The sequence below is a fragment of the Motilimonas thetidivivens genome (assembly GCF_046452435.1).
Taxonomy (GTDB): Bacteria; Pseudomonadota; Gammaproteobacteria; order Enterobacterales; family CBDFNC01; genus Motilimonas.
Map to the genome: position 1 here is coordinate 1 of NZ_JBKFDK010000016.1, position 57,671 is coordinate 57,671.

Consider the following 57,671-nt stretch of genomic DNA (forward strand, 5'->3'; position numbering starts at 1 on the left):
CGACGCTCGTTATGGCTTAGATAGCGACCAAGATGGTTTACCTGATAATTGGGAAGAGCAATACGGTTTAGATAAATACCGTAACGATGCATTTGAAAATATAGATAGGGATTACCTAACCAACTTAGAAGAATTTAAGCTAGGTACTAATCCGACCAATCCTGACACCGATGGCGATGGTATACCCGATGGTGACGACTTTGACTCCTTAAACGCAAAATACAGTCGTGATGACGATAGAGATGGCATCCCCTATGAGTGGGAAAGATTGTTTCACTTTATGCAAGACTCTAATCCCAATGATGCAAATTTTGACTACGACAATGATGGTTTAACTGAATTGCAAGAGTTTCTAGCTGGCTCAAATCCCCAAATTCCAGATTCCGATAACGATGGTGAACTAGATGGAGCTGATATAGCCCCTACTAATGCACAGTATCGTTTTGATCAAGATAAAGACGGACTACCGGATGGATGGGAAATTGAACATAGTATGCAAATTAATGACCCACTAGATGCTAACCTAGATCTGGACAATGATGGTTTAAGCAATTTGAAAGAGTATCAATTGGAAACCCATCCTCAGCAACAGGATTCTGACTTCGATGGAGTGTTCGACAGTCAAGATATCGCGCCAACAAACCCGCGCTTTTCCCATGATCAAGACTTTGATGGTATCCCTGATCAATGGGAGGTGCAGTATGGCTATAGCAATATCAACTCGGCTGATGCATCTATGGATGACGACAACGATGGTTTAACTAACATTGCCGAATTTAATGCAGGAACCGCTCCTAGGCTTGCAGATTCAGATAATGATGGTATTCCTGATGGTTACGATCCTTTCCCGTGTAACTTTAGATATCAGGTAGATAATGACAGGGATGGTCTGCCTGCTGCTTGGGAAATGCAATATGGGCTGTCCGATGATATGCCAGAAGATGCCAAACAAGATATGGATTGGGATAACTACGATAATTTGACCGAATTTGCCGCGCAAACGGATCCAAAGGTGCGTAACGATTTTATTCCGACATCAGCTCCATTTACTCCATGCTTTTAACCAATCAGCATAATGTTAGGTAATAAGTACAACGCTTATAAATAAACATTGAGAAAGCGAACTATTCTTCCTAGTTCGCTTTCCTTATTCCAAATTCTCTATCAGCTTATAACCTAAGCTAAAACTAAGGCTTGAAAGTCCAAATTGTAGCAAGGAGATCTTAACTACTCGATTTGCCTGATGAAATGAAATTGCTATGCTATAGCCAACCTCGGCTGAGTTGAACAAATAACCAAAGGCCTGTGCAGACAGATGAAAGAAATCTGGAAAACCTTGTTCATCCTTCCTCTCATCACCTTAATCGGGTGCAACCAAGCCGAGCAGCAAGCCCTGCAACAATATGGGGAATTTTTAGCGGATGCCTTTGAGGTAGCGCCGTTGTCGTTAACGCCGCAACCGTTTCCAACTAAACGTAGCCTTACCTTAGCTAATTTAGATCGCCAGCTGACATTACTAGAAAGCCTCACCCTAGAACAGTGTGATCTTTTGTACTTAGCCAGTGACAAAAATCAAATACTCAACAAACATCAAAGTGCTGCGTCCAATTACGTTTTTCAGCTTAGCTTGTTGAATAATCTAACGCACTGCCTCAACACTGCAGACTCATTAAGCCTCAGTGATCGCGCGTTTCTGACTGAATTAACAAATGAAAAACAGCAAAAGTTACCTCTGTATTTTTGGCAAATGCTGTTTGCTGATAACACTGGCTATGACTTTTTCTTTGGCCACAGCCAGCTTTTTCCCTTACAAGGTCATCAATTTAGCCAAGCCAGTTTAGCGAGCCTGAGATCCTTAAATCAACTTAACCCAAGTCACTCAACGTCCCTTCAACAGCAGCTAGCGCTCACGAATGGGCTAAATCAGCACTTGGCCCTGATGAGCAAAAGTCGTTATCTGCCTAGCTTAATCATGACCACAGAGCACGCCATTAGCCAGCTCGACTTTGCCAGCGAATTATTGGCGAGCAATCAAGCAAGCATCAGCTGCCAAGGCAGACGACATCCCTTATCGTTTGATAAATTAAAAGCCATTTTTAGCCACCGATATGTCGCCTTAATGCAGCCCTACATTGCTATCCTTAATCGCGAACTGCATCAAGTAATGCCATTATTAAACGCATTAATTGAGCCTATGCCGCCATCTATCGATCAGCACACGCGTCAATCATTAACGCAAATACTCAGCGTGCAAACGCGCCTGACCTTAAGTAGTCAGCGCCACCAGCAACAATGGCAGCAACTATTTACAAGATGCCAGCAAAGCGTCACCACCACAGCGCGATAATTTCGACTCACCAACAATCGCCTTATTTTATCTAAGGATAAAAAAATATCAGCGCCACCGCTGCGATTACTTGGTAGCATTCCATCAGATATCGCTAACTTAAGTCATGGATGATGAAACTATCCCACTATCGCTTTACCCCCATCAGCATTTTGCTATTGCTTTGGCTCAGTGTTATTGGCGCCTGTCAGGCCGAAATAGCAACAGAGCAAGCCGTTAAACAGCAGTATGTTGTTGATGCCCAGCGCATCAAAAACACCTACGAAGCCGCTTTGTTTACTTTACAACCCTATACCTTTGCCCACTATGGCGTGCGAATGCATAGACAGACCAACGATGACAAATACCTGTTGCCCTTGTGGGTGGATGTGGCTCGCGTCGCTAACCGGCTAAACCGCTTTGCTGATGAGGTACATACGCCGAAACAAATCCAAGCTTATTCATTATCGCGCCTGCAAAACTTAAAGGGCAAAACGACAGAGCGTGAAAAACGCCGCTATCAAGCTACCCTGAATCACCCTGAATACATGTACTTAGGATTAGATTTACTCAGTGCGATGGCAAGAGCTGATGAGTTTGGCCTTAAACATCAAGAGGATGCAAAGCTACGTGAGATATTACGCCGTTATGATTTTGCTAAGTATGCGACCGATCCGGATATGATCCGCGCTTGGGCTGCGCAAATGGCTAATCACGTTTATTGGCTGCGCCAGCTGGGCGAGCAAGATTTAACCCAAGCTTTTATCCAAGCTTTTCGCCTTGCCTACCCAGATGATCAAGATCACTTGCTTAGTAAGCAGCAGTTTAATAATAAAATTTACGGTATGAGCCACATCATTTTTGCCGACTCACAATACTACCTGAAGCCCGTTTCCGAGGCTCAGCATCAATGGATTTTCGACTATTATCGTAACAACATAGAGACGATTTTAGCGCGCTGTAAAGAAGATGTGATTGCCGAAGTCGGTCTGAACTTCTTGTTAGCTCAATTAGATCACGATCCGGTTGTCAAGAAAGCGCAGCAGGCCATTAGTAAGGCTATCCATCCGCAACACAATATGATCCCATCGGTTACGGGGGATATTAACTTAGAGCGCGGTGAACATAGAAATGTACTGGCCATTATGCTACTCGATTGGCGAGGCTTAGCCGCCACCAATCCTAATCAAGCTAGCCCAATCATGGTGGTTAGCCCACCCTATGGCCTAACTGCCAAATAACCCCATGAAAGCATCTATCCAAGTGGCATGATAACCACTTGGATAATGATCAAATAGCCTTATTTTTTAACGCCCAAAGGTGTAATAGCTCTAAAGCGATAGTCGCGCCCGCTAAAGCGGTGACGTCACTATTATCATAAGCTGGCGCTACTTCTACCACGTCCATACCAACCAAGGGCAAGCCTTGTAAACCGCGGAGGATTTTAAGGATCTTGTCTGTGGTTAAGCCACCACACACAGGCGTACCTGTGCCTGGCGCAAAGGCTGGATCTAAACAGTCAATATCAAAGGTCAGGTAAACTGGTAAATCGCCTACCGTTGCCTTTATCTGCTGCACTATCTCATCCACGCTCATGTCATTGGCTTGCATCGCATTGATGACGTTAAAGCCATGATCTTTTTCAGTATAGTCGGTACGTATGCCCACCTGCACCGAATGGTGTTTATCAATCAAGCCTTCATTCGGAGCATGATAAAACATGGTGCCATGATCATATTGGCTGCCATTGCTGTAGGTATCCGTATGGGCATCAAAATGGATCAGCGCCATCTTGCCGTATTTTTTCGCATGAGCACGAAGTAGCGGCAAGGTCACAAAGTGATCGCCACCTAAACCCAATAGCGCCTTACCACTACTCAAGATTTGCGAAGCGGCTAACTCTAAGCGCTGGCAAAAATCGGCGCTATCACCACAGCTAAACACCAAGTCACCGGCATCCACCAGCTTGAGGTGATCAAACAAACGAAAATGCCAAGGAAAACGGCGATCTTCCCAAGCCAAATTAACCGAGGCGCGGCGCATCGCATCCGGCCCCATTCGCGCACCTGAGCGCCCCGATGTTGCCATATCAAATGGCAGGCCTAGTACCACCACATCCGCATCTGTGTATAAGGGATTTTGCACCAAGGGTTGACGTAAAAATGTCATCGCATTGGAGTAAAGCGAATTATCTATTTGTGAAAACACATCGTTCATGGCCATCGAGCCTTTCATTTATTAACTTACCTTGAAATAAACGGACAACAGCAAAGCGCCCATTTGCTGGACGTTTGCTCCGAATTTATCCCGCGATTGGGTTACTTTTATACATCTTCCAAGTAGGTATAACCTTTTAAACCTAAGTCTAGCTCTTGGTAAATTTGTTGCTGCTCGGCTTCAAGGATTTTCGCGGCGATAAGCTCACGATATGAAGCCCTGAATTCTTGCGCATCAAGGTGCACGTATTGCAGCATATCTTCTACCGTGTCCCCTTCATCAATAGCCGTGACCTGAGCTTGGCCTTGTTCATCCATCATCACCACAGCGCTGTGGGTATCACCAAATAAATTATGCATATCGCCTAAGATTTCTTGGTACGCCCCAACCAGGAAAAAGCCCATCAGGTATTCTTCTTCGCTATTCCAAGGTGGCACTGGCAACGTAGTTTCAATACCTTGGCCGTCCACGTATTGATCAACCGTGCCGTCCGAATCACAGGTAATATCAAGCAGTACCGCGCGGCTCGTCGGGACTTTATCTAGCCCAGTTAGAGGTAATACAGGGAAAACTTGCTCTATGCCCCAAGCATCAGGCAATGACTGAAACAAAGAAAAGTTCACAAAAAACTTATCGGCTAATTTTTCCGTCAGTTCATCCATGATCGGGCGATGGAAGCGGTTTTTACCGTCCAGTAACTGATTCAATTCATAACACAAACGTAGGTTCAACTGCTCAGCCCATGCGCGCTGAGTCAAATTCAATAATCCCATGGCAAATTGGCTATGCACTTCGGCCAAGTCACTTTGACAGTCATGATAAATTTCAATAAGCGCACGATCATCATTGCGGCCACTTAACTGTAACCAAGAGCGCCACATGTTTTGTAGCAATAACGGCTGCTCGGCATCGGGGGCCGTTAGGGTTTCTGGTGTATAACTTTCAGCACCAATCACATTTGAAATCAGCACCGCATGATGCGCGGTTAACGCTCGGCCTGATTCTGAAATAATCATCGGCATAGGCTGGTTATACAGCTTACAAATATCGCCAATACAATAAACGATATTGTTGGCGTACTCGGCCAAGCTATAGTTCATTGAGTTAGACGATTGACTGCGGGTGCCGTCATAATCCACCGCTAAACCGCCGCCAACATCCATACATAGCAAGTTAGCGCCCAGCTCACGCAGTTCACAATAAAAACGCGCGGCTTCACTGACGCCGGTGCGCACATCACGAATGTTGGCCATTTGCGAGCCAAGATGAAAGTGCACTAACTGCAACGCATCGACTTGATTGTTTTTCTTTAGTACATCAAGTACCTGCAACACTTGCGAAGCCGATAAACCAAATTTGGATTTTTCACCGCCACTGGCTTGCCATTTACCTTTACCTTGTGAAGCTAGGCGCACTCGCAGACCCAAACGAGGTGCAACGTTGAGCTTTTTCGCTTCACTTAACACCATGGCCAGCTCAGACATTTTTTCTAAAACGATATGAACCTTATGACCCAGCTTTTCTCCTATCAGAGCGAGGCGAATATATTCACTGTCTTTGTAACCATTACAAACAATCACCGAGCTGACTTTTTGCGCCAAAGCTAACACCGCAAGTAATTCCGCCTTACTGCCCGCTTCAAGGCCAAGTTGCTTCACTTCTTTGTCTTTTTGGCTGGCCAGCAGTTGGTCAACCACTTCCTTTTGCTGGTTAACCTTGATCGGATAAACCAGCAAATATTTCTCGTCGTAATGGTAATCGGCAATGGCTTGGTTAAAGGCGGCACATAAACTGTGTACACGCTGATGTAATATTTGCGGAAAACGCACTAAAACCGGCAAGCTTAAGCCTTTAGCTTGCACCTGCGCGCTGATTTCACTTAAGGCAATGGTGTGCTCTGGTTGGTCGGCCTTTGGCGCCACAACGACTTTGCCTTCGTCATTAATAGCATAGAAACCTTGGCTCCAGTGACGCACGTTATAGCTCGCACGTACACTTTCTAGATCTGTTGCTTGTGTCATGGGGTAAATCCAAAATATTGTTCAAAAAATGTTGCTCTCTCGCAACTCAGTGGCCGTACCTTTGAGCCTGTGCTTATCGCTTTAGCCCCGCAACAGTCCGGTTGCGCGAATAGAAAAACATTTGTTGGTTGCAGTCCAACAAAAAAAATTAACGGTAAAGAAAAAATAAACTGCAATAAACTTAACCTATTAAAAATTAACAGGTTAAGCTTAGCAGATAGCACGAAATTAGAATTACAAATGCGAAATTAGCTGTTCACTGACAAAATCAGCGATGCTCGGCTGAGCTGCAGCCTTGGGGTGCAAGCCATCGGGCATCATCAACTCTGGCTGCAAAATGACGGGTTCGAGGAAAAAGGGCAACAGGGGCACACCTTGCTCTTTACTCACTTGTGTGAACACCTGAGCAAAAGCCTGACTGTAACGTTTGCCATAATTTGGCGGTGCTTGCACTTGCATGATCATGGCTTGACCCTTTGCTTGTTTCACCAAAGTGATCATCTGGGTAAGGTTGTTACGTATGATGTTGGGTGCAAAACCGCGCAAGCCATCATTCGCGCCTAAGGTAATGAATACGTACTCGGGTTGATGCAAACGTAATAATTCGGGTAGCCTGGCTAGACCATTGCCCGTGGTATCACCAGAAATACTGGCATTAATCACTTGATATGGCTTGCCTTGTTTGGCTAAGCGTTCGGGTAATAACGCAGGCCAACTTTGCTCTGCCGACATTTGATAGCCTGCGCTTAAGCTATCGCCAACAATCAATAAGGTTTGACTGTGCACTAAGCTACTCATTAGGCTTAATCCAGTAACTAGAAGAAATAAAAAAGGTTTATACATGTCTGATCCCATTATTAAAGCTGAACATGTGGTTAAGCAAGTTAACACAAGCACGGATAGCTTGACCATACTGCAAGATGTTTCACTGCAAGTTCAAGCAGGTGAGAGCCTTGCCTTAGTCGGCCCATCAGGAGCGGGCAAGTCAACGTTAATGACACTATTGGCAGGCTTAGATGTGGCCAGTGCAGGGGAAATCTATCTACTGGGCAAGGCCTTGTCGCAACTCGATGAAGAAGCAAGAGCAGCCCTGCGCTGCGAACATATCAGTTTTGTTTTTCAAAGCTTTTTGCTGATCCCCACACTCACCGCATTAGAAAACGTGATGTTGCCGTTTTTAATCAAGGGCGAGGCACAAGATGAAGCTTTAGCCACTCAACTATTACAACAAGTTGGCCTTGCAGAGCGCGCCGATCACCTGCCCTCGCAACTTTCCGGCGGTGAGCAACAGCGTGTCGCTTTAGCTCGCGCTTTTATTAGCCAACCTAAGATTTTGTTTGCCGATGAGCCAACGGGCAATTTAGATCAACAAACCGCGGGTCGTATTGTTGAGCTGTTATTTCAACTCAATAGAGAGCACGGCACCACCTTAGTCTTGGTCACCCATGATCCCGCACTAGCTGAGCGCTGTGATAGAACCTTACATATTAACTCGGGTAAGGTGGCCCAATGAAAAGGGATTTGTTAATCAAATGGCGCTGGCGTGAATGTTGGCAAGGCCAGCTTTGGCCGATTACCTTAGCCTTAACCCTGATTGTGGCCTGTGTATTCGCCTTGGCCGCTTTAGTGACACGAGTCGATAAGGTTATGGTAGATCAAGGACGCTCAGCCCTTGGCGGTGATTTGGTGTTGGTATCCAACCAACAAGCCATCCCAACTGAGCTGTTGCAGCAAGCCAGTCAATTAGGGCTTACATACAGCCTGCAGACACGCATTCGCACCATGGCGTTTAGTGATAATGCCATGCAGCTGGTCAGCGTCAAAGCCATGCAAAGCGATTTTCCGTTAAGGGGTGAGCTGCAATTAGATCCTAATCCTGTCCATCATCACTCAGATAGCCAAACGTCTGCATTTTATAACCACGTCGAGCCAAATCAGCTTTGGCTAGCCGAGCGTTTATTCAACTTATTAGACGTTAAGGTGGGCGATACGGTGGCCATTGGCGATGCCGAGTTAACCGTATCGGGTTTAATAGCTCAAGATCCAGAGCTGTCATTTAATCCCTTTAATCAAATGCCTACCGTGATCATCCACTTGAATGACTTGGCCAAAACGGGGGCATCTTTAGAAGGAGCCAGATTAAGCTATCGCGCCTATTTTAAAGGTAAAGACAGCGCCTTAAAGCAGTTACAGAAAATGCCACTGACCCCAAGTCAACGCTGGCTCAGCGAACAAAGTCAGGGACGCACGGCGGAGTTTCTCAATAAAGCGCAGCAATATTTATCCCTTACTTTACTGCTGGTGTTGTTAATGGCCAGTGCCACCTTAGTGCTTACCAGCCAGCATTACAGTAATAGTCAGCGAGATACCGTGGCCATGCTGAAAAGTTTGGGCGCCAGTCGCAGCTGGCTAAAACGTTGGTTAGCCGGTCAACTGTTGATGCTGTTTGGTCTGGCTAGTAGTTTAGGGCTGGTTGCAGGGATCGCGTTAGAGCAACTGCTGCGTTTACCCCTCGTGGATTTACTACCCGACCCTTTGCCTAGCATAGGCTTTGCCCCTTGGCTTATCAGCATAGGCGTAGCCCTGTTAGTTGGCCTACCGAGTATGGGCATCAGTTTACTGCGTTTATTGGATACGCCCGCAACGGCGATCATTCAAACTGAGTCAAACCAAGCTAAATCCATTTGGCCATTTGCCCTGCTGCTGTTGCCTCTACTGAGCTTATTATTTTGGTTTGGTAGCAATACCTTAATGTGGCTCACCTTGATTGGGCTAGTGCTGTTACTGTTAGTCCTAGGTGGTATAGGTCTAATGGTGACTAAACTGCTGCAAAAAAAGCAGTGGGGACCCGCCATGACGCTTGCATTAAGTCGGCTCAATCGCAGTAAAGCGGCCAGTATCGCTCAGTTAGGCGCCCTGACTTGCTCGCTGATGTTACTGAGTGTGATTTGGCTATTACGCAGTGATTTACTTGATAACTGGCAGCAAACCTTACCTCCTGATGCCGCCAATGTGTTTGCCATTAATATCGCGCCCGAGCAAGTTGAGCCCTACATAGCCCAGCTTGAGCAATGGCAATTACCCCATTCTCTGGCTTATCCGGTGATCCGAGGTCGCCTGATCCAGCGCAACGATGAGGTATTACAATCTTCACAAGCGGAGCAAGATGAAGAGCAGCAAAAAGAAAAAGATCCCGCTTTGCGCCGTGAGTTAAACTTTACTTGGCTGGATGAGCTACCCAGTCACAATGACGTCGTCGCGGGTGAGTGGACCCGCCAAAGCGGTGTTTCGGTGGAACGCGACATTGCGCAAAGATTATCCATTGAGCTAGGCGACACCTTACACTTTACTGTCAATAGCCAAACCTTTAGCGCCAAGGTAAACAGTATCCGCGCCGTTGAATGGCGCAATATGAAACCCAATTTTTATTTCATCTTTAGCCCCGATGTATTAACCAACCTGCCCGCGACTTGGCTGGTGAGTTATCGCGTTGAGCAAGGGCAATCGGATTTATTAAATCAATTAGCAAGAGATTATCCAACGGTGAGCCTGTTAGATCTGCGCACCATGGCCAATCAAATTCAATCCTTACTCAGCCAAGTAGCGTGGTCTTTAACTGTGCTGGCCAGTTTAGCCGTGATCAGTGGCTTACTTTTGGTATTAACCTTGCTGCGTTTAAGCGTGTCGCAGCGCCAACGCGAAATTAAACTTTATCGCACCCTCGGCGCTAGCAAAAAGCGTATCAGTGCCACATTATGGGCAGAATACGGCATCATGGCCGGGATTGCGGGTATGTGCGCGGCAATGGGTGCACAGGCGGTGATTGCAAGCATGGTGAAGTGGGGTTTTGAAATGCCACCCCAAATGCACTGGTGGCTGTTTGCCGCTCTGCCTTTGATCGCAGTTGGGCTTATCTACTTGATAACGCAAAGTATGTTTAAACAATTACTCGCGCCATTAAGGGCTTAATACCTAGGGCCTGTTGAACTTTCGTGCTGGTTTTTGCAGCGATTTGTTGGGTATTTATACAAAACGATCGTTGTGGCCAGCGCCTTTGTGGCATAGTGAACTACGCGAAAAGGCGCAAACGCAGTAGAAATGACCAACAAACGCTGTCCTACGGATTCGGCTAAAAGCGTTTTGCCCGTCGTTGAGCAGTATTTACTTAGAATGCTAAGCTACACACTGCTCGCCTTGCTCAAAACGCTTTTAGACAGGGTGTCCCCTCTCGAACAAAAATCAACCACCAAAGATCAACAGGCCCTAGCAGGTAAGCTCACGCCAGCTTACCTACCCTCTTTATCAAGCGGTCAGTTTAATCATCGACGTTGAATGAAATATAAGTTTAATCGCGATTATATGTCGCGGTAATGGTTGCTGTAGCCAAACTGTTAACATGGATTTGATAACCCACTGAAGCGGGATTAATGTCTGCTCCAAAGGGGAGTTTATCGACCTTCATGGCGTGAATAGAGAATTGATAACGATGCATGCCGTCTGTCGTTGGCGGACAGGGGCCACCGTAGCCTTGAGCATTAAAATCGGTGTTAGATTGAATCACCCCTTGCGGCATTAGCTTGCTTCCCTCGCTGCCAGCCCCTTGTGGCAACTCTGTCACATTGGCCGGTATATTAAACGCAACCCAATGCCAAAAGCCGCTAATAGTTGGGGCATCGGGATCGTACACCGTCACGACAAAACTCTTCGTTCCCTCAGGGACATCACTCCATTTTAAATGTGGAGAAATATTCTTGCCACCGCAGCCCCATTGATCAAATACATGTTTAATATCCATTAGGCCGCCTTCAACTAGGTCATCACTGGCCAATTCTAAGGCGTTTGCAGATCCCATCATGCTCCCTAGAGCTAATACTAACGCTATCTTTTTCATCTGTTTTTCCTTGTTGTTTAAAACAAATACAGATTAAAAAAATACTTCAACCTAGGTTGCCGTCAACTGGCCAACTTTTATTGTTAAATGGTCATTCGACGCTGACTGGCGGTGTTAAGAGGCCAAGTTATCACCTTAGATCACCGTCTTTTGCAATTGCGAAGGCAACATACCAAATCGCGTTTTAAATTGGGCACTAAAGCTTGATACCGACTGATAACCGCAGCGCTCGCTGACATCACTGATTGGACGGCGCTCTAGGCCACTTTGTAACAAATACAGGCCATGACCCAGCCGGGTATCCGTTAATACTTGCCTAAAACCAACACCTTCTTCGCGCAATCTCCGTCGAAGAGTCGTTTCGCTAACGTGTAAGCGTTCAGACATGATTTCTAATGACCAATGATTAGCAGGATCAAGGGAGATCAACTGGCTCACTTTGTCTCGCCATTTAGCTTGAGGCTGCACAAACAAGCACCCACCTTGCCCACTGAGTAACAATGCTAAGATCACCTCATTGTATCTATGCATTAACAAGGCATGATCTATGCCTGAATGTAAGGCATCTAGTAAATGCAGCAAACTCGACAATAAATCAGCCGAGACTTTAAATGGTTTGAAATAGTGCTTGCTTGCCAACACCTGCTCGACTAATTGGCCATGCGCAGCTTGCACGCCTTGCAATTGCTCAGGACTAAACTGCAAAACCAAGGCATAAAACGCTCCGTTTTCGGGAGTATTGGCAATACTAAAATCAGCATGGGCGGGAAAAGCCATGGCTTGCTTACTATTTAACAGTAACTCTTGTGTTTGGGTAACCACACGTTTATAGCCCTGCACGATAATGACTAAAAAGCTCTGCGCAGCTTGCAGATCCCGTAGCTGCTGGGTGCTATCACAACGAACATAACCTATGCCAGGGAAAGGACGGTTGGGTTGTAGCTGCTTAACCCAATCGGTTAACTGTAACCATTTTATCATCTCGCTCATTTACTCTTTCCCTAGCGCTCGATTAATCAATCCGTTTACCTAGTCTCTTGGCAACTGCGGTTGGCGATGAGCCAAAACTCAACACCGTCCATATTTTGCTCAAAATGTGCTAAGATTGCATTTTAAAGCGACTTTTTAGCGTAAGATGCCAATTTTAACCGGCAAAAATAGACGTTATCACTAGAGCATAGGATTGTGTTTGTTCACCGAAAATCAAACTCAGTCTGATTGACCGCGAAGTAGCCAAGTTTGGCTTACTTTATTTTATCCACTTTAGCTGAGCCTAGCTCACTTTGATTCAGCTAACTTATTGAGTAATTATGCACATTTCAACAAAGATAAATAAACCTGTTTTCATTTCATCCTTAGTCATCGCCTCTTTCATTGCCTTGTTTGCGGCCCTGCAACCCGATTTTAGTACGCAAATATTTAACCAAGTTCAATCTTGGCTCGTCAGCCAAGTGGGCTGGTTATATATCCTTAGTGTTGCCATTTTTCTGATATTTATTGTCTGCATTATGGTCAGCCGATTAGGGGATATTAAGCTGGGGCCTGATCATAGTGAGCCAGATTATTCCAATATCTCCTGGTTCTCCATGCTGTTTTCTGCCGGTATGGGTATCGGTTTGATGTTTTTTGGTGTGGCTGAGCCTGTCATGCATTACCTTAGCCCGCCAGTGGGCGATCCTGCGACCGTTGCCGCAGCAAAAGATGCAATGCGTATTACTTTTTTCCACTGGGGCTTGCATGCTTGGGGCATCTATGCCGTGGTTGCTCTTGCCTTGGCCTATTTTTCTTATCGTCACAAATTACCATTATTACCTCGCTCAGCCTTATATCCCATCATAGGTGAGCGGATCCATGGCCCCATAGGTCATGCTACCGATACGTTTGCCGTCGTCGGCACCTTATTTGGGGTAGCCACGTCACTTGGCTTTGGTGTACAACAATTAAATGCTGGCTTATCGCATTTATTCGCAATCGAACAAACGGTGCTGGTTCAACTTGCTCTTATTTTGGTCATCACCATTTTAGCTACCATTTCGGTGATTTTAGGCCTAGACGGCGGCATTAAGCGGCTTTCCAATTTAAATATGTTTTTGGCGTTAGCACTGCTATTGGGCATGTTATTGTTAGGCCCAACCGCTCAGCTGTTTCAATCTTTTGTGCAAAATACCGGCACTTATATGAGTGAGTTGGTTAATAGCACCTTTAACATGTATGCCTATGACCATAAAGAAGATTGGTTGGGCGGCTGGACCATGCTTTATTGGGGTTGGTGGATTTCTTGGTCTCCTTTTGTGGGTACCTTCATTGCCCGAGTTTCTCGTGGTCGCACCATACGTGAATTTATTGTCGGCGTGCTGTTTATTCCATCTGGCTTTACCTTTTTATGGATGACGGTATTTGGTAACAGTGCGATTGGGTTGATTTCATCTGACACCGCCCACACCTTGGCTCAAGCGGTTGATGATAATGTCGCTATTGCGATTTTTGTGTTCTTTGAACAATTTCCTTTGTCATCCTTACTATCCTTGATTGCCGTTTTATTGGTAACCACTTTCTTTATTACCTCAGCCGATTCGGGGGCCCTTGTGATTGACACCCTCACGGCGGGTGGTGAGCAAGATACCCCAGTTTGGCAACGCATTTTTTGGACCGCGATGATCGGCCTGATCGCCTCAGCTTTACTCTATGCTGGCGGTTTACAAGCGCTGCAAACTCTGACCATTGCCAGCGCCTTTCCATTTATGTTTGTGATGTTATTGTTCTGCTATGGTCTATTCAAAGCGCTACGCCACGATTTAATGCTGCAAAACAGTGTGCAAAACCACAATACCTCGGTGCAATTCGCGCAAAGTCAGGTGCCATGGCAAGAGCGCCTTCGTACCTTGCTGGTTCATCCAAGATTAAAACAAGCGGAAAGCTTCCTTGATAGCACCGCACGTCCAGCGTTAACTGAGCTATGTGAGCATTTTCAAAGCACAGGTATTAACGCCAAATTAATTGATGATGATGAAAAAGTTCGCTTAACCATCTACAAAGAAGAAGCCGAAAACTTCTCTTATGGCATACGACTGCGCCATTTTGCGGTGCCAGCCTATGCCGATGAGCAACATGATGATTATTACCGCGCAGAAGTGTTTTTATTGCAGGGTGGTCAACAATACGATGTGTTTGGGTATACCCAAGAGCAAATCATCGCCGATGCCATTACTCAATACGAAAGGCATTTGCATTTCTTATATTTAGCCAGCTCAGAAATTTTAGAAGAAGATGCAGCGGAGAATCTTCCGCAAAAAGGCTAATTTCATTTATATTTATACAGAGTCTAAGCAATATACTTTAGGTATGTGCTTAGACTCTTTCGAGCTCTAAAATAGTAACCAATTTAATTACAAACAACCCAATCACCCCAAGCATTTGTATTGATATTTTTTTAACTGTCAACCTAACAATTTAGGCTGAGAAATTTGCACATTGATACAAAGCTAGATACCCTGTGGTTACCTTTATCTCCTTTGCTCAAATCAAATACTTCTGTGCTACCAAATCACAATAAATCATGTGTCCGGTATAATTAGGTATAATCGAGTTTATATGACCCCTTTAATATCCATTGTAATTCCCGCCAAAAATGAACAGGGTAATATCGGTAGGTTAATTACTGAAATCAGTGAAGCCCTATCGCCGTTGAGCAAAATGCCTTTTGAGGTTGTGCTAGTTAATGATGGTAGTACGGATGACACTTGCCAAGAAGCGCAAACGGCGGCGGCCAAGCTCAGCTGCCCCCTACAAGTCATCACCCATGCGCAAAGCTGTGGTCAAAGTACCGCCATCCACACAGGTGTCACTTACGCTAAAGGAAAATGGATTGTCACCTCAGATGCCGATGGACAAAATGATCCGAATGATATTCCAGCATTAGTCGCATTAGCCGAAAAAGTGAACCAGACGCACTTTTGTATTGCGGGGCATAGAAACAAACGCTTGGATACTCCTTGGGTGCGTTTTCAATCTAAGGTCGCCAACAAGGTTCGCCAATTCTTTCTAAATGATGGCGTTCCTGATTCGGGTTGTGGCTTAAAGGTTTTTCCTAAACACACTTTTCTTGCATTACCTTATTTTGATCATATGCATCGCTTTTTACCTGCCCTCATTAAACGTATAGGCGGTGAAATTGTGGTTTGCCCAGTAAACCACAGAGACAGAGAAAATGGTCAATCTAATTACAATGCTTGGAATCGCGCTTGGGTAGGCATTATCGACATGATAGGTGTGATGTGGCTACGCCAGCGAACTAAGCTCCCTCAGGTGATTGATTCAGAGTAATTTACAATGAAGTGGCTAAAAACAGTGCTGATTGTGAGCTTGTTGATCGCAATTGCGGCTAGTTTAGATTCTCCCATTATGAATCACATCACCGACTCACCTTGGTTAGTTAATTACTTGGCAGAGCAAGGCGCAACAGGTCATATTAGCTTAATAGCGATAGGCACAGTGTTTATCTTTATTGGCGGGCCCAGACAAGCAATCTCTCTGCTGTTCGGTTTTATATATGGCTTATTACCCGGCATCATGCTCGCTATCAGCGTTTGTTTAGTGGCAGCCGCCGCCAACTATTTCTGCGCATCGATAATGCTCAAAGGCCTACTTGCGAGACGATTCCCGCAACGAATGACAAAGTTTAAACGCTTTGCCAAACGCAAACCCTTTATGAAAATACTCATGCTGAGGCTCTTACCGGTTGGCAGCAACTTGGTCACCAACTTTTTTTCAGGCAGTGTTGGCGTCCCCTTTCTCTCATTTCTTGCCGCGAGCGCAATCGGGTACCTGCCGCAAACGATTATCTTTGCTTTAGTCGGTGGCGGTATTAATGAGGACAGCCCAATGATGATTTATCTTAGCGTGATATTAGGGCTGATCAGTCTTGCCTTAACTTCGGCGATTTATCGAGACCATACCAAGGCCAAAATGGAACAATTGAAATTGGAATCTTCAACATGATCAACAAGCCGCTGTTTCAAGATCAATATAAAGCAAACCTTGCTTTCATTCTGTTTGTTGCCTTCGCTATCATTTTTATGGGCATAGGTTTACGTGACCCTTGGCCCGCCGATGAACCACGCTTTGTTGAAGCAGCTAAAGAAATGGTCGATTCTGGCCGCTGGTTTTTCCCACTGAGAGGCGGTGAGCTCTACCCAGATAAACCACCTATCTTTATGTGGTCAATCGCCGTCCTGTATAAGCTAACGGGCAATATTTCCAATACTTTTATGATCCCAAACGCCATTGCGGGTCTTATCGTCATATTATGTGTGTTTGATCTAGGAGCCAAACTTTGGAATGTTAGGGTAGCGTGCAACGCTAGCATACTATTGATGATAGCTCCGCAATTGATTATCCAAGCCAAAGCGGCGCAAATAGATGCCATGGTGGCGGCTTGGATAACCCTCTCCATGTATGGCTTACTTCGTCACTTTTTTATTAAACCCAATATGAAGTGGTATCTTTTTAGCTGGGTTTGTATGGCGCTGGGTATTTTAACCAAAGGGGTTGGCTTTTTGCCTATCCTGTTATTTATCCCCTTGCTTTATCTTCATTTTGTGAAAAAACATAGCTTTGCGGCCCCGATAAATCGCAAGTTATTTTTTGGCCCATTGCTAATGTTAGGGACTCTATTAGTCTGGCTGGCACCCGTTTTATATTTTGCCGCGACCAAAGATAATCCTGACTTCACGGCTTATCGTGATAATATTTTGTTAAAGCAAACCGCCACTCGTTACGCTAAATCTCTTGGCCATAATGAGCCTTGGTACTATTTTGTGGTCAGTGTGATCCCGGTGCTGTGGTTCCCGCTTTATTTGTTTTTATTTAATAAAAAGAGCTGGGCTGAAATAAAAGCAAGTCCTATCATACAGTGCTTGTTAATTTGGGTTGTCTGCGTGGTGATCTTTTTTAGTATTAGCCCAGGTAAGCGTGGGGTCTACGTGTTACCGGCCATGCCCATGTTAGCACTGGCTATCGGTGCCATTGTCACTCAGACTCAAGTCCCGCAGTGGATAAACCGAGCCATCACCGGCCTTGCAATTATCTTTGCTAGCATTTTTAGTGTCGCTACCGTATTGAGCTTGATCCACTCACCGCTACTCACCAAACATTTAGGCGATGATACGTCTTTATATTCACTGCTATTTGGCTTAGCGGCACTGGCTTGGATAGCCGTGCTTTGGCGCTTTAAGCTAAAGTTAACCCTTCCTAGCTTTGGTATAAGCTTAGGCATTTGCTGGTTACTTTATAGTTCAATAGGCTATATTTTGTTGAATCCGCAGCGAACGCCCGCAAAAGAAATTATGGCGAATGTGAAACAGACGATAGGGCCTGATGGCGAGCTAGGTTTAGTGCGCTTTAAAGAGCAGTTCTTACTCTTTTCCCCTATCCCTATGACGCATTTCAGTTATTTAGCCAGTCCACAGGAGCAATACCGCAATGCTTGGCTATGGATGAAAGAGCAAGATAATCGCTATATCCTGGCCAAAAGAGCAAATGGCGCAACCTGTTTTGACCTCAGCGAAGGCACCTTAGTTGGCGTAGCACACCGCCGCGAGTGGTATTTGTTTGATAAAAGTGCAATGCACCCTGAATGCGACGAACCAGAGAGCATTAAGCGCTATTACACACCACAAACTAAACTGTACGATAACCTGTGATCAGAAACCCACGCTAACTTACTGCAGTCAGGTTAGCGTGGGCAAGACTGGAAGAGTTTATAAGCAGATTTTCACGTCTTGATAGCAATGCTCGGCTTTGATTGGTTCACCTAACATTTCATCGTAGGGCATTTCAAGTTTAAGCGTAGCTTGCTCAAAGCCAAGCTTTTTCATGCCCAGCTTGGCGTTAGCCAAACTATTAAAATGAATGATCTCACCTTTATTGTTCGTGATCGGCTCGGGATGATGATGGACGATAACTTCTGGGCGATAATAAGCTGAGTCGGCATAAGCCATCAAAATACAGGTTGGCTCTCCGCCATGAGCTATCCATTGTTTAACTTGCTTTTGCTGCATAAATCCTCCTCGGGTTTAATTAAGCTTAGCAGTTAGCAGCGCTTCAAAACTTAAATCAATCTGAACTGTTTATCAGGCCGATGTAATTTTTGTGCTGCTTTTGTATAACATACCTTTGCTATTACGCGATCCTCTCTTAACTCGATCAAATTTGTTCGAGGCCGCCACATCAACAACTTGTATTGCCTAACTTGTTTATAGTAACGTCAATACTTTATCAGGCCTAAACGATCCGCTCATGCTCGCTCAAGTTGTTACAATTCTATTTCCTATCTTTGCTCTGGTCGCTGTCGGTTTTGTCGTGAATAAAACCTTAAAGCTTGATTTTTCAGATTTAAATACCCTCAACATGGCGGTATTTGTACCGGCGCTGATTTTTTTGCGTTAAGTCAAGCCCCCTTGGGCAAAGAGCAAGGCCCGCTGTTATTGGCAGCAATATTGGCCTTATTTATCCCTATCTTGCTAGTTGCTTTGCTCAGTGCTAAATCACTTAAGTTTCGCACTTGGGCACCAGCGATGGCCTTTCGTAACAGCGGTAATTTAGCCATTCCTTTATTTGGCTACGCTTTTGGCGCTAATGCTAGCGAGGCCGCTATTTTACTTTTTGTTGTGTCTACCTGCGTTCACGTGCTGTTTGGCGGCCTAGTGTTAAACCCTCACCGCGGGCTGAGCAGTGTTATCGGTTTATGTAAGATGCCTTTATTTATTGCCGCTGTCGTGGCGATGACAGTCAATTTAGCTAGCTTGCCTATTTATCCACCTATACTCCAAGCAACAGAATCACTGGGCCAAGCCGCCATTCCGATAATGTTACTTTCCTTGGGCAGTCAAATGACTAAGCTAAAACTTCAAGGCTTGACCATAGGTCTGCAAAGTATCGGCTTAAGTCTTATCTCTGGTGCACTGGCCTACCTAATTATCGTGCAACTTATCCCCTTACCCTTGTTACAACAGCAAATGATGGTGCTATTTTGTATGCTGCCCCCTGCTGTAATGAATTATTTGTATGCGGTGCAATTTGATACCGAGCCAGATAAGGTCGCGGCCATGGTGTTATTTGGTAATGCCGCCGCGATTATTACCTTACCGCTACTATTAAGTTACGCATTTTCATTAACTTAAACATTTATTGTAGCGATAAAAACAGCTTAACTTTTCACTTCAATAGCGCTATCAAATAATTGAAAAACAGCCTAATATCCGCAGTAAATGGCTCCTAGGCGCAAATAGCCAAGATTAATTCAGGTCTAGGCTACCTATCGGTTTAGCCAGTCCAATTTGAAGGGCATAAAAATGGTTTATCTGTTGTTAGTGGTGGGATTAGGGTTACTGATTTACGGCGCAGACTGTTTAGTCAAAGGCGCAGCAAGATTAGCCTTAAGTGTCGGAATTCCCAGCTTAGTAGTTGGCCTAACCGTGGTGGCATTTGGTACCAGTGCTCCTGAGCTCGCGGTGAGTATCGGCGCCGCATTTTCCGGTGAAACCGAAATGGCGATTGCCAATGTCGTCGGCAGTAATGTATTTAATGTGCTATTTATTCTTGGTCTCGCGGCCATGCTCAGCCCACTGATCATCTCTAAACAGTTAATCAAACAAGATGTGCCTATCATGATCGCCATAACAGCCTTAGCCTATTGGCTGGTGAGTGATGGCTTACTCAGCCGTCTTGACGCCAGTATTCTGGTCGTCCTTTTAGTCAGCTACACCGTCTTTTTATTTGTTCAAGGCAAGAAAAACCCCGATCCAGAATCAGAAAATGAAGAAGAATCAGCCCCTTGGTGGCAAAACATACTATGGCTGCTTCTTGGCGTTGCTTTACTCGTTGTTGGCGCGAATATGCTGGTGAGTAGTGCGGTGGCCATCGCCAAAGCATTTGGGGTGAGTGAAGCGGTGATCGGCTTGACCATTATCGCCATTGGAACCTCGCTACCTGAAGTTGTAACCTCGATTGTGGCTACCGTCAAAGGGCAAAGAGATATCGCGGTGGGCAACGTCATTGGTAGCAATGTGTTTAACTTATTAGCCGTACTGGGCGTTGCAGGAGTGATTGCACCAGAAGGACTGGCCGCCAACACGCAATTAGTGAGTTTAGATATACCAATTATGTTAGGCGTCGCCCTACTTTGTGCACCACTGTTTTTTACCGGAGCCAGCTTAAGCCGCGCAGAAGGCGCCACTTTCTTTATGCTCTATTTGCTTTATACCAGCTATCTGCTTGGCGTAGCATTAAACTTAAGCTACACCAACACGTTAGGAAGCGTCACCTTATATGTGGTCCTACCTATTACTTTAAGCTTGGTGAGCTATTCACTGTTTCGCGATATCCGCCAGCGAGCCTAGGCCAGAGATAGTTAACCTCAATTCTGGTTGATGGGTCCAACCAATGAATATCGTATGAATAAGTAGCAAAACTTCGTTTTCAGGGATGAAAACGCAGAGCTTATAGGGACATATCCACCGCGTTTTTGCGGATTATTCATACGATATAGCTTATCCAAAGCTCAGATTAGTTAGATTATTGATTTCGGTAGCCGCGTTTTTTAGCGCGGCGTTTTCTTGCTCCTCGGCTATTCTTTTTATCGACCGGTGCAGATTTAGTTAGATCAGGCTCAAATCCGAGTAACCATTGCGGCGCGAGTCTTTGATCGATAAGGGCTTCAATTTCTTCTAACCGCCACTCTTCCTCACTGGCTAATAAGGTAATGGCTTGACCAGCTTTGCCAGCACGCCCCGTGCGCCCGACACGATGCACATAATCCTGCGCCACAAAAGGTAGCTCCATATTCAGTACGCAAGCCAGATCGGCGATATCCAGCCCCCTTGCGGCCACATCCGTTGCCACTAGCACAGTTAATTCGCCTTGCTGATAGCGAGCAAGGACTTGCTCACGTTGTGCTTGAGATAAATCGGCATGAAACGCATGAGCAGCAAGGCCCTGCTGACAAAAATACTGGGCTAACTCATCGGCGGCAACCTTAGTACGGCTAAATACCAAACAGGCCTGCCCTTTTTGCTGCTTTAAAATACTCACGGCGGCGTCACGTTTACGCTCGGCATCAATGGCATAAACCCGTTGCTCGAGCGGCGCAGCCACACTATTTAAGCTATCCACCGCAATTCGTTTGGGTTGGTTCAACAAGCGCTTAGTGAGGTTAAAAATCTTGTCATCAAAGGTTGCCGAGAACAGCAAGGTTTGGCGCTGCTTGGGCAAACGTTGCAAGATGGCATTAATCTCATCGGCAAAGCCCATGTCTAACATCCGGTCGGCTTCATCAAACACTAAGTATTTCAGGGTTTGTAGACTTACATTGCCTTGGCGTAAATGATCCAACAAGCGCCCGGGCGTGGCGATCACCACATCCACCCCTTGCTTAAACTTTTTAGTTTGGGCCGCCACACTCACGCCGCCATAAGCAAGCGCCGCTTGTAACTGAGTATGCTTAGCATATTGGCTAAAGCTGGCGGCCACTTGGGTGGCTAACTCACGTGTTGGAACCAGCACTAAAGCTTGGATGCCGGCTTGGTTATCAGCATCTTGGATTGTGAGTAATTGCTGCAATAAAGGTAAAAGAAACGCAGCGGTTTTACCTGTGCCCGTTTGCGCCCCCGCCATCACATCATGACCAGCTAAAATAAGTGGGATCGCCTGCTGCTGGACCGCGGTAGGCTGCTCATAGCCTAACTCTTGCAATGCGCTCAGTAATTGAGGATGGGAAATAATAGCAGAAAACGACATCACAAGGCCTCTGTCAGTCCAGTAAACAAAAGAGGCTTAGTGTAACAAACTAGATTGCCCATCGCCCAGCAGTTGAGCATGGGGAAAATAATCATCCCTAGGGTCTGTTGATCTTTGGTGGTTGATTTTTGTTCGAGATAAAAGCGTTTTGAGCAAGGCGAGCAGTGTGTAGCTTAGCATTCTAAGTAAATACTGCTCAACGACGGGCAAAACGCTTTTAGCCGAATCCGTAGGACAGCGTTTGTTGGTCATTTCTACTGCGTTAGCGCCTTTTCGCGTAGTTCACTATGCCACAAAGGTGCTGGCCACAACGAACGTTTTGTATAAATACCCAACAAATCGCTGCAAAAACCAGCTCAAAAGATCAACAGACCCTAAATTATTGCTCATCTATCAGCATGCTTTTTATCTTGCTGGCTTTTTCAAAATGGTCGAGCCGATGAGTTTGGATCCACCAAGTCGCGACCGCCATCAGCGTTTCAGGGTCGCTATTTTTATTCGCGAAAAAAGCATAAAAAGAAAGACCTACTTGTTCGCCTTTCTTAGCTATTTTCTCATCGCAAACTCGTATCATCTTCTTGGTTATGTCATGTCCCAGCATAAAAGTCCTTTATTTTCAGAATAATAAAAAAGTGTCTGCAGTTAAGCAGAAAACCTAAACCAACGTCAAATTCGTTAAAAATGTTAATTGCGCACTTTGGGTCAGTTTGTTGGCGATGCCATGGCTAAGCTAAAACAAAGCAAAATCAAACAACAGGAGTACTGACATGCCTAGAATCAATGGATTAGATACATTAAGAGGGCTTTTTCTGGTGCTGATGATGATCAATCATCTGGTGTGGAATAGCGGTGGCCAAACTGTGCTGCAACTTTTCACCCTGCAACCATTAGGTCAAGTGGGGGCAGCCGAAGGCTTTGTCTTTATCTCCGGATTGCTAGCGGGCATGATTTACAGCAGCCCGAAATATAGCCAATCGCAATTAACCCGTAAGGCCCTAGGCCGCGCTTTCAGTATTTATAGCTACCATCTCATCTGCTTAATTTTAGTCTTATTAGTGGCTTGGATCAGCATTAATATTGAGCCGACGATGCGTGATTTCTATTTGTTCATCATGCCCAATTTTATCAATGCGCCCGAGCATGCGGCTTGGCTGTCAGCCTTACTCCTAAACCGACCCGCGTATTTTGATATCTTGCCCATGTACACCCTATTTATGCTGCTGTTACCTCTGATGCTATTGCTACTGCGTAAAGGATTTTCGCCTTTGTTACTTGGCCTTAGCTTAGCCCTGTGGTTTGCCAGTGGCTGGATTAATCAAACCAGCTTGGCCCCTCTGTTTAGCGCTATTTCACCGGATTTAGCTATTCGCGTAGGCTATTTTGATCCCTGGGCTTGGCAGCTGATTTTTGTTATTGGCGTCTGTATTGGTTTTTATCAACGCCAAGGCACAATTAATTGGTATCGTTACCCTAGCCTAGTTTGGTTGGCGCTAGTTCTTTGTAGCGGAATGTTCTTTGTCCACCAAGGTGCATTGCTGGATTTTGGGATTCATCAAGGCGTTCTGTACGCTTTGGCCGATAAACCTGAGTTAGGTTGGTTAAGGCTGCTCAACTTACTGCTACTGGCTTACTTATTTGGATATCTCATCAAACGTTGGCCAAATGCGATGAATCTCGGTTGGTTAAGCTTGCTTGGCCGCCATTCCCTGCAAGTATTTGCTTGGCATACCGTGGTTATCTTTATTGCTGCGCCGGTGCTATTTCGCATCAATCAAACCGACTACTATTCCTTGGCTATCTTACTGACCACCAGCAGCCTTTTTATTCCTGCGCTGTTACATCAACGCAAACAGCAAGCTCAGCACCAGATTATCAATCGCCCCATTAGCGCTTAAACCTAAATTCAACCCCACACAACCACGATGCGGCGAATGGCTTGTCGCATCCCTAACAAAGGAAATACGATGAAAACAAAACTACTACTTATTGCCAGTGCCGCTATGCTACTCGCCGCTTGCGAGCAAGCCCCAACCACACAAACGGCGAGCTCGGGTGAAAGCTCGGGTGAAAGCTCGGGTGAAAGCCCAGCAGACACATCTGTACATAGCTTAACCATCCAGCTCAGTAATATTTCCAAACCACAGGGCAATGTGAAGCTGTATGTGTATCGCAGCAGCGATAACCTACTTAGCGATAAAGCCTCTTTTTTGCAGCAAACCTATAGCCTAGAGCAAGCCAAGCAGCCCATCGTTTTATCTGATGTGCCAAGCGGTGACTACGCCATTTTTGTGTTGCAGGATTTAGACGACAACAACCAACTGGCCATGGATCGCCAAGGAGTCCCCCAAGAGCCTTATGGCTACTCGAACAACCCAGTATTAATGGGGCCTCCCAGTATGGAGCAGGTGAAATTTAGCCTAAACCAAGACACCACTACCAACATCCGCATGAACTAGCCATTCACACCAAGGGTAAGCCTGCGATAGGCAGTGCAGGCTCCCTTCATTTATGAGGAAATCATAATGATAGAATCACTCATCACCGAGTTTAAAAAGATCTGTCTAGGGGTATTAGGGTTTATCCTTGGCTGTAGCGCATTTGGACTTGTGCTGTATTTTTTGATTTTTCTGGTGAACAACAAGTTTTAACCTAAGCCTTGCCAGTCAAACCATATCACCTTAGGCTGAACAAACTTAACTTCAGAAATTAAAGGAACTCTATATGGGATTATTTGATGCGATTTTGGGCAATGCGTCCGAGGTGAATTTAGCCGAATTAAGCCAAGAATTAGCGCCCATCATGGCGGATAATGAACAACTCGCATTGGCCTACAAGTTAATTCGCGACATGTTCGTCTTTACTAATAAACGCATGATCTTAATTGATAAGCAAGGGATCACAGGAAGCAAGGTTGAATACCATTCGATCCCTTACAAATCCATTACCCATTTTTGCGTAGAATCCGCCGGTACTTTTGATATGGATTCAGAGCTAAAAATTTGGATTTCGGGCTCATCTTCACCCATAGTCAAAGAATTGAAAAAAGGCACAGATGTGGTTGGCATTCAAAAAACCATCGCAAATTTTATGTTTCAATAAGGCTAGCTAGCATCACAATTTAACGGCCTTAGGCTTGTCTGCGCATGGTAATTTGACAATAATTTTACACCTTATTTATTGTTTGATTTTCGCTATGAGCCAAGCCAGTAATAATGTTTTTGAAGATGCGGTAATTGCCGCAGAGCGTCAAGTGATGAACAGCGAGCGCGGTTATAAGCTGCGCTTATTTGCCTTTGCCATGTTTGGGTATTTGGTGATCTTTTCCGCTCTGGCACTATTTTTAGGCATTATCGGCGGCTTAATTGGGCTTGCCTTGTTTAGCACCGGCGTATTCATTCTGCTGCTAAAAACTAAAGTCATTTTCGCTGCCATTCCTGCCGCTTGGATTTTGGGCAAATCCCTCTGGATCAAATTTGATGCGCCTAAGGGTTATGAGCTTACGCGTAAGCAGTGTCCCGTTTTCTTTGACCAATTAAATCAATTACGTAAACAACTGAAAACCCCAAAAATCCACCAAGTGATCGTTGAAAAAAGGCACAATGCCGCCATCTTGCAAACCCCACTCTTAGGCATCTTTGGTTGGCAAAAAAACACCCTATTTATCGGTCTCGAATTATTAATGGTGATGACGCCCGCACAGGCTAAGGCCGTGCTGGCCCATGAACTAGGTCACTTATCGGGGAAACACAGCCAATTCGCTGGTTGGATCTATCGGGTGCGTGCCAGTTGGCTGAAAATAATGCATGCCTTTGAATACCAAGATTCATGGGGCGCAAAAATGATGGCGAGCTTCTTTAATTGGTATGCGCCGCGTTTTCACGCTTATTCATTTGTGTTAGCACGCACCAACGAGTATGAAGCCGACCGCATTGCTGCCAAATTAACCTCAAGACAAGATATGGCCGATGCCTTGATCACAAGCCATGTGATTGCCGATTACCTTGAATCACACTATTGGGATGCGTTTTTTAACCAAGCCGACAGCCAGCCCGAGCCCAAACACATGCCATGGCGTGGTTTTGCCGATTTTCTGACTGACAATGAACAAGCCAAAGCCGATCTCAGAGCGGAATTAGTAACAGCCCTTGAAGTGAAAACCGACTATGCCGATAGCCACCCTTCACTAACCGATCGCATTAAGGCGCTAGATGTTGAGCCAAAGCTTCCAGAGCCCGCTAAGCAGTATGCTGCGCAGGTTTGGCTAGGCAGTTTTTTTGATACGCTCGTTAATGACTTTGATCATGCTTGGTATCAAGCCATGAGACAACGTTGGCATCACCGCTTTGAATATATCAAAGAGCAAAAAGCTAAACTAAGCCAGTTGCTCAAAATAGAACCCACAGATCTTGATGATGAACAGTTGTGGCAAAAGGCCTGCTTACTTGAAGAAATCCACAGTCTAAAACATGCGGCCAAGAGCTATTTTATTTATTATCAACGCCAACCGAACCAAGCCAAGGCAGCTTATGCCTTAGCCCGAGTATGCTACCAGCAACAAAAAGATAAAATTATCGACCTGCTAACCAAATCGGCAAAAGATCCCGACTTTGCGCTGGCGTCATGTGAAATGGCATGGCATTACCTAAACAAGCAAGGTAAAGCAACAGAAGCGCAGGCTTGGCATCAGCGTTATTGCTATGAATACCAACAGCTTGAACAGCGTTGGCAAGCAATAAATTACCTCAACTATGATGACGCCCTACAGCCCCCATCGGAGCAAGATGAGCAAGCCGTTTATCTAGTCAAGCGCTTACGCCAACATCGCTTAGTTAAACATGCTTTTGTTGCCGAAAAAGTCGTGCCTGACGCACAGAATAAGGCACCATTTATCGTGACGGTCGAGCTCAAAGGTTGGTTTGGCGATGAAACCAAAGCGCGCAAACTGGAAGAGTGGCTTAATCAACAAATAGACAGAACGGTTTATGTGTTTGTCCGCTCTGGCGAAGAAGAATTAATGGCCAATGAAGTGTTAAAACACGGCGTGCGTATCAAGTAAAGTAGCAAAGCATTGGTTTATAGCTGATTTTCAACGTAGTTTAACAACCGTGAATCACTATGTCTCAAATCAGCGTCGCGCCTAACGACCTGCGGCCAAGGCCTACAAATTCTCGCTGAACAAGCATCTTGAAGTAACTTGGGTATATATGCCTAGCTTGCGACACTGACCTTAGTTAAGTCGGCTTGCATAACTTGTTTGCCACTGCGATGTTTCACGGGTATCCGCCAATTGCAGCTATAAGCGCCATCTGGCGTGCGCTTGATATCCGTTAGCCACTCTAAGCCTTGTACTCGATAATAAGGCGAATCCCATAAGTAGTAGTGATAGACATACTTCATCGCTTCACCAATTTCGGCTAAGCTGCCCTCTAATTTACAGTTAAGGTATTTGGCTTCGGTTAGCGGTAATGAGTCACGACTTATTTCCCCCTTAGCAAGCGCCGTTGACGTTGCAATCGGGGTCGCCATGGCACCGTGAAACTCGTGTTCAATATTGAATCGCTTGGCTTGAAGAGCGCCAATAATCAAGGCGTTGCTTGGCTCTCCCTGTTTATGCTCAATTAACTGCGGGAATTGCGCTAGAAAAAAAGCCAAACGATGTGACAGCTGATGACAACTTAAGGGGGCTTTACTGTGTTCAAGGGCCATATTTGATGGCGTAAACGTCACTAATTCTTGGCTCACCTTGAGCGCCTTGGGCGGCGTTGTTTGCGTCTTATCGGCTGATAACGGTAAATAACATTTCACCCCGCCTTGCTCAGTACCCTGCCATAAAACGGGATAATCAACTAGCGCAAGTTGCTGCTCTGGTAAGTAGTGATCGTAGGCATAACGCAAAAAAGAGGCCACCCAGTCATGGCTGGGAAGTTCGAAACAGTAATAAGACTTAGGTGCTAAGTTAAAATAAATCAGCTCACTGCCTTCGGGTAACTTTGGTCGCTCTGCACCAATTGCAGCAGCGCTCATCATCAAAAACTCACCCGTTTCATAACTACAATGGTTCGAAAATTCAACACTAAAACAGCTATCATGCATCAGCTGTAAGTCAGGGAGATCTCGCATCATGCTTTGAGTAAACTGTTGCCAGTGCTCATGTAAGGCTTGATTAAACTCGGCTTCGCCATGCCTGATGGTGACATAGGACTTGGGCAATGCCACTAATTGCATCTCATCGAGCTTTACTAACTTGGGTTTAAACCCTTTGAGCTGCTGATAACATTCTAGATAAGCGCGTGTAAGTGGCTGAAACTTAATGTTATCCGCCCAGCTTAGCTGGCCCTTAAGGTTTTTGGGGGAGATTTTAAAATGGCGCTTAAACGCGCGAGCAAAGGCTTCTTGAGATTCAAATCCATAATCGAGGGCAACATCTAATATGCGGTAATTATCTTTGGCAAGAGCTTGCGCCGCTAAACTCAGGCGACGGCCGGTACTATATTGGCCGATAGAATGGCCTGTAACTTCCTTAAACTCACGCTGAAGGTGCCATTTACTTACCCCCAACCATTCAGATAAGTGGCTAACGCTTAACACATTAGGTAAGTTGGCTTCGATATAATCCGTTAACTGTAATACCCGAGATATATGATCCATAACGACTGACTTTCCTGTCACCTACAACTTGCTACCTTACTTAGCCTACAATAAAGCCAAGCCATTAGGCCAGCATAAAGGCATAAAAAAGCCGCAATCTGGGTTGCGGCTTGATCATTAAACTCAGTCGGCTTGATTACAGCTGAATACAGTCAAACTCAACTTCAGTTGCAACGTCAGCGTCATAGTCAACGCCTTCGATACCAAAACCAAATAGTTTCATAAACTCATCTTTGTAAACTTGGTAATCGGTCACTTCAAATAAGTTTTCAGTCGTCACTTGTGGCCATAGTGCTTTACAGGCATCTTGTACGCTGTCGCGCAGCTCCCAATCATCTAGGCGTAAACGCTTAGCTTCGTCGGTTTCAGGCGCTGTGCCGTCTTCTTTGTATAAACGCGCTTCAAATAAGCGTTGGATTTGCTCCATACAACCTTCATGAATGCCTTGCTCTCGCATGATCTTAAAGGCCATAGCAAGATAAAGAGGCATTACAGGAATCGCCGCACTGGCTTGTGTCACCACACTTTTGAGCACGGTAACGTAAGCCGCACCATCAACCGCCGCTAGCTTTTTATTTAGCTCTGCCGCTGCGCGATCTAAGTCTTCTTTTGCTTTACCTAACGCGCCATGCCAGTAGATAGGCCAAGTAATTTCTGTGCCGATGTAAGAGTAAGCCACGGTTTGAGCGCCTTTCGCTAACACACCCGCTTCGGCAAGTGCTTCAATCCATAGCTCCCAATCTTGACCGCCCATTACAGTCACCGTGTTCGCCACTTCTTCTTCAGTGGCAGGCTCAACACTGGCTTCAATAATGGTGTCTTTGTTGGTATCGATAGCCGTTGAAGTATAGGTTTCGCCGATAGGCTTTAAGCTAGAGCGAACCACTTCACCGGTATCCGGCATTTTACGAACAGGAGACGCCAGTGAGTAAACAACAAGATCAATTTCACCCAAATCTTGTTTGATCAGCTCAATCACTTTGGCTTTGGCTTCGTGAGAAAACGCATCGCCATTGATGGTCTTAGCATAAAGGCCTTCCGCCTTAGCATATTTGTCAAACGCGGCTGAGTTATACCAACCCGCAGAGCCAGGTTTTTTCTCTGTACCCGGCTTTTCAAAACAAACACCTAAGGTTGCTGCGCCGCTACCAAATGCCGCTGAGATACGCGAAGATAAACCATAACCGGCAGAACAGCCCAATACGAGTACACGTTTAGGACCATTCTTAATTGAGCCTCTCGATTTAGTGTATGCAATTTGCTGTGCAACATTGGCATCACAGCCAACGGGATGGGTAGTCGTACAAATAAATCCACGAATTTTTGGTTTAATAATCATGCTTTGACTCTGTCTTAGACTCTGTATGAGGGTTAAAATTTTGGCCTAAAGATACCCTATTTCCGCCTTAGACGAAAATTTAGTTTTTTTATCTGTGCCGAATAACAACTTTTTCTCAATCAAAATACCACCCCATCCGGCTAACTTTGCACAGCTAAGATATCATCGTCATGAAAACGGTAACGCGACTGCTGTGAAATAATCCCGTAAACCGACAAATCAACCTGATCCATTTGCTCTGGCTGCAAATATTTTTTGGCATAGTCTAAATACACGCCAGAGCGTAAAAACAGTGCAAATAAGTCGCCATCTAAATGTTGCTCTTTTACCATAAAGCTCATGATCTTAATGGCTTCACTTAAGGTTTTTGCTTCCTTATAAGGTCGATCTGATGCGGTAAGCGCTTCAAATACGTCGGCAATCATCATCATTCTTGCGGTTAAGGGTAACGTGCCAGCGGCCACTTTTTTTGGATAGCCCTGACCGTCCATGCGTTCATGATGGCTGGCGGCAATGATAGGTACTTTTTTTAAGTCTTTAGGAAATGGTAACTTAGATAACATGGCATCGGTATAGATTATATGCGAGTTGATAATATAGCGGTCCTCTGCAGTTAGCGTGCCTCGTTCAATGGATAAATTATGCAACTCACCTCGGTTATACTTGTGGTTTGGCACCGCCATATTAAATCCCCATGGATTTCCCGGTTTTGCTAAGTCACTGCCATCATGCGCAATTAAATGCTCCGCCTTATCCGCAAGTAAGCTTTCAGTCACAGGTAAAGTTGGCGCTGTTTGATCCATTCTAGCCAGTTCATCCCGAGATAAACCAATCCGATCATTTAGGGTTCGTTGCCACGTACGCTTAGCTATTTGCTGTAACCGAGCAATATCCTCAGCCAACATGCTCTCACCGCCAATATTGGCCTTGGCAACAAAGTCAAATTCGCTATCAAGTTGTTGTAACAAGTTATCTCGTTGTTGCCGTAATACGTTTTCATTTTGGCCCTGCGCCAGTCCCTGCCAATAGTCGCGTTGAGCGCTCATTTTTAGCAACTCAAAACGCATTCTGATTTCATGAACTCGGTTATATATGGTCTCAAGCTTAGTGGCTTTATCAACCACAAATTCCGGCGTAGTGATTTTGCCACAGTCATGCAGCCAAGCGGCAATATGCAGCTCCTGCCACTGCTCACGGGATAAAGTAAAGTCAGCATAACAACCTTCTCGTTCATAACAAGCCGCCTTAGCCAACAGCTTGGTAATTTCCGGTACCCTAGAACAATGGCCGCCGGTATAAGGTGATTTGCTATCGATGGCGCTGGCGATCAACTCGATAAAGCCTTCCAGTAATTGCTGTTGTTCGTTGAGTAATAACTGACCTTCAATGGCTAGCCCGCAATAATCGCCTAAGGCTTGGATAAAACTCGGTTCATGGTAATTCTCGTCGATAGCCGGCTCTAGCATGGCCAATATACCGAGAGGTTCGTTGTGCTGGCTTGTTAGCTTTATCCATGTAACCCTGAGCTGCTCACATGCCATTTCGTGGCACAGTAAGTCTTCTAATTTAAGGGGGTTTTGGCTCTTACTGTAATTCGCGACTTTTACTTTCTCTGACTCACTCAATAAGCCAGATTCTTGTAACAAACGATCGGCTTGCTGCTGGCAGGCGCTCACTATGAGTTGTGCCTGTTCATACTGACAATCAAGCAACGAAGCCTGCCCATATTGATATGACTCACTGGCCTTATCATAAAGATATACCACTCCCCCACGGGTTTTAGTCATCAGTGCGCTTTGTTGCAACATACTTTTCAATAACTCAGGTAAAGACTGATGAGCCGATAAGGTTTTAGAAAGATGTTGAAAGTTCGCTATCGTTTGCTGCATGGATGACGCGACATTGGCTAATTCAGCCACCTCGCGGATCACCGAACCTGACTTTATCGGCTGAGAAAAATCAAAATTCTTGATGTTTTTTAATTGCAGCGTGAGATCCTTGATGGGTTTAGCCACCAACCTTGAAAACAACCAAGCGATAGGCAAGGTAATGGATATAATGATGAGCGCAATATAGAGTGAGGTATTGCGAATATGTTGGGCATTTTTTAATAAGGCCTTAGTCGGCGTAATCATTAACAGGTAATAATCGCCCTGATGAGAAAAGCGCAATTTAGATAACTCACCTAACCAATGATCTTGGGCGTATTCAAAGTCAATTTTCTGTGGCTTGATCTCATAGTTTGCCACCACGTAATCCAAAACTGGTTGACCCAATTCCCCTACCGGCATTAATTTGGAGCCTTGTTTAGAAAACAATTTATTAGCGTCTTGATAGGCAATAACTTGGCCTTTAGCATCTAAGATCAAGGCTTGTGAAGCATCTGGTAAATCTTGGTTGGTTAGCGTCGACGAGAGTGACGCTAAGGTAAAATCAACCGCCACGACAGCCTGCTTTTGTTCAGTCGGCACAGCGAGAGTAATGCCGGGTAATTGCGAGCTACGAAAAATGTAAGGTTGGGTTACGATTAATTTATTGTCAGCCATGGCCTGTTGATACCAAGCGCGCAGCCTGGGATCATAATCAAAGCCCAGATTATCATTACCGTAAATGAACTCGCCTGAATCATCATAGTATTGATGCCAAACTTGTAGCTTTGCTTGGTTTGCTGTTGTGCCATGCTCTATTGTTGTCAGTAGCATCTTGGCTGACTGTGCACTTTCGGGTAACCCTTCAAGCTGATCTGGATGCAGTTTACTTAAAAAGTAAAAATCACCATTTTGATATCCCGCATACACAGCATTCATATCAGGGTTAACTTGCAGGATCTGCCAAAGCTGAGCAAAAGTCTTATGACGTGCTTCGATGTCACGGCCTTGACCCAGGTTGCCTTTCGCCAGTAGGGTGAGGGTCGTTTCCAGTGCGTAATAGTTTTTATCTACACTGGTTTCAATTTCTTTATCGATACGCTCAAACAATTGCTCGGAGGCGTCCAGCATCAATTTATTTATTTGCATATCGCTATAACTTACTAACGATAAACCACAAGTTAGGATCAGCACGATAAATAAACTGCTGATATGCAGATGCAATTCGAACCCTTTGCGGTTGCGTTCCATGATTTTTCCTTGATTAATTTACGCCCTATTAATGATAGTAAAGCAATTAAATATCGTTATTGAAAAATCTGGAAGATAATGAAAATCGTGCCAAACACGAAGCAAAAAATGAGGCCAAAAAAAGGGAAGCCTAAGCTCCCCAAAATCGTTCTATCTGCTGAAATAATCCTTTATTTCAGCAATGATTCCATTTCTTCACTGTCAATATGGCGTACATCTTTACCTTTAACAAAGTAGATGATGTATTCACAGATATTCTTACAGCGATCACCAACGCGCTCCATAGCACGAGCAGCCCAAAGCACTTTCAGTACGTGAGGGATTGAGCGTGGATCTTCCATCATAAAGGTCATCAGCTCGCGTACTACACTTTCGTATTCACGGTTAACCTTAACGTCCGATGCGTGGATCTTCACCGCCGCTTCCACGTCCATACGAGCAAATGCGTCTAACGACTCATGTAGCATTTTCACTACATTTCGACCCATGTGCTCAACACTCACCAATGGCGGCTGGGTTTTATTGGCATTATCGATCACCATGTGAGCAACTTGTTTCGCTTCGTCCCCAATGCGTTCGAGATCGGCGATGGTTTTGATGATTGCAATCACCAGACGTAAGTCACTCGCGGCAGGCTGGCGTTTCGCGATGATGCGCGTACATTCTTCATCAATCGAAACTTCAAGCGAGTTAACCTTGCGATCACGCTCAACAACACGTTTAGCCACTTCATTGTCTTGGTCATGAACAGCATCAATCGCATCATTCATTTGCTGCTCAACTAGGCCGCCCATCACCAACACTTGGTTACGCACATTTTCTAGCTCAGCATTAAACTGGCCCGAAATATGTTTATTTAGATTCATGTTTTCCATTTATATCTCCTTCGGGCCTAGCCGTAACGTCCGGTAATATAGTCTTCGGTTTTCTTCAAACTTGGGGTCGTAAATAGCGTATTCGTATCCGCATATTCAATCAGCTCGCCCATGTACATAAATGCCGTTTGATCTGATACCCGAGCCGCTTGTTGCATGTTATGGGTAACGATAACCACGGTATACTTACTTTTTAGTTCGTTAATCAACTCTTCGATAGTCAAAGTTGAAATCGGATCTAGCGCCGAAGTAGGTTCATCAAGTAATAATACTTCAGGTTCAATGGCAATTGCGCGAGCAATAACCAAACGCTGCTGCTGACCACCCGACAAACCGAACGCGTTATCATGCAAGCGATCTTTTACTTCATCCCAAAGCGCAGCGCCACGTAATGAGCGCTCAACAGCGTCATCCAGTGAACGGCGATCTTTGATGCCCTGTAGGCGAAGTCCATACACCACATTTTCGTAAATCGATTTAGGAAAAGGGTTAGGACGTTGGAATACCATACCGACGCGGCGGCGCAGCGCAGCCACATCCACATTACGGTCGTAAATATTGGTGCCGTGTAGATCGATACTGCCTTCAATGCGACAAATATCAACAAGATCATTCATTCGGTTAATACAGCGTAACAGGGTTGATTTACCACAACCCGATGGCCCGATAAAAGCCGTTACCTGCCCTTTCGGGATCTTCATGTTGACATCAAACAAAGCTTGTTTGCTGCCGTAATATAAATTCAGATCTTTTATTTCTAACGCAGTTTGCGCTTCGGTTAAGTTATTCAGATCCAATGCTGGGGCATTTGCTGTTTCTGCTGATACTGAAATCATCTGTGTTACCTTATCTATGTTCTGTATGACCTGGATTATTGATCCAAGGCTCTGAATTTTTCACGTAAACGGTTACGGATAGCGATGGCAGACATATTCAGACCAACAATGACAGTAACCAATAAAAATGCCGTGGCATAAACCAGAGGACGAGCCGCCTCAACATTTGGACTTTGGAAACCAACATCGTAAATATGGAAACCTAAGTGCATAAACTTACGCTCTAAATGGAAATACGGAAAGTTACCATCTAATGGTAAAGTGGGTGCCATTTTCACCACACCAACTAGCATCAATGGCGCAACCTCACCAGCAGCACGCGCCACCGCCAAAATTAATCCCGTCATAATAGCGGGACTCGCCATCGGCACAATAATGCGCCATAGGGTTTCCGCTTTCGTTGCCCCCAATGCTAATGAGCCTTGGCGAACCGATGAAGGAATACGCGATAAGCCTTCCTCGGTCGATACGATCACCACAGGCAAGGTTAAGATTGCCAAGGTAAGCGCTGACCAAATCACACCTGGCGAGCCAAAGGTAGGTGATGGCAAAGCTTCAGGGTAAAAGATTTGGTCTAAGCTGCCACCGACCATGTATACGAAAAAGCCTAAGCCAAATACCCCGTAAACAATAGATGGAACGCCCGCTAAGTTAATAACCGCGATACGGATCATCTTAGTAATAGGCCCTTTCTTGGCGTATTCGTGCAAGTAAATCGCGGCAACCACACCTAATGGGGTCACAATCACCGCCATCAGCATCACCATAAACACGGTACCAAAGATCGCAGGGAATACCCCCCCTTCGGTGTTAGCTTCACGTGGATCTGAGCTAACAAACTTATACATTTGATGCACCCAGCGGCCAAACTTAGCGAAGAAGCCCATGTCATTAGGAAAATGTACATCCAATACTTTTTGCATTGGCAAGGTTACTTCACGGCCATCCATGTCTTTGACTATCACCGCATCGCGTGATGCTTGGTTGCGATAATCGAATAGCTCTTTTTCTAACTCTAAATACTGCTCATGGTAGGCCTGGCGCTGTGCTTCAAAATCGGCTTTAGCGGCGTCATCTAGCTCACCATTAAGCTCAGATTTACGCTCTTTGAGGCGCAAGCGCTCTAACTCATAGTTAATTTTACCTATTGGGCCATGTTGCAAATCACTTGCTTTGTCATTTAAGTCAATTGCACGCTCCATGCGCTGAAATAGCTCGCTACGCATATCTTGTGCATTAACTGCTTGGCCATTTTCAACCAAGCCAATGACATAACCATAAAAGTTACCATTGGTTGAACGCTCAAAGACGGCAATGTCAGATGGCGTTGTTTGGTTTTGAATTTGGGTTTCCATTATCCAACGAAAATCCAAATCTACGTATTCACGGTTACCGGTTTTAAGCAAATAACGGGTGATTACATCGCTGTGATCTTCAGGCAATTTTACCCCTGAAGATAAAATCCGCTCGGCACTGACTTTTTCACTGTCATATAACTCACCAATAACCGTATGACGATGACCATTAAGCTCTTCTAATTCGAACTCATAGACAGCGCTAGGCCAGAAAAAACTCAATCCGCGCCAAGCAATTAATACACACAAACCCACTACAGCCACTAAGCTAATAGAGACGGCACCGCCGGTCATCCAGATCCATGGCGCGCCCGATTTAAACCAATTTCTCATCTTAATCTCTCAGTTACAGGCTAGAGTACTTTTCACGCAAACGCTGACGAACAAATTCCGCCAAGGTGTTGAAGAAAAAAGTAAATACAAACAATACGAAAGCAGCTAAAAACAGAACCCGATAGTGCGAACTGCCCACCTCTGACTCTGGCATTTCTACTGCGATATTCGCTGCTAAGGTACGCATACCTTGGAACACACTCCAATCAATTAATGGCGTGTTACCGGTTGCCATCAATACAATCATGGTTTCACCTACGGCGCGGCCAAGGCCCATCATCACTGCCGAGAAAATCCCTGGGCTAGCCGTTAAAATAACCACACGAACTAAGGTTTGCCAGTTGGTCGCACCTAGAGCTAATGAACCATTGGTAAGGTGTTTTGGCACGCTAAATACCGCATCTTCAGCGATGGAGTAAATCGTTGGGATAACCGCAAAGCCCATGGCAATGCCCACTACCAAGGAGTTACGTTGGTCAAAACTAACCCCTAATTCATTGGTCAAGAATTTACGGGCATCCCCATCAAATAACCAATATTCAACGGGGGAGCTCAGCTCAAATGCAAGGTAACCTATCAGAATCACTACTGGGATAAGAATAAGCGAGTGTGCGCCTTCTGGTGTTGCCTGCTTAATTGATTTAGGTAGGTTATGCCAAATAAACGCTGCAAGTAACACGCCTATCGGCAGACCAAGAATGAGCATGACGATGCCAGGCAGGTTTTCCTCTACAATCGGTGCTAGCCATAAGCCAGCCAAAAAGCCAAGGATTACGGTCGGCAGTGCTTCCATGATCTCAACCGTGGGCTTGACTACCGAGCGCACCGGCGCTGACATAAAGTAGGCAGTATAAATAGCACCCGCGATGGCAATAGGCACGGCAAACAACATGGCGTAAAACGCGGCTTTAATGGTACCGAAAGAAATCGGTACTAAGCTCAACTTAGGCTCAAATTCATCACTGGCGGACGTTGATTGCCAAACATAATCAGGCTCAGGGTAACCTTCGTACCACACCTCTTGCCATAAAGCCGATCAAGTCACCTCAGGGTGTTCATTCTCTAAATCATATAGCGAAAGCTTGCCTTGCTCTTCCACCAAAATGGCATTAGCGCGCGGTGAGATAGCCACCGCGTTCAAAGGCGCATCGGATAGCTTTTCAGACAATAAGCGGGTATTACCTGTGGTATGGAAAATACCTAAATAACCTTCTTTGTCTAAGGTTAAAAAGCCCTTACGGTAAAATTCTGGGGCGATATCAACAATGCTACTTTGAGCCTGAAAATCACGAATTTGAGTTAAACGACGCTGACCATCTTTAGCCACTTCAAACCACTGTGAAACCGCCCCGTTGTCATTACCCACAATCAAAGAGCTAGCACCGGTGAGCAAGCGCACTTTAGTCACATTAGCACCAGGTGCATTAATATCTAATACAGTAGTTAAAGACACATCCTCAACATCCGAAATATCGTAAATGGCAAGTCGGTTGCCACTGCGCAGATAAAGGTTGCGCATGTTAGGAAGTAATAGGATTTGATCGACTTTCGCAGGTGCATCAGGTAGCTCGGTACTGACTTGAGTCCATGTGACCTCTTCTGTCATCATGTTCTCTTCAGCCGTTAATGCCATAAAGACTGTGCGGCCATCCGCCATCACTGCGGCAATCCCTGCTTGCTCTTCAGCCATCTCAAACGCGAGGTTTTTAATCGCCCCCGCTGATTGGTCAATCTGTAAATGCTCCTCACCCAAAGGGTAAAGCACTCTAGGCTCAATTAAACGCTGATCATTAGGATATGACACCATGAAATCAGGCTGTACAATTTGAATCGAGCCATCATCAAAGCCATAAACCATCATGCCTTTAGATGGGATAGTTTGACTAAATGCCGTGACCTTGCCAGCTAGCTTCTCAGTTAAAATAACCTCACCAGCCGTTTCACCACTGATAGAGATAAATTCAATTAATCCTGTATCAGTTAACCGATAGGCAATTTCATTCTGCTCTTCCATCCCCAGCGCCAACGTTTTGCCGTGGTCGGCATCGGCTTTGGCTAAGTCTAAACTGGCTTGTTTTTCGATATGTGCACTTTCAAATATTGGCTGCACAACATAAAGAAGGTAAACGAAAATAAGCAAAAGTGCGGTAAGTACCATGATAGCACCAGTGGTTACACTGTACTTCGCTAATTTATCTTTTACCAACCGCTTGCGACTCCCAGCAAGCGACAGGGAAAAATCCTCTGCCATTGGTATCCTCTGAATGGTTTCTTAAATTGCGCACAGTATATTTATTATTGATGACACTTTTGTTACACGCGTTCGAATACTACTAAAGAAAAAAACCAAAGCGAAAAAACATCAACTAAAAAACAGAGAAAGAGAATTTAAGACAGAAACAACATATCACTGACAGATTGAAATTATTAAAGATAAATGGTTTATTGAGGCCTTAAAGGGCAGTCAAAATAAAATGAATTTAGATTAAACTTTTATGACAAAGTTCATCAAACTGTCATAATTACTTAATAGGCTATACAAACGCAGCAGTTGTCACAAAAAATTCATCCGATTTTCTAGTTTTGTGCTAGAAGCGTCAGTAAAAAAGTACAAGGGTTTGCGTACAATAGCCCGCTCAATATCAAAATCGGGTGGTTTTAAGTGCTCACTAGTGCAGGTGAACACATTGTATTTATCTAATCTAAAATCAAATACTGCACGTCTATTGGTTAGTTTTCAGGGGGTCACAAGTGAGTTTGGATAAGCTGTTTGTTGAAAAGGAATTAAGTTGGCTATCGTTCAACGAACGAGTATTGCAAGAAGCCATGGATAAAAGTGTTCCTATTGTTGAACGGGTTCGCTTTCTGGGTATCTTCTCCAATAACCTAGATGAGTTTTTCAAGGTTCGTGTTGCTGATGTGAAGCGTCGTATCATCATCAACGAAGCACAAGGCGGCGACGACACAGCTAAACACCTATTGATTAAGATCCAAAATAAAGTACTTAAACTACAACAAGATTTTGATAACACCTACAAAGAAATTATTTTGGCCTTGGCCAGACACAACATTTTCTTGGTCAACGAGAACCAACTCTCAGAAAACCACCAAGCTTGGCTAAGAAGTTACTTCAAAAACAAACTGCTAAGACACCTTGCACCGATAGAGCTCACTAAAAACATAGACTTGGTTAAGTTTTTAAAGGATGAATACACCTATCTTGCTATTGAGATCCGCAAGGGGGATAAAACCACTTACTCCTTGGTTGAGGTTCCAACTAATGATTTACCGCGCTTTGTGCAACTGCCAAGTGAGCAAACCAAGCGTAAGAAATCACTGATTTTATTAGATAATATTATACGCTTTTGTATCGATGACCTCTTCCGTGGTTTTTACGAATTTGACAGCCTCAATGCTTATTCGATTAAGATGACGCGCGACGCCGAATACAATATGCAAAACGTCGCCGAGCACGGCCTACTTGAGCAAATGTCTGAAGGCTTAAAACAACGCCTTACTAACGAACCACTGCGCTTCGTTTACGACCGAGAAATGCCGCTGCATATGGTGGATTTCATCAAGGATAAATTACATATTTCATCCTACGACAGTATTATTCCTGGTGGCCGTTATCATAATTTTAAAGACTTTATTGGCTTTCCAAATGTTGGCCGAGCTTACTTAGAAAACCCTAAGTTGCCCGCCCTGTCCTGCAATCAATTTGAAAAGTTTAATACCGTTTTTGAAGCGATCAGTGAACGCGACATTTTACTCTACTACCCTTATCACAAGTTCCGCTATGTCACTGAATTACTGCGCCAAGCGGCATTTGATCCTAAGGTGAGTACCATCAAGATCAACCTGTATCGGGTCGCTAACAAATCTCGCATTGTTAGCTCCTTAATTGATGCGGTTAACAATGGTAAAAAGGTGACAGTTGTCATTGAACTGCAAGCTCGATTTGATGAAGCAGCCAATATCAAGTGGTCAAAACGCCTTACTCAAGCTGGTGTTAAAGTCGTATTTGGTTTACCTACCCTTAAAATTCACTCTAAGCTATGTTTGATTACACGTCGCGAAGGCGATGAATGGGTTAAATATGCTCACCTAGGCACGGGGAACTTTAACGAAAAAACCGCGCAGATTTATACCGATTTTGCACTGCTCACCAAAAACCCAGAATTAACTCAAGAAGTTGATTCGGTATTTGATTTTATCGAGCACCCGTATCGTCGACCCAAACTAAATCACCTACTGGTTTCTCCTATCAATGCAAGACGCTCTATCTACCGCATGATAGATGCTGAAATTGCCAATGCAAAACAGGGTAAAAAAGCAGCGATTACCGTTAAGGTGAATAACTTAGTAGATAAAGGCATCGTCAACAGGCTTTATGCCGCCAGCTCGGCTGGGGTTAAAATCCGCATGATCATTCGCGGCATGTGCGCCTTGGTACCAGGCATTGAAGGCGTCAGTGACAACATCGAAATCATCAGTATTGTTGATCGCTTTTTGGAGCATCCACGCACGTTTATATTCCACAACAATGGTGATGAGAAATTTTATATTTCGTCTGCCGATTGGATGACCCGAAATATAGATAACCGTATCGAAGTTGGCTGCCCTATTTATCACCCTGAGCTGCAAGCCATGATCAAGTATTTGCTTGAAATACAATTCAACGATACGACTAAGGCAAGGGTGATAGACAAAGAGCAGAAAAATGAATATGTGCAGCGAGGCAATCGCCGTAAGATCCGCTCGCAAGTGAGCTGTTATGAATACCTTAAAAAGCGCGAGCAACAATTACAAATTAAGCATCAGCAAGCGCTAGAACAAGCAGCAGAGCAAGCAAAAGCCGAGCAAAATGATCTAGCTACGCCAGCAGAGCCGATGACCGACATCGCCACAGCGACAAAGCCAGCCGACTTAGAAAAGGTATAATTGCTAAAGGCCACAGCTAAATCTGTGGCCTATTCTCTCTACCAGCCCTTTAGGAACTGATCCTTTAGATTGATACAACCCATCTAGCCAATTATTTAAGCAATCAATACCTTACTAACGACTTAAGTTACTAACTATTTAACTCTAGTGCTCATTATTTTTTTATGGCCATCGTCATTTTACTGTCATACCAAAGACTTAGAGTAAAAATAAAAAATGAGCACAAACATGGACGTCACACACAGCTATCTTGAGATAGCAAACATCATTAAGCAAAACAAGATCAATATTCTGTTGCAGCCTATTGTCGATACGGCCAATGGCCCCGCATTAGGTTATGAAGCCTTAAGTCGAGGTCCATCTAGCTCTCGTTTACATGCACCATTGCACCTCTTTGAAGCCGCAGAGCAAGCAGGATTATTGCCTGATTTAGAGCTGACCTGTATCGAAGCCGCACTCGCAAAATTCAGTCAATTAGACTTAAAGTGCTACCTGTTCATTAACTTAAGTGCCAAAGCCATTAATCAAATTGCAATCAAGGCTATTCTTGCGCTACTCAATCACTACCAAGTCGCCCCGCAACAGTTGGTACTGGAATTAACCGAACAGTATCAAATTGAAGATCCCATCAGCATGCAAGCTAAGGTTAAACAAATCAAGCAAAGCGGCATCGCGATAGCGATTGATGATCTTGGCGCAGGCTATTCGGGATTAAGAACTTGGTCGGAATTACAACCTGACTTTATTAAGGTTGACCGCTACTTTGCTAGCGGATTAGATAAAGATCCGATCAAACGCCAGTTTCTGCGCTCAATCTGCCAATTGGCTTATCAAGTTAACTGCAAAATGATTGTTGAGGGCATTGAGCGAGTACAGGAGCTTAAAGTCACCCAAAGTATGGGCATTCAATATTGTCAGGGCTACTTATTTTCTCCCCCGCAAGATGTACCTGTTTCATCAAGACGCTGGTCACATCTGCTGTTAAATAAAAATCAGGACACAAACGCTTTTACTCAACATATCGGCAGCTTATTGCTTCCTTGTATCCCTATTGCCCCGAATACCAAAGCCAACGAAGTCATGGAGCGTTTTTTAGCTGAGCCTGAGCTTAGCTGTTTACCCGTGGTTGAGCAACAAAGACCCCTTGGCTTGATCAAGCGACAAGATCTGTTGAATTTATTTTCTAGTCGTTATGGTCGTGAGCTATATGGCCGCAAACCGATCAATGAGTTAATGCATACTCAGCCTCTCATCGTCGAATCAAGCCTAGATTTAACGCAGGTGAGTACCCAGCTAACCGAAAATGATGCTCTAGAATTAGAGCTAAACTTTATTATCAGCCGCAATGGTATTTATGAAGGCATAGGTGCCATTCGTGACTTAATGCGTGAGTTAACCCAATATCAGCTAAAACTGGCTCGCCATGCCAATCCACTCACTTTGTTACCCGGTAATGTGCCAATTAACCAAACTTTGCAACAGTATTTACGCCAAGGCGGAGGATTTAAAGTCGCCTATTTTGATCTTAACCACTTTAAACCTTTCAATGATTGCTATGGCTACAGCAAAGGGGATGAGGCAATTTCCTTACTGGCTGACATCCTCAAGCAACAATTACATAAAGATCAAAACTTCCTCGGTCATGTTGGGGGTGATGATTTTATTGCACTGCTTAGAGAGGCTAACTGGCAAGCCAGCTGTGAGAGAGTCATTGCTGAATTTGATCAAAAAATCACGCAACTATATAAACCCAAACACCTACTACAACAAGGCATCAGTGGCCTAGATCGCGAAGGCCAAACCCGCTTTTTTCCTATCATGGGGCTCGCGGTTGGCGTGGTCTCAATTCCCGAAAATTATACCGGCTCCTCGGAGTACATCACAGAGCTGGCTTCGCAAGCTAAAAAGCAGGCAAAGCAAAGTCAACATAGCCAGCTTTACATCTTATCGGAGCACATACTGCAAGCAAGGCTACCCGAAGCAACCAAGCTATTAGCCTAGAAAACCTAAGCTAATAGCCATGTTGCAGGGATATGGCTGTTGTCACCAAAAGCCACGGCCGACAAAAGTTAGAGAGCAGGAAAACTGTAACTGGCTTGTATGCCTAGCGGGAAACCTAAACCCCAATAGATAAGTAAGAACGTGGTCCAAATCAGCAGTAAAGCGATGGAATAAGGCAGCATCATAGCCATTAATGTGCCAAGACCGGTATTCTTAACATAACGCTGACAATAGACAACAACCAGAGGAAAGTACGGCATTAATGGGGTAATAATGTTCGAGCTCGAATCACCTACCCGATAAGCCGCTTGAGTTAAGTCCGGAGACAAACCCAGTTGCATCAACATAGGCACCATAATGGGGCCAATCAACGCCCATTTTGCCGATGAAGAGCCAACAAACAGGTTAACCGCCGCCGTTAAAAAGACCATCGCGACTATGGTTACCCCCGAGGGTAATGCCAATGATTTAAGTGCATCCGCTCCTTTTAGCGCCAGCAGCGCACCAATATTAGAGTCGGCAAAGGCTTTAATGAACAAGGCACAGAAAAACGCCATTACAATATAATAAGCCATCGAGCCCATTGACTTGCTCATCGCCGCTATTACATCTTTTGAGCTTTTAAAGGTGCCCACTCGCACACCATAGACAATGCCAGGGATCACAAACAGCAAGAAAATCAGCGGCACAATAGAGCGCATCAAGGGCGCACTAAACACGGCTAACTCACCGGTTGGCGCTCGCATCGGGCTGTCCGCTGGGACACTTGCATAAACTAAAACAGCAACACCAAGTAACATCACCCCAGTGGCTAACCAAAAAGCACCGCGCTCTTTACTGGTGATATCTTCAAAGGTTGGGATATCAGCCGGATCACCATCAACTTTGGTGTCACGCAATCTTGGTTCAATAATACGGTCGGTAATGTACCAACCAACCGACATAATCAACAGGCTTGAAGCCGAAGCAAAAAACCAGTTATTAAGCGGATTAATTTGAATGTCAGGTGCCACAATTTGCGCAGCACTTTGGGTAAAGCTTTGCAGTAATGGGTCGATAGCGGAAGGGATAAAGTTCGCACAAAAACCGCCACTCACACCAGCAAAAGCCGCTGCAATACCCGCCAGAGGATGACGTCCAGCCGCATGAAATATCACCCCTGCCAGTGGAATCACTAACACATAACCGGCATCGGTTGCGGTATGACTAATGATCCCAACCATAATAATGGAGGGTGTCAGCAGTTTTTCAGGTGTCACCTTAAGCAACAACTTTAAACCTGAATTAATAAAGCCCGAATGCTCGGCAACCCCAACACCTAGCATGGCCACTAGTACCACCCCAAGAGGCGCAAAGCTGGTAAACGTGGTCACCATGTTTGCCAAAAAGTCTGCGACCCTTTCACCGGTTAATAGGTTAGTCACATAGATGGCTTCATTGGTGCGAGGATCTAATTCAGTAAAAGTAAAGCTAGAAAGCAGCCAAGATAAAAGCGCTACAATCGATAAAGCGATTAAAAAAAGTACCGCTGGATCGGGTAATCTATTACCGATCCGCTCAATACTATCTAAAGCCTTTAGTAACCTTTTGTTTTTTCGGTTAGAAGGCGCTGGTTCTGTTGCATCTGTTGTCATTGCCATAGGTATAAACCACTATATTGTATTTATATTATTTGTAAAACTCGATTTTAACACTGCAAAAATAGCAAAAAACAGAATATTCAACAAACCTTTATCTAATTTCATAACTGTTTTAGATCAATTAAGCTGTTAATTGTCTGCAAATCACTGCAAAATGCGCCCGTTTACGAAAACACAGGTTATGCAGTGAAATATTTCTGTCACATTTTTCTGCTGTAATCCGCGTGTCAAAAAACTGAAACATCACCTAAGGTGTTAGCTTTCACTTGGCAATAGAGTCATTGAGATACTCTTATAGGTACCCGATGAATCGCTAAGTGATGGTTAAAAGCTTAAGTAGCGCCTAAACAGGAATTGGGGTGCAACCTGAGGTTAAACCTAAGGTAAAACCATACTCAAACCTAACGCAGTGGCATTAAACAAAAGCTCTGCGCTAGTGATAGGAAGCGAAAAATGAAAATGAATCAGGGTAAGCAAGTCATACAAAATACCTTAAATTGGCTTGCAGTAGTGGCACTGGTCTACGCTATGTTAATTGCTGTCAGTACTGTCAGTAGTGGTTTTAAAATCTTTTCTGGTGGAGCCAGCGGAGCTGAGCAAATCTTCCAGTTTGCCAACAATCCTTTTGTCGCTCTATTATTGGGCACCCTTGCCACCGCATTAGTGCAGTCATCTTCTACTGTCACAGCGGTCATTGTCGGTTTAGTTGCCGGCGGTCTGCCTATCTCTATTGCTATCCCTATGATCATGGGTGCAAACATGGGCACAACCATTACAAACACCATAGTGTCTATTGGTCATATTCGTGAAAAAGAAGATTTTAAACGCGCCTTTAGTGCTGCTACCGTACATGATTTCTTTAACCTACTCGCGGTTGCTATCTTTTTACCTCTCGAGCTGATGTTTGGGATTTTGGAAAAGCTGGCCTCCTTCCTTGCTCACCTAATGGCAGGCAGCGCCGATGTTTCCATGAAAGGGCTTGATTTCATGAAGCCTTTAACCAAACCAACGGTTAGCTTGATCAATGATTTATGGTCTTTCTTACCCGGCAAGGCGGTAGGTATCGCCATGGTTGTTACCGGTATTCTGATCATTTTGTTTTCGGTGACCTACCTAGGTAAAGTACTTAAACGCGTACTGGTTGGCCGAGCTAAAAATGTGTTACACAATGCCATAGGTAAAGGTCCGGTAACGGGGATTTGTTCCGGTGCTTTAGTCACTGTGATGGTGCAATCGTCTTCAACCACCACCAGCTTAATGATCCCCCTTGCTGGCTCAGGAATGTTTAGCACTCGCCAAATTTACCCATTTACCTTAGGCGCAAATATCGGGACCACAATCACCGCTTTACTCGCTGCCACCGCCATTACTGGTGCAGCAGCGGAAGCAGCATTGACCATAGCGCTAGTACACTTTTTGTTTAATTTCTTAGCCGTTATCCTTATCTATGGCCTGCCGTTTTTACGTGACCTACCCGTGGTTGCCGCTGAGCGTCTTGCCGAAGTTGGCTCCAAAAACAAAATGCTGGCCTTTAGCTATGTGCTTGGCACCTTCTTTGTCGTACCGGGCTTAATGCTGTTTGGCGCTCGCTAAACCAAGGCTTTGGCGTGGCTTGCTATCGCAGGTCACGCTCCTTCTTTCTCTTTTCTATCTTTAAAACTCAAACACTTATTTCAGCAAGCTCTAGCCTTATTAACTCGTCATCAATACCCTTTGCTTTGTGTGGGTAAAGCCAGTAAAATTTGCGCCCCATTAAACCAGTAAGTGGTTTAACCCTGACTTGATATCAGACCAAAGAGATTAATTATGTTTAAACCTGAATTATTGTCACCTGCTGGCACCTTAAAAAACATGCGCTATGCCTTTGCTTATGGAGCAGATGCCGTGTATGCAGGTCAGCCAAGGTATTCGTTACGCGTGCGTAACAATGAATTCAATCACGAAAATTTACAAATTGGCATTAATGAAGCCCATGCCTTAGGCAAGAAGTTTTATGTGGTATGTAATATTCAACCTCATAACTCTAAGCTTAAGACCTTCATTCGCGATATGAAACCCGTGGTTGATATGGGCCCAGATGCGCTGATCATGTCTGATCCAGGTTTAATCATGATGGTACGTGAACATTTCCCACACATGCCTATTCACCTTTCGGTGCAAGCCAATGCGGTAAACTGGGCTACGGTTAAGTTTTGGCAACAGCAAGGCGTTGAGCGCGTTATCTTATCCCGTGAATTATCACTGGAAGAGATTGAAGACATTCGTGAACATGCCCCCGAAATGGAATTAGAAGTGTTTGTTCACGGCGCGCTGTGTATGGCTTACTCGGGCCGCTGCTTACTATCGGGTTACATTAATAAGCGCGATCCTAACCAAGGAACCTGCACTAACTCTTGTCGTTGGAAATACGACACCCATGAAGCTACCGAAAATGAAGTGGGTGACATTGTCGCGGTTAAACCTGAAATTTATACCCCTAGTGAGCAAGATATTGAGCCGACCCTAGGCGCAGGTAAACCTTCCGATCAAGTCGTGCTGCTACAAGAGCAAGGTCGCCCCGGTGAATACATGCCGGCTTTTGAAGATGAGCATGGTACCTACATCATGAACTCAAAAGATCTTCGTGCCATTGAACACGTTGAACGCCTAACTAAAATGGGTGTGCATTCATTAAAGATTGAAGGTCGTACCAAAAGCTTTTACTACTGTGCGCGAACCGCACAAATCTATAAGCAAGCCATTGATGACGCTGTAGCCGGACGTCCATTTGATCCTAGCCTTAAGCAAACCCTAGAAAGCCTAGCTCATCGCGGCTACACCGAAGGTTTCTTACGTCGCCATAATCACAGCGAATACCAAAATTATGATTACGGCTATTCGGTAAGTACTTATCAGCAATTTGTGGGTGAAATCACCGGGCGTAACGAGCAAACAGGCTTGGTTGAAGTCACGGTGAAAAATAAATTCCTGCTTGGCGACAGCATGGAGCTAATGACGCCAAAAGGTAATATCACCTTTACCTTAGAGCAGATGCAAAACCGAAAAGGCGAAGCCATCGATGATGCGAAAGGATCGGGTCATATCGTTTATATTCCACTACCAGATGATATCGAGCTAGATTTTGCCCTACTGATGCGCAATCTACCGGAAAATGCCGATACCCGTAATCCGCACCAAGCAAAATCTGCTTAAGCGGACTAAGGATTAGCGAATGGCTTTATTGATCACAGATCAATGTATCAACTGTGATATGTGTGATCCCGAGTGCCCTAATACGGCGATCTCGTTTGGTGCTGAAATATATGAAATCGATCCCGACCTGTGCACTGAGTGTGAGGGGTTTTACGATAAACCCACCTGTGTTGCCGTGTGTCCTATTGATTGCATCATCCCAGATCCCGACCATGTTGAAACGCCTGAGCAATTACAAGCTAAGTTCTTGCGTCTTCACCCTTAATTGATTCAAGTCACCACCCAATTGGGCGGTGACTTTTTCCCTTACGCCTTTTACACTGACAGTTGTCATTTTTCCCTTAGTGAGCAACTATGCCCCAAGCTAAGTTCACCCACGGCTCCATCTTTAAGCATATCTTAGTGATGTCATCGACCAATGCCATTGGTCTTACCGCATTGTTTCTAGTTGATTTAATTGACTTATTCTTTATTAGCTTATTAGGGGAAGTAGAATTAGCCGCCGCCATAGGCTATGCCGGTACGCTTTCGTTTTTTACCACTTCCGTTGCCATAGGTATTTCTATTTCCATGTCGGCGCTGGTATCTCGTTCAATCGGTCAAAAAGATCGTGAAAAAGCACGGCGGTTTGCCATCAATATTGCCGTTTTTGGTTTCTTATTAACCAGCCTCTTTAGCGCACTCATGTGGTGCTTTGTGCCAGAGTTACTCGCCTTGCTTGGCGCTACCGGTGATACCTTAGCTTACGCCACTAGCTACCTGCGTATCTTGGTACCTTCTTTGCCATTTTTATGTCTGGCCATGAATATGGGGGCGGCGCTACGCGCTGTTGGCGATGCTAAAAAAGCCATGTATTCAACCCTAACGGGAGGGGCGGTTAATGCGGCCTTTGATCCCCTCTTTATTTTTGCACTGGGTATGGGGCTAGAAGGTGCGGCCATTGCTTCTGTACTCGCTCGATTTGCCGTTTTAGCGGTCGGGTTTTATGGCGCGCATTTTCAACATAGACTGATTGGTCGCTTTCATTGGGCAAACTTTAAACAAGATATTCGCCCTATTGTGGCCATTGCTGGCCCCGGTATTTTGACCAATATTGCCACCCCTTTTGGTAATGCGTACGTCACCGCTGAATTTGCCCAATTTGGTGATGGCTATGTTGCCGGCTGGGCGGTAGTCGGTAGGATCTTGCCCGTTGCTTTTGGCATGATTTTCGCCTTATCCGGTGCAATTGGCCCTATTATTGGCCAGAACTATGGTGCTAATTTATTCGATAGGGTGAGAGCAACGCTGAATGAATCACTCAAGTTTGTCACTTTATATGTACTCACAGCGGCCATGTGCTTGGCGTTTGCGCAGGAGCTAATCATTGCCGCATTTGGTGTGGGTGCAGATGGAGCCAGTATTGTCAGGCTATTTTGTCAGGCGATTGCAGTCAGTTTTGTTTTTTCCGGTGGTCAGTTTATTGCCAATGCTTCTTTTAATAACTTGGGCTTTGCCAGCTACTCTACTTTACTCAATGTGGGTAAATCGACCTTAGGTACGATTCCCTTTGTCTACTTGGGAGCCCTTTGGTATGGGCCTAGTGGGGTCTTATACGGCCAAGCTCTCGGCACCATGATTTTTGGCATCATAGCCGTTGTGATTGCTTATCGCCTAATTGGCAAAATAGAACAAGATTGGCTAGTTTGTCATTCACATCCACCCGCTGAGCCCAAGACAGAAGCCGACATTCCGTTGAGCCCTTTTAGCTCAAGCCGTGTCTACTTGTGTAATGATAATCCAGTCGCGACAAACAAAGCCGAAGATACCACACAGGAAAACAACAAGAGTTAGTAGCAAATCTACTAACTCTGCGCTTCCTTCCTACTGGTACGCCAGCAACGTACGACGAGCAGGCTCTTTAGGCAGCATCACCTTATGATGAGGTTGCATCACCTGCGCAATGGGCGTGTCGCCATTGGCAAAACAACGTAACAGTTTAAAACCATAATCCAATCGCTCAGCACTTAGACCATCAAGTTGATAATCTTCTTGCTTACATTTAATCACTTCGTCCGTGGTGGCTACCACAATATGATCTAACACGAAACAAAGACGATTAAACACAAAATTGCTTAATCTCAGCTCCTGTGCAGAAAACGCACCGCGACAAGTACTGGCAATCCGCACCACTAACCCCGGTAAGGCCGTTAATTCAGAGCGTTCGCAAAGGGCAAAGAAATTCTTTAAAGTGACTTCTTCCCATTCAGGGCTAACCACAATAACAGCATCGGCGTGTTGTAGCAGTCGATGGGTATCGTACCAATCGTCAAGCCAGTGATCGATTTCTTTGCAAAGATCTTCATCCCATAGAGGAATGCTAAGTTTGGATAAGTTGATTAGGCGGCAATTTACCACATCATTCGAGGCTTTCGCCCTGATTGAGATGGCCTGTGCCACTGCGTTAGCAGATGAATTTTTTCTTTGACTACCACTAATTATTACTATGTTCACCGAACACTCCTTGATTCTGGATGTACGGCCCGATAAAAAAACAGTGAGCTAATAATATTATTGTTAAAGGCTTAGCTCTGACCCAAATTGTCATCGAGGACAATGGCAACAATTTAGTACAACTTAGATAGGATTGCATCCAATTCGATTTAAATTAATCAAATAAAGATAAATAAACCAATTACTATTTTAGTTACGGTAGGATTTACTAAGCCGAAGGGAATACGATTTAGAATCTATTGAAACAAAAGTGTCATAAAAAAGCCACCTTACGGTGGCTCGTTAGCGTTCTCGATTAAAGCTGCGAGGCGATCACCTTACCTAACCGCTTGATGCCTTCTTCTATGGTCGCCGGATCCACACTTGAGAAGTTCAGACGCAAAGTGTTGGTTTCCGTGGTGCTAACATAAAAAGGCGCGCCGGGTACAAAAGCAACTTTTTCCTTAATCGCTAAGTCAAACAAGGCTCGTGCATCCATGCCTTCTGGTAAGGTCGCCCACAAGAACATACCGCCTTCTGGTTGGGTACATTTAACTTGAGGTGGAAAATACTTTTTAATCGCCTGCTCCATCGCGTCTTTTTGCTCACCATATACCTTAATGATATTAGCAACATGAGCATCGAGATCATTTTGCGATAGAAACTCAAATAACACCCGTTGTGAGAAGTAGTTTGTATGTAAATCAGAAGCTTGCTTAGCAATAACCAATTTTTCCATCAACGCCTTTGGTGCCACAATCCACCCCAAACGAAACGCAGGTACGACTGTCTTAGAGAAAGAGCCCAGTAATACGGTTTGCTCTGGAATCAACTTACGGAACGAGCTAGCGGGTTTACCTGAAAAACGTAAATCGCCATATGGATTGTCTTCAATCAGTAAGGTTGAGGTTTTCGCCAAGGCAGCTGCCACATCATGGCGATTTTGCTCAGGGTAAGAAACGCCCGATGGATTTTGGAAATTAGGCACAGCGTAAAACAATTTGGCATTAACCTTGTTTAAGGTTTGCTCAAAAGACGCCACATCCAGCCCTGTATCACTGACCGGCACCGGATTGAATTTTGATTTATAAACCGAAAAAGCCTGAATGGCCCCTAAATAACCAGGCTCTTCGATGATCACATCATCGCCCTCGTTGAGAAGGGTTTTACCCAATAAATCCAGCCCCTGCTGTGAGCCACTGGTAATTAGGATTTCGCTAGGATCTATCTCTAACCCTTCATGATCTTTGTAGCGCTTAGCTATGTACTCTCTTAATGGCAGATAACCTTCGGTATTGCTGTATTGCAGAATATCTTTACCCGCACTGTCAAAGACATCTAAGGTAGCTTTTTTTAACGCTTCGACCGGAAATAAATCACGATTTGGCAACCCGCCCGCAAATGAAATGATGCTCGGGTCGACAGCCACTTTTAAGATTTCACGGATGAAGGATTGTGGAACATCTGAGATACGGTCGGAGAAAAGCTTATTCATATTAATACATCCAGGTTACTTCTATAAAATACCACCCAATGGGAAAACATCGGAATTTTATGCTAACAAGAAGGACGTTAGCACCCAGTGGTAACACAATTATTCTTATTAATGGAATGTTTTTATGCTATTTACCGACAAATAACAAGGGATTTTTGGATTCGTCCTAGCGCTTACTCCAAATTTTCCGTTCGGAGATAAAATAATGGCGTACATTGGTAAAAAACACCGCGCAGATAATAAAACCACCGGTAATAGAGCTAAGGTGAGTAAAGAGATTAGCAAGGTAACTGAGCATCATAGGTGACTGCGTTAACCAGTTAATGATGATCAAAACGCCATAACCGAACAAGAAAAGCCAACGAGCCAAGCTCCAGAACAACAATAAGCCGACAATCGCAATCAAAACTAAGGCAGCGCTAAACACTAACATGAGGTAAATGAGTGCGCCGCTAAACTCTGCCCCAGCTGGAAAATAGCTTTGGATTAAATGCTGGCTGATAACTTGCGCTTTTTGCCAAGGCAGGATTTGTTCCGTAACGAATGTCATCGTCACAAAAAAGACAAATACCAGCACTAATAATCGAAATACATTTCGAGCTATCATGTCCACCACCATTACATTGATGGTGCTAGCCTACGATTATCTTTAACTAATTACCAACTGGAAGCGCTAAAGTGTGTAATGGCACAAAAATAGAACAAAAAACGCGCATATTTCACAGTGTTAGGGAACTAATTTTAATTTGCTTGCCAGTCCACCAGAGCCATTTTGAACCGGGGTGAGACCTTGCTCGACAAAATTAGCGAGTGCAGCAATCCCTTGTAAAGCGGGCTTAGGTAGTAATGTCATATCAAAACCATCAAGTAGGTTTTTAACCTCTAAGCCTAATTCGGTATCGCCTTCAATTTTTAGTCGGCGTTGGAAAAATAAAGTATCTGCATCTTCCTTGCGTCCAGCAATTAAGATCAAGTCATTTAGCTGCCCTTGAAATAGCACGTCATGGCTTTGATTGGCATCGGCAACCACAATGCGGTTTTGTTGCAATGTCATACACCAAGCCAAGTTTAGATCACTGATACAGACCTTAAGCCATTTATCGATAAGAAAGTCGAGCTCTTCGTCTTCGATACTAGAGGCAAGCAGTGTATTTAATGCGTTCTCAAGCAATACTCGCTGCACTGCGAAGGGAACCGTTTGGGCGGGCACTCGTAGCACTTGAGGGCCAAGCTTAACTAATTGATGATGAAGTTGCGCTAACATAACATTCCTGATCGGACAAAAATTGCCATTATTGAGCAGTTAACGCCAAGCGTCCCTGTATTAAATCAAACAAATACCATAAAACCTGCGCAACCCTGCCCTGCATCAAAATGACCGGCTTAGGCAATCCCTACAATGCCGAGATTGAAATATGAAAGGCACTAATATGGAACTTCTCTGTCCCGCGGGGAATTTACCCGCGCTCAAAACCGCCATCGACAATGGCGCAGATGCGGTTTACATCGGCTTTAAAGATGACACCAATGCTCGCCATTTTGCAGGTTTGAACTTTACCGATAAGAAATTGCAGCAAGGGGTCGACTATATAAAATCCCACAACAAAGCGTTGCATGTTGCCATCAATACCTTTGCTCACCCAGGTCAGCAACAGCGTTGGTTTAAGGCCATCGATAAATGCGCCGAAATGGGTGCCGATGCCGTGATCGTGGCCGATATTGCCGCGCTTGAGTACGCAACTAAACGTTATCCTGAGCTTGATCTTCACCTTTCGGTGCAAGCTTCTGCAACCAACGCACCGGCCATTGAGTTCTACCAACAAAACTTCAATGTCTCTCGAGTTGTATTGCCACGCGTCCTGTCTATTCATCAAGTTAAACAACTGGCTAGGGCAACTAACATAGAGCTAGAAGTTTTTGCCTTTGGTAGCTTGTGTATCATGGCTGAAGGACGCTGTTATTTGTCCTCGTATGTCACCGGAGAATCCCCCAACACCGTTGGCGCTTGCTCTCCGGCTAAATTTGTTCGCTGGCAGGAAACCCCAAATGGCTTGGAATCTCGCCTCAGTGGGGTGTTGATCGATAAATATCAACACGATGAAAAAACCGGCTACCCGACCTTGTGCAAGGGCCGCTTTAAGGTCGAAGATAGCTTGTACCATGCCCTAGAAGAGCCGACCAGTTTAAACACCTTAGCCCTGCTGCCTGAGCTGTTCAAAGCCAACATCGCTGCGGTCAAAATTGAAGGCCGTCAGCGCAGCCCAGCTTATGTTGAGCAAATTACCCGAGTATGGCGCCAAGCCATAGATACTTATCAGCAAGCGCCAGAGCAATACCAAGTTACCCCCGCTTGGAACAATGCCTTAGACAAAGTTTCCGAAGGCAGCACCACCACCTTAGGCGCTTATCACAAGGCATGGCAATAGGAGCAAGCATGAAGATTTCACTCGGGCCGATATTGTATTTCTGGCCAAAACAAACCGTAACGGATTTTTATCAGCAAGCCTTAACGTCGGACGCCGACATCATCTATTTAGGTGAGACCGTTTGCAGTAAGCGCCGTGAGCTAAAGGCAAAAGACTGGATTGCCTTGGCGAAGGATCTGGCCGCCAATACCGATAAACAAATTATTTTGTCGACCATGGCCTTACTTGAAGCGCCGTCTGAGGTACGTGTCCTTAAAGAGCTTTGTGACAACGGGCAATTTATGGTGGAAGCCAACGACTTGGGCGCAGTTCAGCTGTTAGCCGAACAAAACGTCCCGTTTGTCTGCGGCCCCGCTATCAACTGCTACAACGCCAGTGTGATCCAATTTCTATTAAGCAAAGGGATGAAGCGCTGGGTGATGCCGGTAGAGCTTTCCGCTGATTGGCTGCGCAGCTTGCTCGCTGATTGTGAAGCCTTAGGCATACGTGATCAATTTGAAGTCGAAGTGTTTGCTTGGGGTCATATGCCACTGGCCTACTCGGCGCGATGCTTTACCGCCCGTAGCGAGAACAAAGCCAAAGATGATTGTGAACTTTGCTGCATTAACTACCCGCAAGGGCGCGTGATGCACACCCAAGAGCAACAACCCCTGTTTGTACTCAATGGTATTCAAACCCAATCAGGGCTGCGTTGTAATTTACTCAATGAAACGAAGCAATTGAATGAGTTAGCAGATATTGTCAGGATCAGCCCTGAAGACAGTGCAAGCCTAGGGGTTACCTCATTGTTCAAGCAGCAATTTGCCCACTATAAGCCCTATACGTTAGCTGCGGATGAATGTAATGGCTATTGGTACCACATTGCGGGATTAGCAAAAACAGGATAATAAAAAGCGCTCTGGTTGGTGAGTCAATACTCACCAACCCGTTAACACAACTGAGTCATTCTAGCTTAAGTGCAGCGATAATTTAGCGTAAATTACTGTGCTTTTGTGCCAACAAATCGAGTTCAAGTAACGCATATTTATGCTCAATAAACTCATACACATTATTGCTTAACGAAAGTTTGTAAAAACTAGCAGCAAGCACGTCATTGCCCTGCGCTTGATACCATTTCGCCAAATAGAAATACGCTTCACATAAGCGCTCAGCCAGCCCTTGGTTGTCTTCAATACCTTGAGTTACCGAGCCAATATAATCAGACTCGTTAATTTTACCGGTATAAAAATCTACGATCCGCCAGCCCCATTCATCGGTTTGATGACGAGCCGCATTGTTAGCTAACCGTGTTAGCGCGGCATCCGGTGCAAGGCGGCGCTCAACCAAATATAACCAGATGTTACGATACGGCTCCGATGGCTCAAACGCCACAAAGGCTTCTAAATCGGCGAGTGCGAGGGTATCGGCTCCGGCATAGGATAGCGCAATGCCTCGATTCATATAGGCGTATTGGTGTTCTGGCTGTAGCTCAAGCACCGAATCAAAGGCTTCAAATGCTTCATCAAACTCTTGCATTTGGGTGAGATAAACACCTAAATAATTGTATGCCTCAGCAAAGTCAGGCTTTACCTTGATCGCTTGGTTAAAATCAAAACGCGCTAATGACGTCATTCCTAGTTGATCATAGGTTGCACCGCGCTCATAAAATAATAACGCGAGCTTTTCGCTGTCCACATCGGGAGAGTTAATCATTTGGCCAAGACGAATTAGTTTCAATTCACTTTGGTAAGTCACTTGTAACGGCACAGCCAATACTAAGGATTGGGGACTGTTCACACTTGCGGTATTCGTCGCACAACCAGTTAACAAACCGGCTACGGCTAACATGGCTAAAACCCATTTATTCATTAAATTCCTCCCGTCCTACTTGTATCGCTGGTGATAACTGAAACGAAATGTTGATACAAGCATTATTCTAAGCAGAGACTGGCTGATCCCCGTCTTAAAGTAAAGAAATTAAAGCAAAAAAAAGGAGCCAATCAGGCTCCTTTAGTACACTTAGGCAGAAATATTATTCAGCTGCTGGTGCTTCTGCAGCAGGAGCTGACTCAGCTAATGCTTCTTTAATACTTAGACGTACACGACCTTGACGATCTACTTCTAGTACTTTCACCTTCACTTCATCACCCTCTTTCAGGTGATCAGAGACGTTTTGCACACGCTCTTGGCAAATTTGTGAGATGTGCACTAGGCCATCTTTACCCGGTAGGATATTCACAAACGCACCAAAATCAGCAAGACGAACGACTTTACCTGAGTAGATACGACCCACTTCGATTTCCGCCGTTAGGGCTTCAATGCGGCTAATTGCATCTTTGGCTTGCTCGCCATCGGTTGCAGCAATTTTAACCGTACCGTCGTCATCAATCTCAATCGTCGTGCCAGTTTCTTCGGTAAGTTGACGAATCGTTGCGCCGCCTTTACCGATAACATCACGAATTTTCTCTGGGTTGATCTTGATAGTGTGGATACGAGGTGCAAATTCAGAAATTTCAGTACGTGCACCAGAGATAGCTTGATCCATCACTTGTAGAATATGCAGACGAGCACCACGAGCTTGAGTCAAGGCAACTTCCATGATCTCACGTGTGATACCTTCAATCTTAATATCCATTTGCAGAGCAGTAATACCTTCGCTGCTACCTGCTACTTTAAAGTCCATATCACCTAGGTGATCTTCGTCGCCTAGGATGTCAGAAAGAACAACGAAGTTGTCGCCTTCTTTAACCAGACCCATAGCGATACCC

46 protein-coding genes and 2 pseudogenes (1 of these 48 running past the window's edge) are annotated in these 57,671 nt (G+C 44.9%); 26 read left to right on the forward strand and 22 right to left on the reverse strand.

The window, feature by feature from the left end; genetic code table 11:
* The 3 genes and pseudogenes from ACK8OT_RS12580 to ACK8OT_RS12590 all read left to right on the forward strand — a co-directional run.
* Positions 1-1,063: pseudogene (locus ACK8OT_RS12580) on the forward strand (hypothetical protein); the annotation flags it as partial.
* Between the two features lie 252 nt (positions 1,064-1,315).
* Positions 1,316-2,347 carry a DUF3080 family protein gene (locus ACK8OT_RS12585; RefSeq protein WP_410196870.1) on the forward strand — a complete coding sequence of 344 codons (1,032 nt, stop codon included), beginning with the start codon at positions 1,316-1,318 and terminating at the stop codon, positions 2,345-2,347.
* 110 nt (positions 2,348-2,457) lie between these two features.
* A complete protein-coding gene (locus ACK8OT_RS12590; protein WP_410196871.1) occupies positions 2,458-3,567 on the forward strand; it encodes a DUF3541 domain-containing protein in 1,110 nt (369 codons plus the stop codon).
* A 49-nt stretch (positions 3,568-3,616) separates the two neighbouring features.
* Here the strand turns inward: ACK8OT_RS12590 and speB are convergent, their stop codons facing one another.
* From speB to ACK8OT_RS12605, 3 genes are all read right to left on the reverse strand, one after another.
* A complete protein-coding gene (gene speB, locus ACK8OT_RS12595) occupies positions 3,617-4,543 on the reverse strand; it encodes an agmatinase (RefSeq protein WP_410196945.1) in 927 nt (308 codons plus the stop codon).
* A 107-nt stretch (positions 4,544-4,650) separates the two neighbouring features.
* The gene (gene speA, locus ACK8OT_RS12600) at positions 4,651-6,564 is read right to left on the reverse strand and encodes a biosynthetic arginine decarboxylase (RefSeq protein WP_410196872.1); all 1,914 of its coding nucleotides are present in this window, start codon (positions 6,562-6,564) and stop codon (positions 4,651-4,653) included.
* A gap of 234 nt (positions 6,565-6,798) precedes the next feature.
* Positions 6,799-7,407 carry an arylesterase gene (locus tag ACK8OT_RS12605; RefSeq protein WP_410196873.1) on the reverse strand — a complete coding sequence of 203 codons (609 nt, stop codon included), beginning with the start codon at positions 7,405-7,407 and terminating at the stop codon, positions 6,799-6,801.
* Here ACK8OT_RS12605 and ACK8OT_RS12610 point away from each other — a divergent pair.
* The 3 genes from ACK8OT_RS12610 to ACK8OT_RS12620 all read left to right on the forward strand — a co-directional run bounded on the left by ACK8OT_RS12610 (position 7,406) and on the right by ACK8OT_RS12620 (position 10,896).
* On the forward strand, positions 7,406-8,077 hold the full coding sequence (locus ACK8OT_RS12610) for an ABC transporter ATP-binding protein (RefSeq protein ID WP_410196874.1): 672 nt from the start codon (positions 7,406-7,408) through the stop codon (positions 8,075-8,077). The genes ACK8OT_RS12605 and ACK8OT_RS12610 overlap by 2 nt on opposite strands.
* On the forward strand, positions 8,074-10,533 hold the full coding sequence (locus ACK8OT_RS12615; protein ID WP_410196875.1) for an ABC transporter permease: 2,460 nt from the start codon (positions 8,074-8,076) through the stop codon (positions 10,531-10,533). Before ACK8OT_RS12610 ends, ACK8OT_RS12615 begins: the two co-directional genes overlap by 4 nt.
* 129 nt (positions 10,534-10,662) lie before the next feature.
* Entirely contained in the window at positions 10,663-10,896 is a 234-nt protein-coding gene (locus ACK8OT_RS12620; RefSeq protein ID WP_410196876.1) for a hypothetical protein, read from the forward strand.
* A gap of 13 nt (positions 10,897-10,909) precedes the next feature.
* On the opposite strand, the gene ACK8OT_RS12625 is transcribed toward ACK8OT_RS12620, so the two are convergent.
* Together ACK8OT_RS12625 and ACK8OT_RS12630 are read right to left on the reverse strand one after the other, a co-directional pair.
* Positions 10,910-11,455, reverse strand: coding sequence for a YbhB/YbcL family Raf kinase inhibitor-like protein (locus ACK8OT_RS12625; protein WP_410196877.1), 546 nt, complete (start codon positions 11,453-11,455; stop codon positions 10,910-10,912).
* A 135-nt stretch (positions 11,456-11,590) separates the two neighbouring features.
* A complete protein-coding gene (locus ACK8OT_RS12630; RefSeq protein WP_410196878.1) occupies positions 11,591-12,445 on the reverse strand; it encodes an AraC family transcriptional regulator in 855 nt (284 codons plus the stop codon).
* Positions 12,446-12,765: 320 nt separating this feature from the next.
* Here ACK8OT_RS12630 and ACK8OT_RS12635 point away from each other — a divergent pair, with 320 nt between their 5' ends.
* From ACK8OT_RS12635 to ACK8OT_RS12650, 4 genes are all read left to right on the forward strand, one after another.
* The gene (locus tag ACK8OT_RS12635; RefSeq protein ID WP_410196879.1) at positions 12,766-14,754 is read left to right on the forward strand and encodes a BCCT family transporter; all 1,989 of its coding nucleotides are present in this window, start codon (positions 12,766-12,768) and stop codon (positions 14,752-14,754) included.
* 292 nt (positions 14,755-15,046) lie between these two features.
* The gene (locus ACK8OT_RS12640; RefSeq protein WP_410196880.1) at positions 15,047-15,778 is read left to right on the forward strand and encodes a glycosyltransferase family 2 protein; all 732 of its coding nucleotides are present in this window, start codon (positions 15,047-15,049) and stop codon (positions 15,776-15,778) included.
* Positions 15,779-15,784: 6 nt separating this feature from the next.
* Entirely contained in the window at positions 15,785-16,453 is a 669-nt protein-coding gene (locus tag ACK8OT_RS12645; RefSeq protein ID WP_410196881.1) for a TVP38/TMEM64 family protein, read from the forward strand.
* Positions 16,450-18,156, forward strand: coding sequence for an ArnT family glycosyltransferase (locus ACK8OT_RS12650; RefSeq protein ID WP_410196882.1), 1,707 nt, complete (start codon positions 16,450-16,452; stop codon positions 18,154-18,156). Before ACK8OT_RS12645 ends, ACK8OT_RS12650 begins: the two co-directional genes overlap by 4 nt.
* 57 nt (positions 18,157-18,213) lie before the next feature.
* On the opposite strand, the gene ACK8OT_RS12655 is transcribed toward ACK8OT_RS12650, so the two are convergent.
* Positions 18,214-18,513 carry a DUF6482 family protein gene (locus ACK8OT_RS12655; protein WP_410196883.1) on the reverse strand — a complete coding sequence of 100 codons (300 nt, stop codon included), beginning with the start codon at positions 18,511-18,513 and terminating at the stop codon, positions 18,214-18,216.
* Positions 18,514-18,751: 238 nt separating this feature from the next.
* Between ACK8OT_RS12655 and ACK8OT_RS12660 the strand changes: the two genes are divergently transcribed.
* The 3 genes from ACK8OT_RS12660 (at position 18,752) to ACK8OT_RS12670 (ending at position 20,853) form a co-directional block, all read left to right on the forward strand.
* On the forward strand, positions 18,752-18,901 hold the full coding sequence (locus ACK8OT_RS12660) for a hypothetical protein (RefSeq protein ID WP_410196884.1): 150 nt from the start codon (positions 18,752-18,754) through the stop codon (positions 18,899-18,901).
* A 38-nt stretch (positions 18,902-18,939) separates the two neighbouring features.
* A complete protein-coding gene (locus ACK8OT_RS12665; protein ID WP_410196885.1) occupies positions 18,940-19,635 on the forward strand; it encodes an AEC family transporter in 696 nt (231 codons plus the stop codon).
* 171 nt (positions 19,636-19,806) lie between these two features.
* The gene (locus ACK8OT_RS12670; protein WP_410196886.1) at positions 19,807-20,853 is read left to right on the forward strand and encodes a calcium/sodium antiporter; all 1,047 of its coding nucleotides are present in this window, start codon (positions 19,807-19,809) and stop codon (positions 20,851-20,853) included.
* Positions 20,854-21,028: 175 nt separating this feature from the next.
* Here the strand turns inward: ACK8OT_RS12670 and ACK8OT_RS12675 are convergent, their stop codons facing one another.
* Both ACK8OT_RS12675 and ACK8OT_RS12680 read right to left on the reverse strand, forming a co-directional pair.
* On the reverse strand, positions 21,029-22,249 hold the full coding sequence (locus tag ACK8OT_RS12675) for a DEAD/DEAH box helicase (protein WP_410196887.1): 1,221 nt from the start codon (positions 22,247-22,249) through the stop codon (positions 21,029-21,031).
* A gap of 379 nt (positions 22,250-22,628) precedes the next feature.
* A complete protein-coding gene (locus tag ACK8OT_RS12680) occupies positions 22,629-22,850 on the reverse strand; it encodes a DUF6500 family protein (RefSeq protein ID WP_410196888.1) in 222 nt (73 codons plus the stop codon).
* A 166-nt stretch (positions 22,851-23,016) separates the two neighbouring features.
* Between ACK8OT_RS12680 and opgC the strand changes: the two genes are divergently transcribed.
* The 5 genes from opgC to ACK8OT_RS12705 all read left to right on the forward strand — a co-directional run bounded on the left by opgC (position 23,017) and on the right by ACK8OT_RS12705 (position 27,305).
* A complete protein-coding gene (opgC, locus tag ACK8OT_RS12685) occupies positions 23,017-24,144 on the forward strand; it encodes an OpgC domain-containing protein (protein ID WP_410196889.1) in 1,128 nt (375 codons plus the stop codon).
* A 69-nt stretch (positions 24,145-24,213) separates the two neighbouring features.
* Positions 24,214-24,705, forward strand: a complete 492-nt coding sequence (locus tag ACK8OT_RS12690; RefSeq protein WP_410196890.1) for a DUF2141 domain-containing protein — start codon at positions 24,214-24,216, stop codon at positions 24,703-24,705.
* Positions 24,706-24,771: 66 nt separating this feature from the next.
* Positions 24,772-24,897 (forward strand): hypothetical protein, encoded by a 126-nt coding sequence (locus tag ACK8OT_RS12695; RefSeq protein WP_410196891.1) that lies wholly within the window; start codon positions 24,772-24,774, stop codon positions 24,895-24,897.
* 73 nt (positions 24,898-24,970) lie between these two features.
* Positions 24,971-25,348: a PH domain-containing protein gene (locus tag ACK8OT_RS12700; protein WP_410196892.1), complete on the forward strand. Its 378-nt coding sequence runs from the start codon at positions 24,971-24,973 to the stop codon at positions 25,346-25,348.
* Between the two features lie 94 nt (positions 25,349-25,442).
* Positions 25,443-27,305: a M48 family metallopeptidase gene (locus ACK8OT_RS12705; RefSeq protein WP_410196893.1), complete on the forward strand. Its 1,863-nt coding sequence runs from the start codon at positions 25,443-25,445 to the stop codon at positions 27,303-27,305.
* Positions 27,306-27,457: 152 nt separating this feature from the next.
* Here ACK8OT_RS12705 and ACK8OT_RS12710 read toward each other — a convergent pair whose 3' ends face one another.
* The 7 genes and pseudogenes from ACK8OT_RS12710 to ACK8OT_RS12740 all read right to left on the reverse strand — a co-directional run bounded on the left by ACK8OT_RS12710 (position 27,458) and on the right by ACK8OT_RS12740 (position 39,005).
* Positions 27,458-28,897, reverse strand: a complete 1,440-nt coding sequence (locus ACK8OT_RS12710; protein ID WP_410196894.1) for a helix-turn-helix domain-containing protein — start codon at positions 28,895-28,897, stop codon at positions 27,458-27,460.
* 136 nt (positions 28,898-29,033) lie between these two features.
* The gene (gene fabV, locus ACK8OT_RS12715; RefSeq protein WP_410196895.1) at positions 29,034-30,236 is read right to left on the reverse strand and encodes an enoyl-ACP reductase FabV; all 1,203 of its coding nucleotides are present in this window, start codon (positions 30,234-30,236) and stop codon (positions 29,034-29,036) included.
* Between the two features lie 140 nt (positions 30,237-30,376).
* On the reverse strand, positions 30,377-33,355 hold the full coding sequence (locus ACK8OT_RS12720) for an HD domain-containing phosphohydrolase (protein ID WP_410196896.1): 2,979 nt from the start codon (positions 33,353-33,355) through the stop codon (positions 30,377-30,379).
* A gap of 170 nt (positions 33,356-33,525) precedes the next feature.
* On the reverse strand, positions 33,526-34,230 hold the full coding sequence (gene phoU / locus ACK8OT_RS12725; protein WP_410196897.1) for a phosphate signaling complex protein PhoU: 705 nt from the start codon (positions 34,228-34,230) through the stop codon (positions 33,526-33,528).
* 17 nt (positions 34,231-34,247) lie between these two features.
* Positions 34,248-35,066 carry a phosphate ABC transporter ATP-binding protein PstB gene (gene pstB, locus ACK8OT_RS12730; protein ID WP_410196898.1) on the reverse strand — a complete coding sequence of 273 codons (819 nt, stop codon included), beginning with the start codon at positions 35,064-35,066 and terminating at the stop codon, positions 34,248-34,250.
* Positions 35,067-35,101: 35 nt separating this feature from the next.
* Positions 35,102-36,754 carry a phosphate ABC transporter permease PstA gene (pstA, locus tag ACK8OT_RS12735; protein ID WP_410196899.1) on the reverse strand — a complete coding sequence of 551 codons (1,653 nt, stop codon included), beginning with the start codon at positions 36,752-36,754 and terminating at the stop codon, positions 35,102-35,104.
* A 13-nt stretch (positions 36,755-36,767) separates the two neighbouring features.
* A pseudogene (locus tag ACK8OT_RS12740) lies at positions 36,768-39,005 on the reverse strand (ABC transporter permease subunit).
* 500 nt (positions 39,006-39,505) lie between these two features.
* On the opposite strand from ACK8OT_RS12740, the gene ppk1 reads away from it, so the two are divergent.
* Together ppk1 and ACK8OT_RS12750 are read left to right on the forward strand one after the other, a co-directional pair.
* On the forward strand, positions 39,506-41,698 hold the full coding sequence (gene ppk1, locus ACK8OT_RS12745) for a polyphosphate kinase 1 (RefSeq protein WP_410196900.1): 2,193 nt from the start codon (positions 39,506-39,508) through the stop codon (positions 41,696-41,698).
* A 228-nt stretch (positions 41,699-41,926) separates the two neighbouring features.
* On the forward strand, positions 41,927-43,699 hold the full coding sequence (locus tag ACK8OT_RS12750; protein WP_410196901.1) for a GGDEF domain-containing protein: 1,773 nt from the start codon (positions 41,927-41,929) through the stop codon (positions 43,697-43,699).
* A 68-nt stretch (positions 43,700-43,767) separates the two neighbouring features.
* Here ACK8OT_RS12750 and ACK8OT_RS12755 read toward each other — a convergent pair whose 3' ends face one another.
* On the reverse strand, positions 43,768-45,333 hold the full coding sequence (locus ACK8OT_RS12755) for an AbgT family transporter (protein WP_410196946.1): 1,566 nt from the start codon (positions 45,331-45,333) through the stop codon (positions 43,768-43,770).
* 459 nt (positions 45,334-45,792) lie between these two features.
* Here ACK8OT_RS12755 and ACK8OT_RS12760 point away from each other — a divergent pair, with 459 nt between their 5' ends.
* From ACK8OT_RS12760 to ACK8OT_RS12775, 4 genes are all read left to right on the forward strand, one after another.
* Positions 45,793-46,932: a Na/Pi symporter gene (locus tag ACK8OT_RS12760; protein ID WP_410196902.1), complete on the forward strand. Its 1,140-nt coding sequence runs from the start codon at positions 45,793-45,795 to the stop codon at positions 46,930-46,932.
* A 213-nt stretch (positions 46,933-47,145) separates the two neighbouring features.
* Entirely contained in the window at positions 47,146-48,531 is a 1,386-nt protein-coding gene (gene trhP / locus ACK8OT_RS12765; protein WP_410196903.1) for a prephenate-dependent tRNA uridine(34) hydroxylase TrhP, read from the forward strand.
* Positions 48,532-48,550: 19 nt separating this feature from the next.
* Positions 48,551-48,796 carry a YfhL family 4Fe-4S dicluster ferredoxin gene (locus ACK8OT_RS12770; RefSeq protein ID WP_410196904.1) on the forward strand — a complete coding sequence of 82 codons (246 nt, stop codon included), beginning with the start codon at positions 48,551-48,553 and terminating at the stop codon, positions 48,794-48,796.
* An 89-nt stretch (positions 48,797-48,885) separates the two neighbouring features.
* Positions 48,886-50,364, forward strand: a complete 1,479-nt coding sequence (locus ACK8OT_RS12775) for an MATE family efflux transporter (protein WP_410196905.1) — start codon at positions 48,886-48,888, stop codon at positions 50,362-50,364.
* Between the two features lie 30 nt (positions 50,365-50,394).
* On the opposite strand, the gene ACK8OT_RS12780 is transcribed toward ACK8OT_RS12775, so the two are convergent.
* The 4 genes from ACK8OT_RS12780 to ubiT form a co-directional block, all read right to left on the reverse strand.
* On the reverse strand, positions 50,395-51,024 hold the full coding sequence (locus ACK8OT_RS12780) for an NADPH-dependent FMN reductase (RefSeq protein WP_410196906.1): 630 nt from the start codon (positions 51,022-51,024) through the stop codon (positions 50,395-50,397).
* A 295-nt stretch (positions 51,025-51,319) separates the two neighbouring features.
* On the reverse strand, positions 51,320-52,498 hold the full coding sequence (locus ACK8OT_RS12785) for an aminotransferase-like domain-containing protein (protein WP_410196907.1): 1,179 nt from the start codon (positions 52,496-52,498) through the stop codon (positions 51,320-51,322).
* Positions 52,499-52,664: 166 nt separating this feature from the next.
* Positions 52,665-53,105 (reverse strand): hypothetical protein, encoded by a 441-nt coding sequence (locus ACK8OT_RS12790; protein WP_410196908.1) that lies wholly within the window; start codon positions 53,103-53,105, stop codon positions 52,665-52,667.
* 120 nt (positions 53,106-53,225) lie between these two features.
* Positions 53,226-53,762, reverse strand: coding sequence for a ubiquinone anaerobic biosynthesis accessory factor UbiT (ubiT, locus tag ACK8OT_RS12795; protein ID WP_410196909.1), 537 nt, complete (start codon positions 53,760-53,762; stop codon positions 53,226-53,228).
* 166 nt (positions 53,763-53,928) lie between these two features.
* Between ubiT and ubiU the strand changes: the two genes are divergently transcribed.
* Both ubiU and ACK8OT_RS12805 read left to right on the forward strand, forming a co-directional pair.
* Positions 53,929-54,924: a ubiquinone anaerobic biosynthesis protein UbiU gene (gene ubiU, locus ACK8OT_RS12800; protein ID WP_410196910.1), complete on the forward strand. Its 996-nt coding sequence runs from the start codon at positions 53,929-53,931 to the stop codon at positions 54,922-54,924.
* Positions 54,925-54,932: 8 nt separating this feature from the next.
* A complete protein-coding gene (locus ACK8OT_RS12805) occupies positions 54,933-55,811 on the forward strand; it encodes a U32 family peptidase (RefSeq protein WP_410196911.1) in 879 nt (292 codons plus the stop codon).
* A gap of 82 nt (positions 55,812-55,893) precedes the next feature.
* On the opposite strand, the gene nlpI is transcribed toward ACK8OT_RS12805, so the two are convergent.
* Entirely contained in the window at positions 55,894-56,772 is an 879-nt protein-coding gene (gene nlpI, locus ACK8OT_RS12810) for a lipoprotein NlpI (protein ID WP_410196912.1), read from the reverse strand.
* Positions 56,773-56,935: 163 nt separating this feature from the next.
* Positions 56,936-57,671, reverse strand: the end of a protein-coding gene (gene pnp / locus ACK8OT_RS12815; protein WP_410196947.1) for a polyribonucleotide nucleotidyltransferase. The gene runs 1,382 nt beyond the window's last position; 736 of the gene's 2,118 nt are visible here — the last part of the coding sequence; its start codon lies beyond the right edge, outside the window; it ends in the stop codon at positions 56,936-56,938.

Excerpts from the sequence above, each read along its gene's own strand:
- ACK8OT_RS12585 (WP_410196870.1), top strand. The coding sequence starts at position 1,316 with ATGAAAGAAATCTGGAAAACCTTGTTCATCCTTCCTCTCATCACCTTA.
- ACK8OT_RS12590 (WP_410196871.1), top strand. The coding sequence starts at position 2,458 with ATGATGAAACTATCCCACTATCGCTTTACCCCCATCAGCATTTTGCTA.
- speB (WP_410196945.1), bottom strand. The coding sequence starts at position 4,543 with ATGAACGATGTGTTTTCACAAATAGATAATTCGCTTTACTCCAATGCG.
- speA (WP_410196872.1), bottom strand. The coding sequence starts at position 6,564 with ATGACACAAGCAACAGATCTAGAAAGTGTACGTGCGAGCTATAACGTG.
- ACK8OT_RS12610 (WP_410196874.1), top strand. The coding sequence starts at position 7,406 with ATGTCTGATCCCATTATTAAAGCTGAACATGTGGTTAAGCAAGTTAAC.
- ACK8OT_RS12605 (WP_410196873.1), bottom strand. The coding sequence starts at position 7,407 with ATGTATAAACCTTTTTTATTTCTTCTAGTTACTGGATTAAGCCTAATG.
- ACK8OT_RS12615 (WP_410196875.1), top strand. The coding sequence starts at position 8,074 with ATGAAAAGGGATTTGTTAATCAAATGGCGCTGGCGTGAATGTTGGCAA.
- ACK8OT_RS12620 (WP_410196876.1), top strand. The coding sequence starts at position 10,663 with ATGACCAACAAACGCTGTCCTACGGATTCGGCTAAAAGCGTTTTGCCC.
- ACK8OT_RS12625 (WP_410196877.1), bottom strand. The coding sequence starts at position 11,455 with ATGAAAAAGATAGCGTTAGTATTAGCTCTAGGGAGCATGATGGGATCT.
- ACK8OT_RS12630 (WP_410196878.1), bottom strand. The coding sequence starts at position 12,445 with ATGAGCGAGATGATAAAATGGTTACAGTTAACCGATTGGGTTAAGCAG.
- ACK8OT_RS12635 (WP_410196879.1), top strand. The coding sequence starts at position 12,766 with ATGCACATTTCAACAAAGATAAATAAACCTGTTTTCATTTCATCCTTA.
- ACK8OT_RS12640 (WP_410196880.1), top strand. The coding sequence starts at position 15,047 with ATGACCCCTTTAATATCCATTGTAATTCCCGCCAAAAATGAACAGGGT.
- ACK8OT_RS12645 (WP_410196881.1), top strand. The coding sequence starts at position 15,785 with ATGAAGTGGCTAAAAACAGTGCTGATTGTGAGCTTGTTGATCGCAATT.
- ACK8OT_RS12650 (WP_410196882.1), top strand. The coding sequence starts at position 16,450 with ATGATCAACAAGCCGCTGTTTCAAGATCAATATAAAGCAAACCTTGCT.
- ACK8OT_RS12655 (WP_410196883.1), bottom strand. The coding sequence starts at position 18,513 with ATGCAGCAAAAGCAAGTTAAACAATGGATAGCTCATGGCGGAGAGCCA.
- ACK8OT_RS12660 (WP_410196884.1), top strand. The coding sequence starts at position 18,752 with ATGCTCGCTCAAGTTGTTACAATTCTATTTCCTATCTTTGCTCTGGTC.
- ACK8OT_RS12670 (WP_410196886.1), top strand. The coding sequence starts at position 19,807 with ATGGTTTATCTGTTGTTAGTGGTGGGATTAGGGTTACTGATTTACGGC.
- ACK8OT_RS12675 (WP_410196887.1), bottom strand. The coding sequence starts at position 22,249 with ATGTCGTTTTCTGCTATTATTTCCCATCCTCAATTACTGAGCGCATTG.
- ACK8OT_RS12680 (WP_410196888.1), bottom strand. The coding sequence starts at position 22,850 with ATGCTGGGACATGACATAACCAAGAAGATGATACGAGTTTGCGATGAG.
- opgC (WP_410196889.1), top strand. The coding sequence starts at position 23,017 with ATGCCTAGAATCAATGGATTAGATACATTAAGAGGGCTTTTTCTGGTG.
- ACK8OT_RS12690 (WP_410196890.1), top strand. The coding sequence starts at position 24,214 with ATGAAAACAAAACTACTACTTATTGCCAGTGCCGCTATGCTACTCGCC.
- ACK8OT_RS12695 (WP_410196891.1), top strand. The coding sequence starts at position 24,772 with ATGATAGAATCACTCATCACCGAGTTTAAAAAGATCTGTCTAGGGGTA.
- ACK8OT_RS12700 (WP_410196892.1), top strand. The coding sequence starts at position 24,971 with ATGGGATTATTTGATGCGATTTTGGGCAATGCGTCCGAGGTGAATTTA.
- ACK8OT_RS12705 (WP_410196893.1), top strand. The coding sequence starts at position 25,443 with ATGAGCCAAGCCAGTAATAATGTTTTTGAAGATGCGGTAATTGCCGCA.
- ACK8OT_RS12710 (WP_410196894.1), bottom strand. The coding sequence starts at position 28,897 with ATGGATCATATATCTCGGGTATTACAGTTAACGGATTATATCGAAGCC.
- fabV (WP_410196895.1), bottom strand. The coding sequence starts at position 30,236 with ATGATTATTAAACCAAAAATTCGTGGATTTATTTGTACGACTACCCAT.
- ACK8OT_RS12720 (WP_410196896.1), bottom strand. The coding sequence starts at position 33,355 with ATGGAACGCAACCGCAAAGGGTTCGAATTGCATCTGCATATCAGCAGT.
- phoU (WP_410196897.1), bottom strand. The coding sequence starts at position 34,230 with ATGGAAAACATGAATCTAAATAAACATATTTCGGGCCAGTTTAATGCT.
- pstB (WP_410196898.1), bottom strand. The coding sequence starts at position 35,066 with ATGATTTCAGTATCAGCAGAAACAGCAAATGCCCCAGCATTGGATCTG.
- pstA (WP_410196899.1), bottom strand. The coding sequence starts at position 36,754 with ATGAGAAATTGGTTTAAATCGGGCGCGCCATGGATCTGGATGACCGGC.
- ACK8OT_RS12750 (WP_410196901.1), top strand. The coding sequence starts at position 41,927 with ATGGACGTCACACACAGCTATCTTGAGATAGCAAACATCATTAAGCAA.
- ACK8OT_RS12755 (WP_410196946.1), bottom strand. The coding sequence starts at position 45,333 with ATGACAACAGATGCAACAGAACCAGCGCCTTCTAACCGAAAAAACAAA.
- ACK8OT_RS12760 (WP_410196902.1), top strand. The coding sequence starts at position 45,793 with ATGAAAATGAATCAGGGTAAGCAAGTCATACAAAATACCTTAAATTGG.
- trhP (WP_410196903.1), top strand. The coding sequence starts at position 47,146 with ATGTTTAAACCTGAATTATTGTCACCTGCTGGCACCTTAAAAAACATG.
- ACK8OT_RS12770 (WP_410196904.1), top strand. The coding sequence starts at position 48,551 with ATGGCTTTATTGATCACAGATCAATGTATCAACTGTGATATGTGTGAT.
- ACK8OT_RS12775 (WP_410196905.1), top strand. The coding sequence starts at position 48,886 with ATGCCCCAAGCTAAGTTCACCCACGGCTCCATCTTTAAGCATATCTTA.
- ACK8OT_RS12785 (WP_410196907.1), bottom strand. The coding sequence starts at position 52,498 with ATGAATAAGCTTTTCTCCGACCGTATCTCAGATGTTCCACAATCCTTC.
- ACK8OT_RS12790 (WP_410196908.1), bottom strand. The coding sequence starts at position 53,105 with ATGATAGCTCGAAATGTATTTCGATTATTAGTGCTGGTATTTGTCTTT.
- ubiT (WP_410196909.1), bottom strand. The coding sequence starts at position 53,762 with ATGTTAGCGCAACTTCATCATCAATTAGTTAAGCTTGGCCCTCAAGTG.
- ubiU (WP_410196910.1), top strand. The coding sequence starts at position 53,929 with ATGGAACTTCTCTGTCCCGCGGGGAATTTACCCGCGCTCAAAACCGCC.
- ACK8OT_RS12805 (WP_410196911.1), top strand. The coding sequence starts at position 54,933 with ATGAAGATTTCACTCGGGCCGATATTGTATTTCTGGCCAAAACAAACC.
- nlpI (WP_410196912.1), bottom strand. The coding sequence starts at position 56,772 with ATGAATAAATGGGTTTTAGCCATGTTAGCCGTAGCCGGTTTGTTAACT.